We start from the raw sequence: 57,671 nt of genomic DNA on the forward strand, positions 1-57,671 counted from the left end.
CGCGGCACCCCAGTTGTTGAGGGCCGCGTGCATGTCCGGATTGAGGCGCAGGGCCTCTGCGTACTTCGCGCCGGCCTGCTCGCAGAGGCGGTCCGCCTCCGCACCCGTCTTCGTCCTGGCCCAGTCGTAGAGTGTGTTGCCCCAGTTGTTGAGGGCCGCGTGCATGTCCGGATTGAGGCGCAGGGCCTCTGCGTACTTCTCGCCGGCCTGCTCGAAGAGGTGGTCCGCCTCCGCACCCGTCTTTGTCTTGGCCCAGTCGGAGAGCGCGGCGCCCCAGTTGTTGAGGGCCGTGTGCATGTCCGGCTTGAGGCGCAGGGCCTCTGCGTACTTCGCGCCGGCCTGCTCGAAGAGGCGGTCCGCCTCCGCACCCGTCTTCGTCTTGGCCCAGTCGGAGAGCGTGTTGCCCCAGTTATTGAGGGCCTCGTGCTTGTCCGGCTTGATGCGCAGGGCCTCTGCGTACTTCACGCCGGCCTGCTCGAAGAGGCGGTCCGTCTCCGCACCCGTCTTCGTCTTGGCCCAGTCGGAGAGCGCGGCGCCCCAGTTGTTGAGGGCCGTGTGCATGTCCGGCTTGAGGCGCAGGGCCTCTGCGTACTTCGCGTCGGCCTGCTCGAAGAGGCGGTCCGCCTCCGCACCCGTCTTCGTCTTGGCCCAGCCGTAGAGTGTGTTGCCCCAGTTGTTGAGGGCATCGTGCATGTCCGGATTGAGGCGCAGGGCCTCTGCGTACTTCTCGCCGGCCTGCTCGAAGAGGCGGCTCGCCTCCGCACCCGTCTTCGTCCTGGCCACCTCGATGAGCGAATTGCCTTTCACGACGTAAGCCCATGCGAGTGGCTCCTGAAGGCTTGGAACCGTGCCGCTCTCGTAGGCAGGACGCAGCTTGATGATTTCATCGTACTGTCCGGCCATTAGCATTGCGGAAGCATCAATGCCCTGGGCAATTCTGGATTCGCTACCCTTCGGAGTGGTGCTCTTGACTTCATAGGCCGCGATTGCCCGCTTTACGCTCTCCTTGGCTGCACTAAGTGGATCGTAGTTCTCTGCCTGACCTGGAAGCGTGAAACGAGTGAGTTGCTTCAATGTGTATGCAAGATGCGAGAAGGGGCGCCCCACCAAGTCTGGGGGAAAGCACCCGAGCCGCTGCGTCAATTCGACGAAGAATCCATCAGCCTCGTAGCCAGGAACCCAGCATCGATCCGCTCCATCAAAAGTCAGCGTCTTGCGAACGGAGGCCGCAGGCTCATTGTCTTTGTAGCCCACCCAGTAGATGCCGTATTGGTGAGGGGCTGCGACCAGGAGATCGACCAGAGGATCGTTCTCTCCGCTGTAGCCAACTACGATCCACATGCGGCCTTCGCCAGCCTTCTGGAACACCGGCTTTATCTGCTCCGCATGTCTCGTGAGTTCTTCGGGGGTGTTCAGCAGCACGAATCCCGAGCGCTGGCCGTGGAGGTGGAAGACCGCAGGACTGGGAACCATGTCCGGGATGAATTGTGTCGCGGCAGCAAAGTCGTAGACCGCCGGGAACTCATTCACCAGCGCGCAGGCGCGTAGGATCAAGGGGTCGAAGTTCGTGGTGAAGATGCGGTCCACGTATCCATGGGCGACGAGCTGGGCAATGCCGACGTGAGCCCAGTTGATGCCAGTGGCGTCATCGATGCTCTTCGCAACCAGGTCCCTCCGCACGTTCGAGGGGAGCTGCTTCATGCAGGCCCCGTAGGTCTTCTCGGGTGCCCTGTCGTAACGAAAGGGATGCGCCTCCTTGATGAGGTCTACGAATCCCTGGGCGGTAGGCACTCCGGCGGTAACAGAGCAGCCAGCGCCGATGAGCAAGGAGCACTTCTTGCCGTGGTTCTTGACGTGCCGGAGCTGCTCGACGACCTCTTGAATGGTGGTCTTCATGCGGGTGTCCCGTAGCTGAACATCCAAGCGCACCGCTTCCAAGAGGGGGCATGCGTCTCCTGAGTACTGGACGCCACGAGTCTTGATGCAGTGCGCCGGAGCCTCGGGAGCTCGCGATGGCGGAGGCTCAAAGCATGGCGCCGGGTGGATGCCTTCCGGCTCGATCAGCCTCTGCTCAACGAGCCCGGCATCCGACGACGCATGGACTGGAGCCGGGTGGCGTCCGACCCGGGCAGCCCCAGGGCCCTGCGAGCGGAAGGAACAGTCATTCCACGGTGACCTTCCCAGCCGGGGGCTGCTCTGGGGCGCGAGCGGCCTGTGCCGACGTGTGCCCAAAGGGGCTGCACGGCCTCTCCACTCGTCCTGTGCACAGCCCCAGCGGCACCCGTCAGCAGCGTCCTGTGCACAGCCCCAGCGGCACCCGTCAGCGGCCCTCCGCGGCCATGTCGCCCCGTCACACGGCAGCATGAGGGTGAACGCCGCGCCCGCACCGGGAAGCTGTCGAGCGTCACGCCGTCGCCGTGGGCCTCGACCACCTGCTTCACAATACAGAGGCTAGGCCGAAGCACCTCGCGAGCTGCTCGCTTCCCGCCTCGACGAGCGCAATGCAGCCGACGCTCACCTGCCTTCGAGTCCCATGGAAAGCGTGAGGCACGGCGCTCACGCTTCGCCGTCCAATGGCTTGGAGCCCGGTGCAGGCGTGGCGGTGGACCGCACGAGTCCGGCTGTGCACCCTCCTGGTGCTGACGCTGAGCGCGCCTCCAGCCACAGCGCGGGAGCCCGGCCCGCCCACGCTTCGCGCGGAGCAGGAGGCGGCGACGCCGCGCGAGGTCGGCACGTGCAAGCCAGGCTCGCTGCCCGGCCTGGTGTGGCATGGCACGGAGCGCCAGCTCACCCTCGCGCGCCTCGCGGCGTACGTCGCGCCCGTCTACTGGTTCTCTCCGGACGAGCCAGGGCTGCGCGGGCCGGACGGCGGGGACATCCAGCTTCCCCAGGCCCTTCCCTTCGAGGCCGCCGCCGACACCCCCGTCGTGTACTACCAGTTCAGCGAGGTCTCCCTGTCCGGCGGCGACGCGGGGCGCGCGAGCCTCCAGCGGAAGGAGGACCCGGGCGAGACGGTGGTGGACCTGCGCTACGTCGCGAGCTTCGAGCTGGCCTTCTTCGCCTACTTTCCCAGCGAGCAGGGCGTGGGGGCGCACACCCACGACGTGGAGACAGCGGAGTTCAAGCTCGTCGTCTTCTCCACGGACAACGAGGCCTTCCAGAAGGCGACGGGCATGCGCTGCGACCCGGTGGAGCAGGTCGTGCTCGTCACGCGGGTGAGCGGCAAGGCCCACGGCCTCTTCTGGTACTGGAACGTGAGCGACACGGACGAGGGCTCGCGCTTCCCCATGCACCTGCTGGTGGAGGAGGGGAAGCACGCCCTCGCGACAGACAAGAATGGCGACGGCTACTTCACGCCTGGCTACGACGTGAGCCGCAGCGTCAACGACGCCTGGGGCGTGCGAGACGCCACGCGCAGCGGCCTGCTCTTCAGCGGCAGCTATCAGGCGTGGATGTCGAAGGTGCGTCGCCCGGAGGACCGCATCTACCCGCCGCTGCCGCCGGACAGCCCGCTCCAGGGCGCCTTCGAGCGACCGGGGGACGCCGGTCCCCGGGTCGAGTACGCGCTGCGGCCCCTTCCTCCCGCGACCCAGGCCCGGAGCGTTCCGGGCCTCTACCCCTTCCTGGAGGACAAGGAGGTGCCCGGCTGGCCCGTAATAAAGGAGGCCGGGACGCTGGAGGACCTTGGCGAGTGGGTCGACGCGGGCAGGTCACTGCGCTCGTGGTCCCTCTCGCTCTACGTGGATGGCGACGTGGGAATCGGCCTGGTCCTCCCATTCCTGGTCGTGAAGAACCTCGAGCTGCCGATGGCCGGCGGCTATCTCGTCCACCGCCTGTACCTGAAGGACAAAGGCCTGCGGGACTTCGGGTGGATGGCCATGTACACGCCGTCCGCCTCCCGGTGGTTCGACCACTACCTCGCGGCGGGCGTCGAGTGGGACAGCGAGCCCTTGCGGCGCCGCACCGATGTCGTCCTGGAGCTCGGGTTCAAGTTCCGCGTCAACATCTCGCGCTCGCCGGTGAAGTTCCTCGGCGTGTTCACCGACTTCTGGGGCGTGCGCCTGGGCATCAAGAGCTACGGCTTCTTCGACGTGGACCGGCTCACCTATGTGTTCGAGGTGGGCGCGGGGACCTGGTGAAGGGGCCTCCGCGCCTCGCGCCGCCCCGGACGGGGTAGCCAGGACCCGCTCGCAGGTTTTCTGCATCATTTTCCCCCTCGTCGGCTCCTTCGAATTGGGGGGAACTGCTTGGGCCCACGAAGCCAACCTGGAACGAGCCGAAGACCCCCGGGTTTCCAACGCGGGGCGGACGCCTCGAATCCTGGAGCTACGATGCGCCTGAAGACTTCCTGGCCCCTTCGCTGTGCCCTGGGCCTCCTCATCACCCAGTTCGTGCTCGCCTGCGGTGACGGCGGCGGCGACGTTGACGGTGGCGTCGTCGTCGTCGACAGCGGCGTTGACGGTGGTGGCGTCGTCGTCGACAGCGGCGTTGACGGTGGCGGCGGCGGCGTTGATAGCGGCATTGACGGTGGTGGCGGCGGCGTTGATAGCGGTGTTGATGGTGGCGACGTTGATAGCGGTGTTGACGGCGGCGTTGACGACACGGCGGCGCCCTCCACGCGGGCGACCCCCGTGGGCGGCAGCTTCACGAGCGCGGTGGCAGTGACGCTTGCGTGCGACGACGGTGCGGGCAGCGGGTGCTCGGCCACGTACTACACGCTGGACGGCTCCACGCCAGGCACCGGCTCCACGCTGTACCGCGAGCCCTTCACCCTGGGCGCCCCTGCCACGCTTCGCTTCTTCTCCGTGGACGAGGCCGGCAATGCCGAGGCCGCGAAGACGGAGACCTACGTCATCGACACCACGGTTCCCACCGTCTCCGCCAACCCGGGAGGCGGCACGTTCTTCAGCCCGCGCACGGTGACGTTGTCGTGCAACGACACGGGCACGGGCTGCGCCGGCATCCACTACACGACCGATGGCTCCGTGCCCGGCACCGGCTCCACGCGCTACACGGCGGCGCTCGACCTCTCGAGCAACACCACCCTGCGGTTCATCGGCGTGGACGGCGTGGGCAACACCAGCACGGTGGTGACGGAGACGTACACCTTCGTGACGGACACCACGGCCCCCGTCACCACGATTGCGCCCCCGCCCGGGACCTACACCTCCTCGCGCAACGTGACGCTGACGTGCACGGACAACGAGGGCGGCAGCGGCTGCGACGGGACGTTCTACACGCTGGACGGCAGCGAGCCGACGACCGACAGCACCCGCTACACCGGGGCCTTCACCCTCTCCGCCAGCACCACGGTGCGTTTCTTCTCCGTGGACGCGGCAGGCAACGCGGAGACGGCGCAGGTCGCGGTCTACACCCTCGACTTCCAGGCACCCGTCACGGTGGCGACGCCCCCGGGCGACACGTACCCGGACCCCACCGTCACGGTGACGCTGACGTGCAGTGACTCGGGCACGGGCTGCGGCGCGACGCGCTACACCACGGACGGCTCCCTGCCGGGCGGCGCCTCAGCGCTGTACACGGGCCCGTTCACCCTGGCTCGGAGCGCCACCGTGCGCTTCTTCTCCGTGGACCTCGCGGGCAACGTGGAGCCCGTGGTGGACCAGAGCTTCGCGCTGCCGAACTCCAGCGGCGAGACCGCCTCGGCGCAGATTGCCGCCGTGCGCACCGCGGCGGACGGCCTGGTGAGCCTGCCCATCGACGGGGCCTACATCACCTTCGTGAAGCCGGGCGTGGGCTCCCTCGCCAATGACCCGGCGGGCTTCTTCCTCCAGGCGGAGCGCGGCGGCCCGGCCCTCTTCGTGGAAGTGGACCCGGCGGGGCTGAGCCCCGAGCCCCAGGCCGGCATGCGCGTGAGCATCGTCGTCAACAGCAAGCGTGTGACGAACGGCATGGTGCGGGCGACCCTCTCCAGCTTCGGCGTGCAGAGCACCGGCCAGGTGCTGACGGGGTTCGTCCAGGACGTGAGCCAGGTGGACCTGCCCGCCTCCCTGCCGGACTACGAGTCGGAGCTCATCACCCTCACGGGTACCCTCAACGGCCCGTTCTCCCTGGCGGGCGCCGGCCACGAGCAGGCGCCGCTGGTGACGGCTCGCGTGCCTGCGGGTTCCCCGAGCGCCTTCAACTTCCGGCTGCGCGTGGTGGAGACGGTGAGAGAGCAGCTCGACCTGGTCCAGGGCTGCACGGTGCGCATCGTCTCGCCGCTGTGGTTCTTCTCGACCGGGACGGGGACGCCGCTCACCCAGCCTTCCGTGTGGGCGCCCGAGCAGCTGGTCTCGTCGACGTGCCCGGGGCCCCGGGTGACGGGGGGGCTGGCCGCCGGCCCGGAGACGGTCATCGTCCGCTTCGACCGACGCATCGACCCGGCCAGCGTCCTGGCCGATGGCAGCCAGTTCTCCATCGCCGGGCTGACCGTCACGGGCGCCAGCGCCTCCGGCAACCGCGAGGTGCGGCTCGACACCAGCCTCCAGACGCCCCGGCAGCTCTACACCGTGGCGGTGGCCTCCACGGTGCGTGACGCCCAGGGCAAGGGCGTGGAGCCGACGGGCCGCACCGGCAGCTTCCGGGGCTGGAAGACGCCCGCCGTGCTGCGCATCACCGAGCTTGCGCCCGGTGTCTCCAACCAGCGGGACCTGGTGGAGCTCGTCGTGCTCCAGGGCGGCAGCACGGAGGGCATCACCCTCGCGGACGCCGCCAGCTCCACGCCCCTGGCCACCCTGCCGGACGTGGAGGTGCTCGCCGGTGAGCTCATCGTCATCCACCTCAACCCGGACCGGGTGACGGCCGGGGTGGACGCTCCGGGCTCGGAGCTGACGAGCAAGACGGCCTGGCCTCAGGCCCAGTACTCGTCGAACTTCGACACGGCCTGGGACTTCCAGGGCGGCACCTTCGGCATCAGCGGGGGGCAGCGGGTGCACCGCATCCGGGACCCCCTGGGCAATACCCAGGACGCCCTGGCCGCCGTCATCCCGGGCTTCATTCCCATCGCCGCCTACCCCGACCAGCTCCAGGCGCTCCAGGCCGAAGGCCAGTGGTCCCCGGCCGACTGCAACGGCGTGCCGTGCACGTACGAGTCCTTCCCGAGCGCCTTTGACGTCTCCTTCGATTGGAGCTTCGCCTTCCCCGTCAGCGGCACCAAGACGACGACGGTGGGCCGCGTCTCCTCCTGGGACACCGACACCGCGAGCGACTGGGCGCTTGGCCCGGCCACGCTCGGCGTCCTCAACGGTGCGGTGAGGGAGTAGCGGCCGCGGGTCGGGCGGCGGGCCTCGAACCCGCCGCCATGGCGCTGGGAAACCCCGGGCAGGACTCGCGGGAATAACCCGGGGCGGGCCAGTGAGGAGGGGAGGACGCTCTGACGGGTGCGCCTCGTCACTCGCCCCGTCTCCCGGACGTGGAGGCAGGGCGGGAAGGGCTGGAGTCGTGCGCGACACGGCAGGGAGCCGTACCTGCGCATGGGACGTCTCCGAGGGGGCCGGGAGACCTCGGTCTGGGCCGGCCGCTCCTCCTTCCAATCTGGGAAATGGAGGGCAACTTTCTCCAGGGGCCTACCGCTCCGAGCCGGGCGCCAGCCGCGGGAAGGGTCAATGGTTTGCGAGCCCACTGCTCTCCTGGAGCAGTTACACACCATCTTGTGGAGGGCCGAGAGCCGCTCGCTCCGGCTCACCTGCGTGAGCGAGCAGGCCGCCAAGCTCCTCGGGTATCCAGCCGAGGGGTGGCTGGATGCTTCCTTCTGGAACACGTGCCTCCACCCGGAAGACCGGGAGCGCACGCTGGCCGTCTGTCGGGCCGTGGCGGCGGATGGGGAGGGAAGGGAGTTCGTGCACCGGCTCATCGCCGCCGACGGGAATGCGCTCTGGTTTCGCACCTGCGTGAGGCGGCCTTCCCTCAGCAGGGGGCCATCCTCCGAGCTCTACGGCCTGATGGTGTTGCTGGAGCAAGGGCCCCGCCAGGATGAGCCGCTCCAGCACAGCGAGGACCACCTGCTCACGTTGTTCAATGCGTTGCCGGACGCCGTCTTCTTCAAGGACGGCGCGGGGCAATGGCTCGCCGTCAACCCGGAGGCCCTGAAGCTCTTCGGGCTGGTGGGAGGCGAATACCAGGGCAAGACGGATGTGGAGCTCGCGGGCTACGCCCCCTTCTATCGTGAGGCCCTCCTCGCCTGCTCCGAGACGGACAGGCGCGCCTGGGAGCGGGGCCACCTCAGCCGCATGGAGGAGAACATCCCCAATCCCGACGGCACGATGCAGAGCCACGACGTCATCAAGATTCCCTTGTTTCATCCCGACGGGACGCGAAAGGGACTGGTGGTGCTGGCCCGGAACATCACCGACTACAAGATTGCCGAGCAGGAGCGGTATCTCCTCTTCATCGACGAACAGAAGGCCCGCGCGGCCGCGGAGGAGGCCCAGCGGCGCTCCGCCTTCCTGGCGGAGGCCAGCAGGCTTGTCGCGGGGACGCTCAATTATGAAGTGACGCTCGCCGCCGTCGCGCGCATGGCGGTGCCCTTCCTCGCCGACTGCTGTGTCTTCCGGCTGCTGGACGAAGACGGTGCGACCCGGGTGGTGTCGGTGGCCCACGAGGATGCCTCCCGCGAGGGGCTCGTGCGCGAGCTGAAGCAGCTGTCTCCCGACATCCTCACGGGCGCGGACACGGTCCTGCGCTCGGGGCGTTCCTTCCTCTCCGGTTGGATGGGCGAGGGAGGGGGAGCCCGGGCGGAGGAACAGCTCCGCAGAATCCGGGAGCTCGGGTTCCAGTCCTCGATGTCGGTGCCCCTGCTGGCCCGAGGCCACACCCTGGGCGTGCTCACGCTCGTTTCGGCCAGACCCGGGCGTGTCTATGGCATCGCCGACCTCGCCCTCGCCGAGGAGCTCGCGCTGCGCGCCGCCCTGGCCGTGGAAAGCGCGCGCCTGTACCGCGAGGCCGAAGAGGCCATCAAGGCCCGCGACGAGTTCCTCTCCAATGCCTCGCACGAGCTGAAGACGCCCTGCACCTCACTGCGCCTGGGGGTCCAGGGCCTGCTGCAGCTGACGCGCACGAAGCCGCTGTCACAGGTCCCTCCCGCCTTCGTGGAGAGAGTCCTCGAGAACGCCGAGCGCCAGCTTCAGCACCTGTCCAGGCTCGTCGACAAGCTGCTCGATGTGTCGACCCTCAGCTCCGGGCAGCTCCAGCTCGGGTTCAAGGAGATGGACCTCTCCGCGCTCGTCCGGAACGTCGTGGAGAGCTACCAGCGGGAGCTGGCGCGCTCGGCCTCGGCGGTCGTCGTGCATGCCGACACCCCCGTGGTGGGGCTGTGGGACCCCTCCTGGCTCGAGCACGTCATCGGCCATCTCCTCTCGAACGCGCTCCGCTATGGGGCCGGCAAGCCCATCGAGGTGGAGGTCGAGTCCGACGCGCACAGCGCCAGGCTGGTGCTCAGGGACCACGGCATTGGAATCGCGCCGGAGCACCAGGCGCTCCTCTTCGAGCGCTTCAAGGACCCGGTCTCGGCGCGGCGCTACAGCAATCTGGGCCTCAGCCTCCCCGTCGTGCGGCGCATCGTCGAGGCCATGGGGGGGACCATCCGGCTCGAGAGCCGGGTCGGCGCCGGTACCACCTTCACGGTGGCGTTTCCGGTCAACCGCCGCCCCATCCAGGAGCACGTCGAAGCCCTCCGGGCCTCGCCTCCTCCGAGCTGAGACCTGGGCTTCGGAATGCGGCTTGGTTTGAGACAGGCCGTCTCAAGGCCGGGGTGTGGCGCCGCCTGCGTACAATCCTGGCTCCTTGCGAACCACCAGCCGGTGCGCCGCGAGATAGTAGGCCTTGGCATTCGCGGGGTCGCGCGCGTACAGGTCGAGAAATGCTCGGGCGCATCCCGAGTGAGGGAAGTGGCTCTGCCGGGCAGCGGCGAGGACTTCCAGGGCACGCCGCCGCTCTTCCAGTGTCCCGGACCGCGCGAGCTGGAGCTTGTCCCACAACATCACCAACAAGTGGGCCCGGGCATCGCGCAACTCCGTCCGAAGATGGAGCCGAAAGAAGTCGATGGTGACCTGTGCCCGCTTGCGGTCATAGCCCGCGCGTTTAGCCACCGCTCTCGAGGGAAGCCTCGCGCTTGAGACGTTCGCGCTCGCGGCTCTGCTGACGTGAACGGGCGGTCACCTCCGCGATGAGCAGGATGCGCTCCTCCAACTGTTTCAGCGTCACTCCTCGGCTCATCATCGCATGCGACAGCAGCGTTGATCCCCAAGCCGCGGCGGTGCCCCAGAAAACCCGAGCCTCTGCTACGTCCTTCCCGGATGGGCCGCATGGCCGGCGTGTGCCTGAAGGTGGCTGCACGGCCTGTCCACGTGTTTGGCGCACAGCCCTGGGGCCTCGACGCTAGCTCCCGCCGGATGCGCTCCCAGGCCTGGAAGCCGAGCACGAGGAACAGGACGCCGACGACGGTCTGGACTCCGCGCGCCGTGGGGTTGGCCGGGCGGGAGTTGAAGGCGGGCGTGGGGGTCAGGGTATCGCGTCTCCTGGCACGACCTGGCACATGTGGACCTGCTCTAAGCCGTACTGAAGCTTGCAGGTGAGCACCCACGGCGTGGCGATCTCCTGGGCGAGCGGCTGAAGCTCCTTGCCGAGCATGCACACGGCGGTGTCGGTCGTGAACCAATGGCACCGGGCGGCCGTGATGGGCTCCTTGGGCGTGCACTGGTCCTGCTCGCGCCGGAGCACCACGGGAACGGGCGGCAGCTTCCCCGTCCTGAGCCAGTCGAGCTCGGCATCTCCCTTCGAGACCTTCCGGGTCCGGGTGCACATGGAGGTTGCGAGGCGCCCTTCATACAGATAGGCGTAGACGAGGTACTCCTCTCCAGACTCGAAGGAGTAGCTACAATCACCGCCGCCGTCGTCCGTGTCCAGAACGAGCTGCGCCCCTCCGGTGGCGCCCTTGAAGGCCTCGATGACTTCGATGCGGGCCTGCCGGGACGCCACCGAGACCACACGGCCATGAACGATGACGCCGGCCTTGTCGCGTGCCGTGCGAAGCGCGGTTGGGAGGTCGGTCCAACCGCGACAGCTACAGGCGTCGGCGGAGGACGGCAGGGCGAACAGCGCACTTCCCAGCAGCAGGACGACGAGCCTCATCCACGCAATCCTACCTCTCTTCGGGCGCGTGCCAGCGGGTGCCCACCAGCCCTGCCTGCGTCAGCGAGCGCGGGGCTTGAGGCAGCGGCCAGGAAGGATGGTGACGCCCAACTCCCGCGAGAGCGCGTCGCGTTCCCGCTCCCTCAATCAACCGGAGCACGGCCTCATTCTTCCGCTTCGCCAAGAACCGGATGCGCTCCGCAGGCCTTCGAGCAAGTCATGGCGGGACGCGCCATGGGCGGCATGTACCCAAGGGGCTGCGTGGCCTCTGCACCGACCGGGCGCACTGCTTCACTCTGTCCAGGAAGGCAATCTGCGCGTTGATCGGAGGCACCTCGCGGCGCGGACTCTCCTCCTTCGTTCCGGGGCCGGAGGGAATCGCGGAGGGTGCGGCTATTCGCCGTCCGCGTGCTGCGTGGGAGCCGAGGTGGCGGGGCGCGGGGGCGGGAAGGTGGGCACGTAGCACGCGCCCTTGTACATATAGGCTTCGTCGTCACAGTTTTTCATGTCTGTGATTACCAGCTTCCTCCAGCAGCCGCCATTGATGGGAACCTGCCCCCTGGAGGGGCATCGACCGTTGGCATCCGGGCGGCGCTGCCCTGGGATGGGCTTGGGTGGCAGGTCCACGGCAATGGCCGGCCACACGGAGGGCGCTCGCTCGGGCGCCACCGGGGCCGTCAGGGCGGAGTCTCCGACCGCCACGGCGCCCCCATCCTTCGAGTCTTCCTGCTCCACGAGGTGCCTCGCAGCAGGCTCCTCAACGGACAGGGGGCTCAGCAGTCCCCAGGCGCTGAGTGCCAGTGCGCCTCCCAGGCTCGCGGCCGTGAACCAGGACCGCGTCGCCGCGCGAGGAGGTGGCCGTACCCTGACGCGCTGGGGCGCAGGGAAGAGCCCTGCGGGCTGAGGCTCGTCTCCCGTGAAGAGGGACGCATCCGCCTCGGGCCCTGCATTCCGTGCGGCCTGCTCCAGCGCTTCCGCCACGTCGCGCGCACTCCCCCGCGCTTCGGGGTTGGGCGAGAGCATCCGGGAGACCCAGGCGCTCAGTTCCCGCGAGCAGTGGACATTGAATGCTCGCGGGAGCCAGGACCCCAGCTGCTTCGTACGCCAGAGCCAGGCGTCCTCGTCATCCGGGTGCGCCGAAGGAGGGTACTTCCCGGTAATCAGCCGGTAGGCGGTGACGCCCAGGGCGAAGACGTCATCCGCCGGCCCGGGCGCATACGGGACGGCCGGGGGTCTGCGGGAGCGGAGCACGAACCGCCACGCCTCGGGTGCGCGGTAGGCCGAGGTGCCGGGAGGAAAGGGGTGCCAGGTCAGCGTGGCGGCCCCCAGGTGGTGTCCGGAGCCAAAGTCCATGAGGAAGGGCTGGCCGTCCGCGCGCCGGACGCGCACGTTTTCGCCCTTCACGTCACGGTGGACGCCTCCTGCCGCATGGGTGGCTTCCAGGGCCCGTGCCAGCCGCGCGAGGACCTGAAGCACCTGCCGTGAGGAAGGGCGCTGCGCTCGCGCCCAGTCATAGAGCGGTGCGCCCTCGATCAGCTCCATGACCAGCCAGGCGTAGGAGACGCCCTCTCGGGACTGCCACTGGCCGTGGTCCAGCAAGCGGGGGATGGCGGGGTGGCGGAGACGGGAGAGCAGCTCGGCTTCACGCGTGAAGCGCGCATCCCCGGGGTACAGGGCCAGCTTGAGGGCCACGAGCCCCGCCCCCTCCTCCGGCCCCACGGCGCGATAGACGACGCCGTAGGCCCCCCGGCCCTGCGGCTGCACCACCCGCCACGGCCCGATATGCGTCCCGGAGGGCAGGCTTGACGGGTTCAGGTGGTCCAGCTCCATGAAGTGCCTCGTGAGGAGGTACGCGGTCCGCTCCGCGTACCACGAGGCTACTCGCGGGGTAGGCAGGGTCCAATGCCATCTCCCAGGTGAACGGCAACGTGACGCGGAGAGGGACCTCGCCCGGTGGAGGTCCGCTCCCGTCGCGGCGTCGTGAGCAACACCCCGTGGCCCCCCCGCAGGCGCCACGGGCTCTGCCTTCTCGGGTGGAGGCGGCGGGCATGAAACCCGCCGCCCGGTGCTTCCCCGGACGGTGAATCAGAGCGTCTTCATGTACTCGATGAGGGCCCAGCGCTCCGTGTCGGTGAGCGACTGGGTGAAGTCATGCCCTTCGTTGCCCAGCCCGTAGAGGTGCGAGTTGAAAATCATTCGCGAGCGGATCTGCTTCTGGGTGATGGGCGGCGGCGACTGGTAGCCCAGCGAGTTGTAGTTGGCGACCAAGTTGGAGATGTTGGCGAAGAGGACGTCGACCGTCGCCATCTCCTGGCTGCAGGGGATGAACGGGTCATTGGCCGGCACATCGCCGCAGGCCAGGGGCGTCACCTTCCAGCCGAGCTTCGCGAAGTCGTACGACGCAAAGCTCCCGTCGTAGCCGGCGTTGCTCCCCAGCGAGTTGGCCGAGCTCTGCTGGCGCTTCCACACCTTCCGGCGGTCCGACGGCTTCAGCACCTCCCAGAGAGAGGGCACGCTGCCGTTGTGGAAGAAGGGCGCGGACGCCCACGCGCCATAGAGCGGCGGCGCGACGTAGCCGAACGGTTCAATCCACTCGTTCGGCCCCACGGGTGAGAAGACGGGCCCGGTGCCATTGTCGTACTTGCTGCGCGGCACGCGGCGCAGGGCGCTCATCACCGGGTCGTCGTAGAAGGGGCCGTGGTCGGGGGCCTCGTCGTTGTAGCCGAGGAAGGACGTGTTCCACGTTCTGCGCTTGCGCTCGTCCGCCATCAGGTCCACGCGCGCCGGGTCCGTGCGGATGGTTTCAATGGGGGTGATGACGCCGGCGATACCCTTGAGCCGGGGGTCGGGCAGGAACGCCGGGTTGGCGGCGTGGCGTGGCGAGTAGACGCCATGGCAGCTCGCACAGGAGCCATTGCCCGGCGTCTTCGGGATGCTGGCATTGGCGCCGTTCGCCCAGAGGTCGCGCTCGTGGAAGAGGATGGCGCCCTGCTCGGCGAGCGCGGTGTTGACCGTCTTGGGGTAGACGGGGGGCGAGAGCGAGATGAAGAAGTTGTCGTTGTCGTCGAACTCGGCCGTCAGCGCGCGGCGCTGCGCCGGCGAGCGGCCCAGGTTCGCGATTCCGAACGCCATCTCCGAGCGGACGTTGTCCGAGGTGAGCGCGCCGTCCCAGAACTGCCGTGTCTTGAAGGCGCGGTACCACCAGTTGGGCGCACGAGACATGCCTCCCGCGTGGGTGGGGAAATATTCGAGCAGGCTGGGCACGAGGGCCAGCGAGTCCATGTCGAAGATGGCGGGCAGCAGGTCGACGATGCCGATGGCGTCGCTCGAGCCTCGGCCCACGCTCCAGGGCACGGGCGCGAGCAGGAGCGGCGTCTGCCAGGCCACGGAGCGGAAGAAGTCGGACTGGATGAGGCCGGCATCCACCGCGTCATTCGTGCGGCCCCACGCGAAGCCCGCTTCCTGCTCGGTGCCGAGCCGCGAGTCGTGGCAGCCCGAGCAGTTCGACGCAATCTTGCCCGTGTAGCGCCCGTTGTCGTCCTTCTCCTGCACGATGCCCAGCGGGAGCTGGCCGCTGCCTCCATTGGTGAGGTTGGGGTTCTCCCAGGGCATCGGGTAGGGATTGCGGAACGGCGCCTTCGCGAGCCCGTAGCGCTTGATGACCTGCTCATCAAAGTCGGCGGGGCGGAAGACGTACCCCCAGAGCCTGAAGAGGTTGTAATAGCCGAGCGAGTCGCTGAACGGCTGGAAGTAGGCGCGCGTCTCGATGTTCGTGCGGCCCCGGACGACGCTCGCGCGGAACTCGCCGCAGGTCTGCGGATTCGGCGCCAGCGTCGAGACGAACGGCGCCGGCGGGTTGTGGAGGTCCACCCAGTACGCGTTGAACTGCACCGCGGCCCCGGGCTTGTTGACGCCGGGCACCACGAGGGTGCGCGGGTCCACCGGCAACGGCGTGGAGTCCGGCTTCCCCTGACAGGCCGCCGTGAATGGCGAGCGCAGCGCCGTCGTGTCCAGCAGGGGCAACGGGTCCGCGCCCGCTGCCTGGGAGACGCCCATGGCGAGAGTCAGGGCACTCGAAAACGCCCACTTCCGATTCCATCGCAGTCTCATGCGGCCAACCCTCCAGGGTTTATTGGCAATGTGCCAATAAGCGAATTCCTAGGCTTCCGGGCTGCCGCCCACAATACGCAGCGCGTCAACGTGTCCTCGTTGCGGGCCTCGTGTGCGGCGGGACACAGGGCGCCCCGCGCTCGACGGAGGGAGTCGCGCCCCGCGCGCTCGGAGGAGCGTGTGGCCTGGCGCGATTGATTCCTCGCGGCGTCGAGACGCTGCGTTGGCCTTGCGCCCGCGGAGCTGTTCCGGAGGAGGTTTGAGCGGACTGCGCGGCACCACGTGTGGCGCGTGGACGTGTTGAGGGAAGCGGGACGTGCCGCGCGCCTCACTTCGCCGCGTGGGTCAGCTCCAGGGGCAGGCTTTGGGGCCTCGCTTCACCGGGAGGACAAGCCCGACGCACTCCGGGCCCGCCATGCAAAGTGCCTGCCCGTACTAAGGGTGAACCCGCAGCCGCTGAGGGTCGCCCCAGGCATCCGGCCTGTCACGACACCCCCCGGATGACCGACCCTGCGGGTGGACAGTCACGGCGCAGCCGATATTCTTCGGCCCACGTAGCGTTGGAAGCCATGGACGTATTCCACGGTGCCCACGCGCAGGCCGCCCGGGGCGCAACCCCCTTGGTCCCGGCGCTCGCGTGGAAGGAGTGCGGTTGCCCGGACGACCTTGGAGGTCCGGCGTGCGGCGGCTCCGTTGCATCGTGGGGGGCCTGCTCGGGCCCCGGGGGGCAGTATCCCGGGGCCCGAGAGTCCTCGTTGCCAGGGCAACCGCGTTACGGCTGAGCTTCGGCGGCCCGAGCGGGAGCGCCCGCCGCGAAGGACAGCAGGTACGCCGGCTCGTCTCGCGTGTTCTGGTCCAGCAGCTCCTCCGTCAGGGAGTGCAGCGGCCACCGCGCCAGCTCCGTCTTGCGGAACTGCTCGATGGCCTTCTCCAGGGCCTCCAACTGCCCGAGCGCCAGCGCGCGGCCCGCCTCGTCCGCCATGTCCTGCGTGCCGCTCCGGATGAGCTGGAGGCCCGCCATGCGCTCCATCATCGTCGGGTGCTCCATCATCCGTGAGCCGATGTCCCGGGTGATGCGGCCCAGCCGCTGCACGCCCTCGGGGGTGAGCCCGCCCCGCGTGCCCACGTTGCGCGTGCGCAGAATCCACGAGCCCCGGTCCACCACGCCGCGCGACACCGCGGACATGGCCATGGCGCTGGCATCCGGGACGCCAGCGTCCTTCAGCAGCTTCCGGGCCTTCTGGAACTGCTCCGCGAAAGACGTGCCCTCCCGCCACACGGGCAGCGCCGCCACCTTCTCCAGCGCGTCCACCTCCGCCGCGCTCATCGCCGAGCCCTGCTCGGTGTCTCCCAGCAGCACCAGCAGCTGGAGGTTCATGGCGCGCGGGTGCGCCGCCGCCAGCCGCTCCAGCGTCCCGCGGAACACCTTCCGGGCCTCCTCGTGCGAGGACTCGGGCAGCGCGTCGCCGCGCAGCGCGTCCATGATGGCCACGTAGAAGAACGGGTCCTCCACCTTCGGCAGCTGCGCCAGCAGGAAGAGCGCCTTCTCCGCGTCCAGCCGCCGCGCGCCGAGCGCTATCAGCAGCTTCACCTCGTCCGAGGTGGCGCGCGTCCACGCCGCCTGCTCCGCGCCCGCGACGGTGGGGTCCGGCGGCAGGGGCGTGGCGCCCGGCAGCAGCTGGCTCTTCTGGAAGTCCGGCCGGCCCAGCGACACCCAGGCCTCGCGGAAGGCCTGCTGCCAGGAGGTGCCCGGCGTGCGCCGCAGCTCGCGCAGCCGCTGGAGCAGCTTCAGCTCCTTGCCGCGCGGCGCGGCATCCTCCAGGTGCGCCAGCGCGGTGCCGGCCTCGGCGTCATTGCCCGTCTCCAGCGCGAGGCACGCCTGGATGAAGAGGGCGGGCGCGTGCTCCGGGTCCCGCTTCAGCGCCTCGGCCAGCTCCGCGCGCGCCTTCTCCACGTTTCCCGCGGCGGCGGCGCGGGCGGCGCGGTCCGTGGGGAGCAGCACCTCCATGGGGGCCTGCGGCTTCGCGGCCCTCGGGCCCTTCTCGTCGTGCCCGTGGTGGTCATCATGCCCATCCCCCGCCTTCGCGCGCGCGCCGGGACGGCCCCCCGAGAGGACGAAGAACGCGGCCAGCAGCGCCACGACCATGCCCCCGAGGGCGAAGAAGAGGGGCTTGCGGCGCGAGGGGGAGGAGGGCGGAGCGGGCATCGGGTCCGACATCGGGCGGTCATCTCCGGAGGGGTGGGGAGGCGCATTCCAGCCGGCCGGGGCCACGGGAGCAAGCCGGCCCGCGTCGTCCGGACGTTCTCGGCTGCACCTCATGGGCTCCGGAGTGATTGACGCGGAGTGCGCGCTGCGACGGAATCCCACTCGCGGTCAGGGCACAGGAGGCCCACACCCATGGCGCTCGCGTTTCCCGTTCATCCCGTCACGGTGGGCCCCATCGTCGGGGCCACCACGGACACCACCGTGCGCCTCTGGGGGCGGGGCGAGCCCCCCCGGCCGCCCGGGGGGCGCTACTGCTACGGCATCGCTCAAATCCTCACCGCGGGCACCACCACGCCCGAGAAGGCGACCTACTTCAAGCTGCGCGCCGAGGACGACTTCACCGGCAGTGTCGACTTCACCGGCCTCCAGCCCGCGCGCGCCTACGCGTACCGCATGGGCTACTTCTTCTCCGACGTGGAGCAGCACCTGCTGCTGCCGCCCGTGGGGCTGGAGCTGCAGGGGGCCACGGCGGGCGCCTTCCGAAGCGCCAGGCCACCGGGCAGCCCGGAGCTGTCCTTCGTCTTCGGCTCGTGCCGCCACCCGGGCCCGGCCGAGGAGGAGTACGTGGGCCTGAGCAACCGCGGCGACCGCATCTTCGGCACCATCCTGGAGCAGGCGGACAGCACGCCCACGGACCTGCTCCTCATGGTGGGGGACCAGATCTACGCCGACGTGCGGGCCAACGCGCGCACCTTCGAGGAGTACTGCGACACGTACCGCAAGGCCTTCACCCAGCCGCTGCTGCGCAGGCTGATGGCGCGCGTGCCCACGTACATGACGATGGACGACCACGAAATCGTGGACAACTGGTCCATGGACAAGCTCGTGGACCCGGACCTGAGCAACGAGCAGCGGTGGGCGAACCGGGTGCGCTTCCTCGCGGCGATGGAGGCGTACCGCTCCTACCAGGTGGTGCACGGGCCGGCGCTGGAGCGGCGCGACGTGGAGGGCGTCACCAACGCGCTGACGCGCTACTGGTACGACTTCCAGGTGGGCCCCGCGCGCTTCTTCGTCCTCGACACGCGCACGGAGCGCTACCACCGCGCCAGGCCGCCGCAGCTGCTGAGCCCGACGCAGCTGGACGCGCTGAAGCACTGGATGGCGAAGGACCCGGGCGGGCTGAAGTTCGTGGTGTCCTCGGTGCCGTTCTTCCCGGACGTGAAGCTGGCGGGGATTGCGGCGGTGGAGCGCATGGACAAGTGGGCGGGCTTCCTGCACCAGCGCCAGCACCTGCTGGACTACATCCGCGACAACGACGTGCGCCGCGTGGTGTTCCTCTCCGGAGACATCCACGCGTCGCTGTGGAGCGAGCTGCGCTGCAAGTCAGACAAGGACTTCCGCCTCTACTCCATCATCTCCTCGGCCTTCGCCGCGCCGGCCTTCGTCCCGCCGGAGTTCATGTACGAGCAGGCCGGAGTCCTCGACGGGCAGTCGGACTATGTCGTCGCCCGGCACGGCGGCTACGTGCAGCTGAGCAACTTCACCCGGCTCACCTGGAAGGAGCCGGTGCTGCGCGTGGAGGTGTTCGAGCGCAAGGGCGCACGCGTCCAGGACGCGGAGCTGCGACTGGACGCGTGAGCCGGGGGCGGGCGTCAGTCCTTGTAGGTGACGCGCGAGCCGCCGCTGGTGTCCACGTCGCTGCGGCCCGGGCGGGACACCAGCCGGATGGTGCTGCCACCGGAGGCGTCGCCGGAGACGCTGTCGGAGACGTCCGCCTCCACGCGTGAGCCGCCGCTGGCCTCGGCCTCCAGCGTCTTCAGGCCCTTCACGTCGAGGGCGAGCACCTCGGCGCCGCCGCTGGCCTCGGCGTCCAGCTCCCGGGCGCGGCCGGACAGCTTCACGCGCGAGCCACCGCTGGCCTCGGCCTCCACCCTGCGCGCGTCCACGCCGCGGACGGAGACGACAGCGCCGCCGCTGGCCTCGGCGGAGAACTCGTCGGTGTCGGTGGCGTCGGCGTCGATGTGGCCGCCGCCGCTGGCGCTGACGCTGTGCACGTTGGGGTTGGTGACGTAGAGGCGCACCTTGCTGCCCCGGAAGTTGTTGAAGACGCCGTTGCGCTCGACGCGGGTGGTGAGCACGCCGTCCTCCACCTCGAGCTTCACGCGGGCGACCAGGTCCGACGGCCCCTCGAGGCGCACGGACTTGGGACCGACCTTCACCTCGGCCTGGATGCCATGGCTCACGGCCACGCCGTCGAAGTCGGGCACGTCCCGGGCCTCGCCCTTCTGGGCGGAGGCGTCGTCCTTGCCGGACTCCTGGGCGTGGGCACAGGCGGACAGCGCGAGGAAGGAGACGAGGAAGGAGATGCGGGCGGTCTTCATGGGGCACGCTCCAAAAGCAATGGGGGCCCAGGCGGACCCCGTCATGCCCAGGGTACGCACGACGGGCAAAGCCGATTGCATGCGCCTACTGGCGGGACAGCATCTCCAGGGGGATGCGGACGGCGGTGGTCTCCCCGGCCTTGATGTCCACCGGGAGCCGGAGCGCCTTGCCATTGCCATCCACCAGCTTGAGGGTGTGCTTGCCGGACGGCAGCTTCACCTTGAAGAGGGGCGTGTCCCCCAGCTCGCGGCTGCCGAGGAAGACCTTGGCGTAGGGCTCGGTGACCAGGGTGAGGAAGCCGGGCTCGCCCGCCGGGGCGGTCTCCGAGCCAGCTTCCGAGCCTGCCTGGGGGGTCGCCGTGGCGGGGGGCTCCTCGGTGGCTCGCGGCTTCCGGGCGGGGGCCTCCCGGGTGCGCTTGGGGACCTTGGGCTTCCGGGAGGTGGCGGTGTTGTCGAGGGCCCCCACCGAGTCCTCGGGCGGCTCCGGGGGCGCGGCCTCGACGTCGCCGGCCTCGGGCTCCCGAGGGGAGTCCGTGGGGGCGGTGTCCACGGCCGTCATCGGGTCCACCGTGCCGACGGCCCCAGGGCCCGTGCCCGGGGTGTCCGTGCCACCCGTTCCCGCGCGCGCCGCCGCACCGGGGGTGTCCGTGCCGGGCGCCGGGGCCGGCTTCGCGCCCGGGGTGCCGGGCTCGGCCGGAGGATTTCCCCGGGCCGTGGCGGGCGGAGTCTGCGTGCCGTCCTTCGGGCCCATGCCGAGCAGGGGCTTCACCCAGGCGGACACGCGGCCACCGTCCAGCCCGAGAATCACCGTCACCGCGCCAGCGCCGAGCAGCACCAGCACCGCCGCGACGGCGACCCACGCGCGGCTCCGCTGCTCGCGGCGAGGGCTGCGGATGCCCTTCTGGGTGTTCTCGTGCGCATCGTCGTCACCGAGCGCCGCGCCTTCGGAGTCCTCGTCCTGGTGGGGGTCGTAGGCGGGGACGGGCTCGGTGGTGACCTCCGGGAAGGGAGGCGGAGGAAGCGACTGCCGGCGGCGGTTCGTGCCGCGTCGGCGCGGGGTGTGCGCGGGGGTGATGGAGACCGTCTCCTCCCGACGCTCCGGCGGAGGCGCTGCCTGGCGGATGGTGGACGGACCCTCGCGCTCCGCGTGGGGAAGCGCACGGACCATCGCCGTCTGCACCTCGTGCTGGGCAGGAGCGCCCGAGCGGGCTGCCAGCTGCACGTCGCGCTCGGCGAATGCGCCCGAGCGGGCCGCCGGCTGTACGTCGCGCTCCACGGGTGGAGCGGGAGGACGCGCCATCGCCGGCTGCACGTCGCGCTCCACGGGCGGCGCCGGAGGACGTGCCATCGCCGGCTGCACGTCACGCTCCACGGGCGGCGCCGGAGGCCGAGCCATCGCTGTCTGGAGGTCACGCTCCACGGGCGGCGCGGGAGGACGCACCATCGCCGTCTGGAGGTCGCGCTCCACGGGCAGCACGGGCGCGCGGACCATCGCCGTCTGCGCCTCGTCGGCGGCGGGTGGCGGAGGGATGGGCGCTGTGATTCGCAGGTTGTCCAGCGTGCGCCCGGAGCGCGCCGGCGCCTCCGACGGAGCCACCGCGCGCATTCCCTCCAGCGTGGAGCGACCCGCGCGGCGCTCGGCCCGTGGCGGCTCGCCGGAGGAAGAGGTCGGCTCCGGAGGCAGCGCCGGCACTCCCGGCTGCGTGCGGGCGAGTGAGTGCTCCGGCTTGTGCGGCGACGCCATCGCCTCGGCGGGAGGAGGCGGCGGCCGGGTGGTCTCCCCCGACGTGGTCCTCGGAGGCACGCGCTTCTGCGGCGGCGGCGTCAGGACCTTGCGGGCGTTGGCCTCGTCGGCAGCGGAAGGCGGCGGGGCCGCGGGCGTGTTCACCGTGGGCCGCCGGGGCGCGGGTGCACCCTGGGGCGGCGAGGGGGGCTTCCCCAGCACGGGGGCCTTCAGCGAGGGCAGCGACACCGAGGGACGGTTTGGAGGCGGCGCTGCCTGCGCGACGCCGGCGCCGCCCGTGGGCTGCTCGGAGGACTCGGCGCCCATGGCCAGCATCCGCGCCACGCTCATCTCGCCGGTGTTGTCGCCCGCGGCGGCCTGGCCGCTCATGAGCAGCTGCCGCGTCTGCTCGCGCCGGTCGGCGAAGAGGCGGCGCATCAGCTCGCTGCTCTGCTCGGGGTGCCAGATGTGCGGACCCACCGCGCGCTCCAGGGCGCGGGCGAACTCCAGCGTGGTGGCGTAGCGGTCCTCGCGCTTCCTCGAAAGCGCGCGCATGACGATGGCGTCCAGCTCCGGCGGCACCTGCTTGTTGGTGCGCGACGGCGGCGTCACCTCGCAGCGCAGCACCGCGGTCATCATCGCGTCGGCCTGCTTCGCGTAGAACAGCCGCATGCCGGTGAGGCACTCGTGCAGCACCACGCCCAGGCTGAACAAGTCACTGCGCGCATCCAGCGGCTCGCCCAGGATCTGCTCCGGGGACATGTAGCCGCTGGTGCCCTTCACCATGCCCACGGCGGTGCGGCTGGCGCGGGCCAGGCTCTTGGCGATGCCGAAGTCGAGCAGCTTGGTGACGCCCTCGTACGTCACCATGATGTTCTTCTCGGCCACGTCCCGGTGGATGACGGGCGAGGGGTGGCCCAGTGGGTCCGTGAAGGTGTGCGCGTAGTGGAGCGCCACGGCGGTGTCGCGCACCGCCATCAGGCTGTACCCCATGGGAATGGGGATGTTGGCCAGCCGGCACGCGCGCGCCACCTCCACCAGGGTGGCGCCGGGCACGAACTCCATGGACAGGAACAGCTCGCCGTCGGCGATGTCCAGGTCGTACACCTGGGCGATGTGCGGGTGGTTGAACGCGGCCGTCACCTTGGCCTCGTCCAGGAACATCCGCACGAACTCCTCCTCGCCGCGGATGTCCGGGAGGATCTGCTTCAGCACCACGAGCTTGCGGAAACCCGCCAGCCCCCGCTGCGACGCGAGGAAAATCTCCGCCATCCCGCCTGTCGACAGGCGGGAGAGCACCTCGTATTTGCCCAGCGAGCGCGCATCCGGCGCGAGCGGCAGCCTGTTCCCACTCATCGGAATCCGCCGAATCTACACTCTCAGCCGGACGGACGCGAAAGCCCGGACCCCTCGGTCTGATACAAGACTCCACGACTTCCGGGGATGGGCCGAATTGAAGCCCCATTCAGGTAGGGAATCGTGGGCGGAACCGCCCGGGTGCGTAGGGGGTTTCCCGGGGCTCAGGGAGAGGTGGCGGGGAGGGCGGCCCTCAGTCGCTCGGTGGGGATGACCTGCTTGGCCTGGTGGGCGCTGGACCAGAAGAGGCGGGCGTTGGCGACGCCGGTGTGCTCGTAGAACTCCATCCGGAGGGCGTGGGCCCGGCCGGCCTGGAGCACCACCGTCGCGCTGTTCTCGGTCGTGTCGTGGTGGGTCCAGTTGTCGATGAGGAGTCGCCCGTCCACCCAGAGGCGGACGCCGTCATTGCTCTGGGTATAGAGGGTGTAGGTCTCCGAGTACTGGGGCACCAGGCTGCCCGTCCACCGGACGGAGAAGGTGTCCACCCCCATGGAGGCGGCCGGCGCGCCGGAGCTCCACCGGAAGTCCACCGTGGGGTCCACGCGCTCCAGCTTCGTGCCGGTGAAGTCCGGCCCGTCGAAGTACTCGGCGCGCAGGCCCGGCGTGGTGGTGGTCGGGGTGAAGACGGCGGTGTACCGCGTGTCCACGGCCGGAGTGGCCACGTCGTGTTGCGCGGGGGCGCCGTGGGCCCAGCTGGAGAAGCCATACGTCACCCCGTCCTTCACCTGCGGCGACACGACGCCCAGCGAGCGGAGCACGCCCACCACGCTCAACACCGTTCCGGGAGTCGGGACGGGCTGCCCGTCGAGTGTCACCTTGAGGCCGGGCGGCTGCGTGTCCAGGGTGAGCGCCACCTTGCGCGGGGACACGTCGCGGAACACCGCGTGCGTGGCGCCGCTGGAGTCCTTCACCGTGAGGTGGATGCGGTACCACACGTCGGAGGCCGTCTCGCCCGTGTTCGGCACGGTGAAGCTGCCGCTCCTCATTCCGGAGGTGGGTGGCATGAAGGGGTGCAGGTGCTCGGCGTGGTGGAAGTCCACGCGCCAGGTGAAGGCGCTCGCGGGGAGCACGCCGTCCTCCGCGTCCGTGGCCGAGGCCGAGAAGGCGATGACGTCCGTGGCGCGGTACCGCGTGCCCGTCAGGGGCGTGAGCAGCGTGGCCACCGGCGCGGTGCCGGTGAGCACGGTGAGCTGGGCCTCGCCGCTGAGCACGGCGCCGGAGGCATTGGACACGCGCACGCGGTAGCGAGAGCCCGAGTCGGACAGGGCCACGGCGGCCAGCGCGAGGCTCGAGCCCGTCTGGCCCGGCAGGTCCACGCCGTTGCGTTGCCACTGGTAGCCCAGGGGCGCGGCGCCGCTCGCGACGACGGTGAAGGTGACGGCGCCGCCGTTGAGGACGCTCTGGCTGGTGGGCTGCTGCAGCACCACGGGAGCGCCGCCGGTGGCCGTGTAGCGGATGCGGCGCACGGAGTCCCCGTTGCGGTCCAGGTAGTAGAGGCTTCCGTCCAGGCCCACGTCGAGGTCCACGGGGGCGCCCAGGCCGTTGGCGAACAGCGTGGTGGCGCCGGTGGCCGGGTCGAGGACGCGAATCCACCCGCTGCAGTAGTCGGCGAAGAAGTAGCGCCCCACGTAGGTGGAGGGGAACTGCGGGACGGGCGGGTTGTAGAGCGTGCCCCCGGTAATGGCGCAGCCGAGCGAGCTGCTGTCTCCGTGGCCATAGGCATGCAGCGGGGCGCGGAAGCGCGAGTCGGTGGTGGGGCCCTCGGTGTCGGGCCAGCCGTAGTTGGCGCCGGCGACGCCCACGTTGATTTCCTCCCACCGGGACTGGCCCACGTCGTTGATGAGCATTCGGCCGGTGCCCGGCTGCACGGCGAAGCTGAAGGGGTTGCGCAGGCCCATGGCCCAGATGGCGCGGTAGACGCCGGTGGTGCTGGCGACGAAGGGGTTGTCGGCGGGGATGGAGCCGTCGCGGTTGATGCGCAGCAGCTTCCCCTTGAGCGTGGTGAGCTCGCGCGCGTTGGCGGAGCGCGCGTTGTCGCCCACGGCCACGTAGAGCTTCCCGTCCCCGCCAAAGTGGAGGGCGCCGCCATTGTGGGTGTTGGCGCTGGTGAGCGGGTCAATCTCCAGGAGGATGACCTCGCTGCCGGCGACGGCGCGGTTGCCGCTGGCGGTGAAGCGGCTGACGCGGTTGCGGAGCACGGGCGAGGGAGAGGTGTAATAGACATACACGTACGGCTGCTGGGGGAAGCCCGGGTCGAGCGTCACGCCGAGCAGGCCGCGCTCACCGCTGTCATCGGTGTTCACCGTGACGAAGGGCTCGGTCAGGAGGGCGCCGTTCTGGATGACGCGCAGGGCGCCGTCCTGCTCGCAGACGAAGATGCGGCCGTCGGGTGCGAGCACCATGGCGGTGGGGCTGGAGAGGTCGTCGGCCACTTCGGTATCGGTGAAGAGGGGCGGCAGGGCGGCGGCGCGGTGCTGGCCGAGCTCGGGCGCGGTGGGCTCCAGCTCCGTGGATGGCAGGGGCTCCGCGCAGCCCGCGAGGCACAGCACGCAGGCAAGGGGCAGGAGGGACAAGTGGCTGCGCATGGCGTCACGCTCCGGTGAGGGGCTGCCGGCGCTTTCAGGGCGTCGTCAGCCGCGAAGGTGGCGCAACGGGACGCGCGCGGAAGGGGCGGCGGCACCGCGGGTGTCGGGAAGCGGAGGCTGACCCGGGGCAAGTGGGAGGGAGGTACCAGGAGCCCCGGACCCCGAGGAGGGGTCGTGTCACCGGGTGCACGCCACGGCCGTCCCGGGGGCTACATGTCCGGCTTGCACACCCAGGGGCGGGCGGGCTTCTTTCCCTGCTGGCAGCGGTAGCCCTCGGCGCAGGAGTTGGGGGTGTTCGGCTCGCAGCTGGGGAGGCAGCGCCATCTGTCACAGGTGAGGCCTTCGGGGCAGGCGGGCTTGCCCGGGCCGCACTCCTCGACGCACTCCATCCAGGCCTTGCCGGGCTGGCGTATCGACGTCGTGTCCCGGCACTTACGGTTGTCGGGACAAGGGGTCTGTTGGCAGTTGGGCCCGTGGACCACCGCGCACTGCGAGGCGCCGTCCTCGTGGCGGACGCACTGCTGACCTTCGGGGCACCCGCGTGCCTCGCACGTTGGCAGACAGATGGGTTCGGGTGGCACGTTCCCGCAGAAGAAGCCGTCCGGGCAGCTCGTCGGTTCATTCATGCGGCAGGGGCGCCCGCACCATCCCTTCCTGGAGTCCCCACACAGCAGCCCCGACTCACAAGCCTGCTCCCGGTCTACCGGAAGCGGGAGGCACTCTTCACCCTCCTTGCGCGACCCGAGCGGAACGCAGAAGCGGACGAGCGGTCCATCTCCCGAGGTGTCCAGCTCACGGCAGACCAGCCCATCCGGACACTGGGCATCCGTCATGCATTGGCTGTCGGTGCAGTAGTGGGTGTAGACGCGAGGGTCTATCAAGCAGCCCATGGGGGGCTCGCAGTCCGAGTGCCGCTGACACTGCCGGTGGTACGTCACCCGCTGCATGCGCTCCTCGAAGGAGAGCACCGGGCTGACCCGTGCGGCTTCTGAAGGAGCAGTCTGAGGTTCCGGCCGCAGGCTGACCAGTACGAGCAGCAGCGGCACCGGCAGAAGCGCGCCCGTGATGGCCCCCAGGACAAGCCGCCAGTTCATGAGCCGCACTCCTTGATGCACTCCTCGATGTCCTCAGGGTCCTCGATGCCCTCGCAGAGGGCCCGGTACTCCTCATTTGGACAGTCGTACTCCTCGAGCAGCTGCTTCACGTCCTTGTGCGCAGCCCTGTCGAGCACGCCCCCTGGCATATGGTTCCGAGGGCAGCCCGTCAGGACCGCCAGCAGCGACACGTCCACCCACACGGTTCGCCAACGCATCCGCGGTCCCCCGGCGAGAAGCAGGCCGCTCAATGGTAGCAGGCCCCGGGGACCGACACTTTCCGCGCACTCCCGCCCTCCGTCCTGCCGTGGACACGCTCCACCGGGCACGAAGTGGGCTAAGACGCGCCCCAAGGCTCACTCAATGGACATCTCCGCTTCCCCTCGCACCGTCACCGGTCGTATCGACGTTCACCCTCGCGGCTTCGGCTTCCTCACCGTGCAGTCACCCGGCTCGCACGAGGTGCTGTCCGCGTTCATCCCTCCCCCGGACCTCAACCCCTACTTCGCCGGGGACATCGTCACCGCCACGGTGACGGCGGCGGCGGACGGACGCTGGACGGCGAGCGGCCTGTCGCTCGTGGAGCGCCCGCGCACCCAGGTCTACGGCGAGGTGGTGCTGCGCAAGGGCACCCCCTTCCTGCGCGTGGACCGCGAGGTGGCCAACTCGGACTGGGCGCTCGACACCCGTGGCGCGCAGTTGGCGTTCGGCGACGCCGTGGTGGCCCGCATCGCCGAGGGCAAGCTGGTGCTGGCCTACCGCGTGGAGCCCGGTGAGGACCGCTCGCTGGAGCGCGTCATCGCCCGCCACGACCTGCGCAAAATCTTCCCCGTCGAGGCGCTGGACGAGGCCCGCCGCGCCCGCACGGTGCCGCATGCGCTCGGCGCGCGGCGTGACTTGCGCTCCATCCCCACGGTGACGGTGGACGCGCCATCGACGCGGGACATCGATGACGCCATCTCCGTGCTGCCGGCCGGGCCGGACGGCGCGCTGCGGCTGCTGGTGTCCATCGCCGACGTGAGCGAGTACGTGACGGAAGGCTCGCCGTTGGACTTGGAGGCGCGCGAGCGGGCCACCAGCGTGTACCTCGCCGGGCGCGTGCTGCCGATGCTGCCGGAGCAGCTGTCCTCGCACTGGCTCAGCCTGGTTCCGGGCGAGGAGCGGCTGTGCCTCACGGTGGAGCTGCGCATCGACCCGCAGGGGCGGGTGACGGCGGCGGACGTGTACGAGAGCATCATCCGCTCGTGGGCGCGGCTGAACTACGACGAGACGGCCGCCTTCCTCGACAGGGGCGAGGTGTCCGCGCCCATGGAGCCGGTGAAGGACGTGATGCCGTGGTTCCGGCTCGCGGCGGCACGGCTGGCGGTGGCGCGGGCCGCGCGCGGCGGCGTGGAGTTCGCGCGGGAGGAATCGCGCTTCACCTTCGACGAGACGACAGGTGAGCTGTCCGGCCTGGTGAGTGAGCGGCTCACGTCGGCGCACGGGATGATTGAGCGCTTCATGGTGGCGGCGAACGAGGCCATCGCCCTGTGGCTGCAGGCGCGCGGCGCGCCGGGCGTGTTCCGCGTGCACGAGCAGCCGGACCCGCTGCGGGTGGCGGACCTGAACGCCTTCGCCGAGCACTCGGGCTTCGCGGCGGGCTTCGGTCGCGAGCTGACGCCCCTGGCGCTGGCCGCGTTCGACCGGCAGATTGCCGGCGCCGCGGCGGAGGCGGCGTTGCGCTCGGTGCTGCACCGCTCGCTGGGCCCGTCGCGCTACACGGTGAAGCCGCTGCCGCACTTCGGGCTGGCCGCGCCGCTGTACCTGCACTTCACGTCACCGATTCGCCGATACGCGGACCTCGCGGTGCACCGGACGCTGAAGGCGTACCTGCGGGGCCGGCGGGACTTCATCGACGAGGACCCCGCGGTGGAGACGCTCGCGGTGCACATCAACGCGAAGGCCCGCGCGTCGGCCCGGGCGGAGACGGACCGGCACCGCGAGCTGGAGGCCCGGTGGATGGCGGCGCGCGTGGGGCAGCAGTTCTCCGCGCGCGTGACGCGGGTGAAGCCCTTCGGCCTGGTGGCGCAGCTGGATGGGATGCTGGTGGAGGGCGTGGTGCCCTCGGAAGGACTGCCCGGTGGCCCCTTCCGTCCCGACGCCCGCGAGCTGTCCCTGGTGGGCAAGGAGCGGACCTTCACCATCGGCATGCCGGTGACGGTGAAGGTGGCGTCCACGGACGAGCAGCTCGGACGCGTCGAGCTGGCGCTGGTGCAGTAGTAGTCGCGACTCAGCCCGCGAAGGGAAGGCCCTCGGTCTTCTCCTGCAGGTCCTTCGCGGTGGCCCAGCCGAGCAGCCCGGTGGAGGACTTCACGAGGTAGAGGTAGTCCCCGCCCTTCTTGCTCGCGGGCGCCGCCGCGAGCACCTGAATCCGGGAGCCCTGCGCCAGCATGGCGACGGCGGCCTTGTCTGTGCGGCTCCGCGCGAGCGGGAAGGACTGCTTCACGGTGGCCTCGACGCCGACGGCGTACAGCTCTTGGGGCACCTCGGAGACCTTGCCCGCCTTCGCGTCGAGGGCGAACTTGTCGCGCCGGTTCCAGAAGCCCTGCCACGAGTCGGACAGGATGATGCCGTTGCCCTTCGCCTCGGTGAGGGCGGGCACGCTGCCCAGGGCCTTCAGCGCCTTGCCGTCGAAGGCGTAGAGGCGCGCCTGCTTGTCGTAGTCCGTCTCCCCGGTGTGCACGGCGAGCTCCTTGCGCTTGTCGCCGCTGTCGAGGTCGACCACCGTGACTCCGATGGGCTCGTTGCCACTCGTGTCGCCGCGGACGGTGGCACCGCCGGCCTTGAGCACGAACTGGTCCTTCTTCTCGTCCCACTCCAGGGAGATGGCCTCCGGCTTGCCGTCACCATTCAGGTCCGCCGAGGCGGACTTCGCCGGCTCCTGCGCGTCCTGCGCGCGAGCGAGCGGCGCGGTGAGCAGGGTGAGCGTCATCGCGGTCAGGACGGGGGCCTTTGTCGTCATGGAGAGTCCTCGGGTTGCGCCGGACTCGCGAGCGGAAGGGCACGCGGCGGCCCGGGCGGTGTGTGCTCATCGCACCTGAGCCACGCGGTGCGCAACCTCAGGCGCGTCTCATCCCTCGCGTCGGCCGAAGCGCCCCCGGAAGTGCTTGTCGAGGAACGCCTCGGCGCGCTCGCGGGCGGCCTGGGTCTTGGGGGGCAGGGGCCCACCGTGCTCCGGCTGATCCGCGCGGCGGGCGCGCTGCATCACCGAGCGGGGCTCCTCGGCGGAGACAGGTGGCAGCTCCGCTCCCACGGCGGCCACCAGCGCCTGGGCCTCGTCCACCACGGAGAGCGCCTCGTCGAGGGAGACCTCCTTCTCCGCGAGCGCCCCGTAGAGCTGGCAGTGGTAGCGACGGCAGCTCGCCGGGCGGTCTGAGTAGACGGTGCAGGTGCGCCCATCCAGGGCCACGCAGTGCTGCGCGAGGGCCGGCGAGCCATCCGCGCGCGAGGTCAGCGGGAGCCCGCGCTGCTGGAGCGACGTGACTTCGGCTGGCTGGAGCGAGACATGGGTGAAGAGGGTGCCGTCACAGCACATGCCGCAGCGCAGACAGAGGGTGGAGAGGGGCAAGCAGGGCCTCGGTTGCCGGTGCGCCACGAGACGACGCCGTGCGCGGAGAAGCGAAGGAGGAAACTCCCTACCAACGCCTGTGAGAAGAGGTCCCATCAATTCGACCGGGCATGAAGGGGCCCGACTGCCCGGCCCCGCTCGGGGAGTCTCTCAATAGCGGGCCAGCCTTGCCCCGTATCCGAGCGCGGCGGCTCGCCCCCCGTCGGCCCCGTCTCCTGGAAGGAACGCTCGTTCCACTGTCGGCTCGCCGCCGTGACGCCGTCAGGTGCTTGCTCGCGCGCGCTGTACCAGAATGCGCCCCCATGCGCGTCGTCTCCCATGTCCTGCTGCTCGCCCTGCTGCCGCTGCTCGCCTGTGAGAAGTCTCCGGGCGGCATCCACGTGGTGGTGGGCGGCCCACTGACGCCCGGCGTGGACTTCGACCGGCTCTCCGTCGTGGCCTCCCTCCCGGATGGCGCGCCCCTCGCCCTGGCCACCCTGGAGGGCAATGCGCTCAGGCTCCCCGCCACCTTCAACTTCGAGTCCGGCCCCGCCACCCCTGAAGGCACTCGCGTGTCCGTGCGCGCCACCGCCGAGCGCGCCGGCATCGTGCGCTCCACCGCCGTGGGCGAGGCCACGCTCACCATCGGCACCGGCACCACGCTGCAGCTCACCCTGCCCCCCATCCCCGCCCCACCGGACGCGGGCGCTCCCGTGGAAGCGTGCGACAACGGCGTGGACGACGACGGCGACGACCTGCGTGACTGCGCGGATCCGGACTGTGACGGCGTGAGCTGCCAGCCCGGAGGGCTCACCTGCACCAGCGGCGCCTGCGGCTGCTCCGGTGGCACCACGGGCGCAATCACGGAGCTGCCCGGCGTCACGCACCGCACGGCGCCCCAGGTGCTCTTCCCCTCGGTGGGCCCCTTCGCGGGCTCCCTGCTCGTCATCGGAGGCCGCGACGGCACGGGCCGTCCCGTCGGCACGGTGGACGTCATCTCCCCCAGCGCGGGCCTCACCGCACGGGGCGCGCTGCTGGTGCCGCGCGCGGAGGCCGCGGCGCTGGCGCTGACGGACGGAGGCGTGGTGGTGCTCGGCGGCGTGCGCGAGGACGGCCAGCCCGAGGGGAGCTTCGAGCGGCTGGAGCCCGACGGCGGCACCACCCGCGTGTACTTCTCCCCGGTGCTCACCGCGAGCGGCGTGCTGGCCGGAAGGCTCGGCCCGGATGCGGTGCTCGCCGGAGGCCAGCTCGCCCAGCGGCCTTTTCCTCCCACCAGCGACGCGGTGGTGCGCGTGAAGCTGGAGAGCCCCGGCGCGGGCGACCAGACGGTGCTTGGCCGCCTCTCGCTGTCCTGTCCCGCGGGAGGCGCGGCGCTCGGAGACGCCTTCGTGCTCGCGGGCGGCTGCGCGGGCCAGGGTGCCTCCGCGCGCACGGATGTGGTGGAGCCCTCGGGGCTGCTCGGCGTGGGGCCCTCGCTCCCCGTGGCGCTGGAGTCCCCCGCCGTCGTCGACCTGTCCTCCAGCCGCGCGCTGGTGGTCGGCGGCCGCGAGGCGCTGCCGGGCGGAGGACTCGTCCCGTCCTCGCGCGCCTTCCTCCTGGAGCGCGCCGGCAGCGTGGTGCGGGTGCGCGAGCTCGCGCCCATGGACGTGCCCCGCGCCTCGCCGCGCGCGGTGCGGGCCGGCAATGGCTGGCTCTACATCGAGGACCGCGCCGGCGCCGCGCCCGCGTGGTTCGACCCCGCCGCCGAGCGCTTCACGCCCGCCACGCCTCCGCCCGAGCCCCGTACGGGACACTCCCTCGTGGGCGGATCCGACGCGCGCGTATACGCGGTGGGTGGTGCGGGACCCGATGGGGGATTGTCCGACACCGTGCTGATGGGGCAGGTGAGATGTCCATGAGCCCAAACAGTGGTATCGAGAGCGCCGGCTGAGAGACACTCGAAGCGTCGTCCGACAACGGCTGTCCTGGAGAGCAAGTTCTCCCCGACTCATGCGTGGCCACGGTGTGAGCAATCGCGCGCACACGGGGTCTCGTACTTTCAGTGGGACTGACTCTTTTCACATAAAGCTGTATTGTCGACGTCCTTCAACAACGGAGCTGTCATGCAGGCGGACACGCTGGACGGGATGAGCGGCCGGGAGTCGAATCTTGGCTACCGGATGGGGACGGAGCTGACGGCGGTGGCGTCGTTCGGAAACCGTCACGCCCCGGGCCGACTCGTGCGGCTCTCGTTGGAGCACCTGACGCTGCACCTGGACGGGCAGACGACGCTGGAGCCGGGGCAGGCCGCGTCCGTGGTGCTGGGCCATGGTGAGCGCTGGGCCACCGCGCTGGACGCGGAGGTGATGGACGTGCGCGGCGCGCCGGAGGTGAGCCTGCGCTTCGTGGCGCCGCCGCTGGACGCGGGCCGCCGCATCGTCTCCGTGCTGGAGGCGCTGCGCGACAACGGCCTGCTGCTGCCGCCCGAGACGCGGCCGGTGTGGCGGGAGAACATCGACCACGCGGACCGCGTGGCGCGCATCTGCGCGGCGCTGGCGGCGCGGCGGGCGCGTGGCGTGGCGCGGCTTCCGGACGGCAGCAAGGTGGAGGTGACGGCGGACTTCTTCGACGCGCTCGAGGGGCAGATGGGCTGGCGCTTCGACGGCGTGCCGCCCCCGGCGCCCTTCGTCCTGGAGATGTACGGCTACAGCAGCGTGGTGCACCTGGACGTGCGCGAGGCGCGCAACGTGTCCGGCGTGGTGGTGATGCCGGCGCCGAAGGAGCTGGTGCGCTACCGCCACCGCTGGCTGCGCCGCGCGCCGCCGAGCAGCCCGTGCACGCTGTCCTTCGACCACCCGCTGTGGCCGCAGGTGCACGTGAAGCGGCCGGTGCTGGACCTGTCGTATGAGGGCCTGGCCTTCATGACGGAGCCGGGCGAGGACCTGCTGTACCCGGGCCTGCGGCAGCCGGTGCTGGAGGTGGCCATGGACGGCCTGGCCCCGGTGCGGCTACGCGCGGAGGTGCGCAACATCTCCAGCACGGCGACGGGCCGGCGGTGCGGCATGTCGGTGCGGCCGCTGGACGCGCAGGGCGCGAAGGCGTGGCGCGCGCTGGTGGAGGCGCAGATGCACCCCACCACCAAGGTGGAGGGCGAGTGGGGCGACGCCACGTGGAAGCTCTTCGAGCGCTCGGGCTACTTCCGGCTGCCGGGCAAGTCGCCGGAGGACTTCGAGGACGTGCGCCCGACGTACGACGCGACTCAGGCGCGGCTGGAGGGCCGGACGAGCCTGGGCTACCGGGTGGTGCGTCCGGCGGGTGAGATGCTGGAGGCCTCGCTGTCGGTGGCGAAGCCGTACGAGGGCAGCTGGATGACGCACCAGCTCGCGCGCCAGCAGGTGCCGGGCTCGCGCCTCACCGCGAGGGATGCGCTGCGCGACATCTACCTGCGCGGCTACGAGCCCACGCAGGTGGACCCGGACGTGAAGTGGTTCTTCGCCTTCTGCGAGGCGAACGTGCGCTGGGTGCGCTTCACCAAGTTCGACTTCGCGACCTGGTACGAGCACACGGGGCAGACGTGCCTCGTCCCCTTCCGCCTCATGGAGGCCGAGGTGGAGCGGCCGTGGGAGGTGCCGGTGGGCATCGACGTGGGCACGCCCACGGCGGAAGAGCGCGAGCGCTTCTTCGCGCAGGTGTCCAGCACGCGCCCGGTGGCGTACCGCGAGGCGCTGGACCTGGTGCCCGAGCGCTTCGACCTGCTCGCCGCGAAGGCGCAGTGGGGCGAGGCGGGCCTGGGCCGCGAGCGCACGCTGCTGGTGGCGCGGCACGGCGGCCAGCCGGTGGCCTTCGCGGTGGTGGAGTCCGCGCAGCAGGGGCTGAACCTCTTCAACGTGCTGGACGGTGTGCGGCTGGTGTCGCTGGTGGACGACTCGCTGCCCGAGGCGCAGGACGCGCTGGTGGCGCTGCTGTCGCACGCGGCGGACTGGTACCGCGCGCGGGGCCGCAAGGTGTTCGTCCACTACGTCGAGTCGGACAACGTGATGTACGTGGAGCGCGCCGCCCTGGCGGACCTGGGCGAGGGCAAGCTGTGGGTCATCTCCGCCAGCCTGCTGCCCGAGTTCCTCGAGCACCTGCACGAGTCCACCACGCCCCGCGGGGCGTAGTGGCGGGCCTCACGCTCCGGAGCCGCTGACCCGCGCGGCGGCTTCCGCGCGGGCAGTTCCGGACGAAGGCGTCAGACGCCCTCGTCTTCGTCGGGGTCCGGGTAGGACTCCAGCTCCTCGTCCTCCTCGACGTGGGCGTGGGCGTGGCTCTTCTTGCCCTTGCCCTCGCCGCGGCCACCCGTGGGGGCCGCGGCCAGGTCCGAGTCCGCGGCCACCACGTACCACTGGCGGCCCTGCTGGATTCGGCGCAGCAGCCCTTCCTGCTCCAGCGCGGCCAGCAGCCGGGCGAAGGTGGAGAAGCCGTGCTCGCGCTCGTCGAAGTCCGGCTCCTTGCGGACGATGGCTTCCTTGATGAGCGACGGATTCACCGCGCCCGTCGCACGGGCGAGCATGCTCTGCACCACCTCGCGGGCGATGTCCGGCACCTCCGTCCGCGCCTGCTGGCCCTTGGCGCTGGGCGCCGCCGCGGCCTCGGCCTTGCCGCCGCGGTCGCGTCCATGGCGGCCACGCTTGCCGTGCCCGGCCTCCTCGGCGACCACGCTCTGCCGGCCCTTGTCACCCTTGTCCTTGTCCGAGCGCGACGCGCGCGGGCGCAGGTAGATGAACTCGTCACACGCCTTCACGAAGAGGGGGGACGTGGACTCCTTCACCGCGAGGCCAATCACGGTGCGGCCATTCTCGCGCAGCTTGTAGGCCAGCGGACAGAAGTCGCTGTCGCCCGAGCCGATGACGAAGGTGTCGATGCTCTCTCTCGCGTAGCACAGCTCCAGCGCGTCGATGACCAGGCGCATGTCCGCGCCGTTCTTCCCCGCGCGCGTGGAGGGCGGCACGTCCAGCAGCTCCACGCCGAACTCGTGCAGGCGAATCTTGGCCTCGGCGAAGCGGGACCAGTCGCAGTACGCGCGGCGGTAGACGACCTTGCCCTTCTCCAGCAGGCGGTCGAGCGACGGCTGCAGGTCGAAGCTCGCGGAGCTGATTCCGGTGTTGGTGACCAGGTTCTCGAAGTCGATGAACAAGGCGATGCGGTGCTCTTCGGTGCGACCGTTCACGTGCGGCCTCTGCGTGTTGCCGCCCCAGCAGAGGCGGTGGATGGGTCCGGGCACGCTCGCGGTGGAGCCGGGCCGGACAGCCCACCCTAGCCCTTTCCCGGCGGTATGGGGCGGTTGCCTTCGTGGGGTGAACACTCGCGAGCTGTGTCCGCACTGTCGGCATGCACTCAAGCGGCGGGAGGCGCGCTTCCGGCACGCGGCGCGAGCGAAGGCCCGTCGCGCGGGGTGGTGGCCGGGCCTTGGTACGTCCGACTCCGGGACGCCGGGTCCGGCCGCGACACCCAGTCCTAGCTTCAGGGGAACGGGTCGAAGGACCCCCAAGCCCGGAGCAGGACCCATGACACGGAAGATTCCCAGCACGTGGCGCGCCTTCGCGCTGGCGGCGCCCTCGCTGACGGCGCTGCTGTTACCCGTGGCCGCGCCCGCACGCGACCCCGAGCAGCCCACGGAGGAGCGCAAGCGAGAGGGCCGGGACGACCTGACGGTCGATGGCGGGCGCGCGGGCTCCTCCAACCCCTTCGTCGACACCACCACCGGCAGCACGGGGATTGGCATCCAGCTCAACGGCGCGGGCATGCCGGTGCGGCGGGTGACGCCGGACGAGGGCCGGATGCGCGAGCTGACCGGAGAGGTGGTGAAGCTCAACGGCCAGGTGCTCTACGTGCAGACCGAGCCAGGCGCGGTGGTGCCGCTGGACTTGAGCGCGCTCCAGCTGCGCAAGGCGCCGGAGAAGGGGCAGGTGGTGGTGGCCGTCTACCAGGTGGAGAACAAGACGGAGAACGTCGCGCTGTCGCTCGCGGGTGAGGTCTCCGAGCCGGGCTGAGCAGCGCCGGGGTGAGCGCGGGGGGGCTGCCCTCACTCCTCCGGGTGGAGCTGGACCAGCGAGGGCAGCTCCGGCGCCCGGGCGCGCAGGCGGGGCTTGGGACGGATGGCCACCGGGACGCGAGAGGCCGCGAGCAGCTCGAAGTCGAACACGTTGTCGCCGAAGGCCGCGTAGAGCGGGTCGGGCGTGCGGGAGCGCAGGCAGCTCACCTTGCCCGCCGCGTAGGGGATGGGCTCGAGGATGGAGGCCAGCACCGTGCCGTCCTCCACGCGCGGCGTGCACGCGAGCACGTTGGCGGGATTCAGCCCCACCTCCACCACCGCGGCCTCCACCACCGCGAGCGGTGACGCGCTGACCACGTAGCAGGGGATGCCCCGGCCGAGTGCCCACTCCACCACGCGGCACGTCTCCGGGTGCAGGCGCCGCTTCACCTCGCGCCGGGCCACCACGTCGCGGGCGAAGGCGCGCACGGCGTCCACGCGCCAGCCGGCGAAGAGCCACGCCACCATTTCATAGATTTCCTTCTCCGGAATGCGCCCCGCCTCGAAGGCGGCGAACAGCTGGTGCGCCAGCTCGCGAGCCTCCAGGCCCGGCGTCATGCCGTGGGCCGCGCCCAGCCGCTCCAGCGCCGCGTGGGCCTCCGGGCGGATGCCGCCGTGCTCCAGCAGGGCGAGGAAGAGGTCGTCTCCCACGTCTCCGCTCCACAGCGTGCCGTCTCCGTCGAACGCCAGCACTCCGCCGGGCGCCCGTGCGGCCTCCTGGCCGATGCGCTCCAGCGTCTCCTCCACGCGCTCCATCTTCATGGGCGCGCATCCTCCCCCGGGCCCGGGGGTGCCGTCACCTGCCGGGGCCCGCGCGCGCTCCGGAGCGTGAGCGGGGAGGCGAGCACCGGCCCTCGCCACCCCGGGCCGATGGGGACGGCTGCCTGCGCCCCCGCCGCCGGCCCGCCTCGGTCACTTCGTCGCCGCGCCGCGCACCTCGTTGAGGACGCTCAGGTCCACCAGGCCGTTGATGTCCGCATCGGTGGTGAAGCCCAGCTCCTTCGCGTGCTGCGCGGCGGTGGCCAGCGCGGAGGGCACCGGGTCCAGGCTGGGCTCCAGCCGCGAGAAGGACGCCTGGATGATGGGTCCGGGCATGGGCTTGTGGGTGAGCCGGCCGAAGGCGGCGTTGACCGAGGTGGTGAAGCTGGCGGGGTCATTCTTCCACCGCTCGGTGAGCTGCACGTGCACGCGCAGCAGCGCGGCCACGCGCGGGCGCTGCGTCTCCAGCACCTTGCGCGTCGTCACGATGACTGTCGTGGGGAAGCGGCGGTCGGGCCACAGCTCGCGCTCGTCCAAGAGGATGTGGCCGCCACCCTCGGCCACCATGCGCGCGCCCCACGGCTCGGGCACCCAGGCGCCCTCGATTCCGCCATTCAGGAACTGGCCGAGGATGTCCGGGTTGCTCAGCGGGATGATTTGCACGTCGCCGGTGCCCTGCAGGTTGGTGGCGAGCCCCTTCTGCTTCAGCCAGTAGCGCAGGGCGATGTCCTGCGTGTTGCCCAGCTGCGGGGTGGCCAGCTTCTTCCCCTTCAGCTCCTCGGCGGACTTCGCGGTGCGCACCACCAGCACCGCGCCGCCATTCACCGCGCCGGAGATGATGCGCAGCTCCCGCCCGGCCTTGAGGAACGTGTTGATGGCGGGACCGCTGCCCACATAGGACACGTCCAGCGAGCCGGCCACCAGCGCCTCCATGGCGGCGGGGCCGGCGTTGAACTGCTTCACCTCCAGGCGTCCCACGCCGGGCTGCGAGCCGAAGGCGCCCTCGGCGTTGCCCACCAGCGCCTGGGCATGGGTGATGTTGGGGAAGAAGCCCAGCCGCAGCGGGGCATCCGGACTGCCGGGCGCGGGCTCGCGCTTGCAGCCGGCACCGAGCACCGCCAATCCGGCGAGCACGAATAGAAACAGGGAGCGGGTTGCACGCATAGGCCGCCAAGAAAGGTACGGGCAGGCGGGATTTCAACGTACGCCGGGACGAAGCGTCGGCCGGCTTACGTCCAGTGCGTCACATCGTCCCGGTGAGCCCCCAGCGGCGCCGCAGCCGGCCCTCCACCGTCTGGAAGAGGACACGGTCCACGGTAATCCCGATGAGGATGATGGCCACCATGACGGCCATCACCTGGGACACGTCCATCAGCTCGCGGCCCACGGTGAGCAGCTGCCCCAGGCCGCCGGAGACGAAGAGCAGCTCCCCGGCCAGCAGCGCGCGCCAGGCGAAGCTCCACCCCAGCTTGAGGCCGGTGACGATGCCGGGCAGGGCCGCCGGCAGCATGACGCCGAACTGGAAGCGCAGGCCCGTCACGCCCAGGGTGCTGGCCACGCGCACCAGCTGCGGGTCCACGCCCTTGACGCTGTCCTCGGTGGCGATGGCGATGCCCAGCACGCTGCCCATGACGACGACGAAGAGGATGGCGGTGTCCGTCAGCCCGAACCACAGCAGCGCCAGCGGCAGCCAGCAGATGGAGGGCAGTGCCTGCAGGCCCATGACGAAGGGCTTCACTCCGTTGCGGAAGAAGGACAGGCGCGCCATCAGCAGCCCCAGCGGCACGCCGATGGCCACCGACATGAGGTATGCGCGGCCCAGCCGTCCCAGCGAGCGCAGCGTGGCCTCCGCCATGCGGCCGTCGCCGACCATGGCGAGCAGGCTCTTCCCCACCGTGAGCGGCCCCGGGAAGAGGTGGGGCGACCAGACGCCCAGCCTCGCCACCAGCTCCCAGCTTCCCAGCAGCAACACGAACATGCCCAGCTTCTGGATGTAGCCCTTCATGGCGCACCTCGGTTCACCGCGCGGGGCGGGGCATCCCTTGCGTGGGCAGGGCGGGACGCTCGGTGCCGCGTGAAGGCGTGCGCCGGGAGGAGGGCTCCACGCTTCCGGGCTCCTCCACGTCGCGCAGCAGGCCGCGCACGTGCCGGACCATCTCGTTGAGCGCGGCGTCCTCCGGCTTGCGCGGCATGGGCAGGTGGACCTCCAGGTCCCGCACCACGCGGCCCGGCCGGGGGGCCATGAGGACCACGCGCGTGCCGAGCATCAGCGCCTCGTGCACGTCGTGGGTGACGAACACCACCGTCTTGCCGGTGCGCAGCCAGATGGATTGAAGCAGCTCCTGCATGTGGATGCGCGTCTGCGCGTCCAGCGAGCCGAAGGGCTCGTCCATCAGGAGCACGGCCGGGTCCATGGACAGCGCGCGGGCCAGCGAGGCGCGCATCTTCATGCCGCCGGAGAGCTGGTGGGGCAGGGTGTCCTCGAAGCCGGTGAGCTGCACGCGGCGGATGTACTGGTCCGCGCGCTCGCGACGCTGCGAGCGGGGCACGCCCTTGGCGGCCAGGGCGAAGGTGATGTTTCCGCGCACGGTGAGCCACGGGAACAGGGCCGCCTCCTGGAACATCAGCAGCCGGTCCGGCCCGGGGCCGTGGATGTGCTTCCCATCGATGGACACGGTGCCACCGGTGGGCTCCACCTGCCCCGCCAGCGCGTAGAGGAGCGTGGACTTGCCGCACCCGGACGGGCCCAGCAGGCAGACGAACTCGCCCGAGCGCACGTTGAGGTCCACGTCCTGGAGCGCGACCACCTTGTTGGAGTACTGGTGGCCCAGCTGGGCGACGGAAATCTTCGCCCGGTCCGCCGCCACGTGGGCCGGCCGGAGCAGGCGCAGCGAACTTCGCCATCGGCCGAGTAACGCGCGGAGCATCGGCCACAAGCTACGCACGTAGGTGCAGGTGGGAAGTGGGGATGTAACAGTCCTGCCCTCGGGGGCTCCCCCGCCTGCCTGCTGCCTCCCCTGTGTCGGAGGCCCATGTCTTGGATTCGTCCTTTGGACACCTGTGCCCGGGTCCAGCCCCCCTGCGGCGACAAGGTAGGGACGCGGGCGCGGGCTGCTCTCGTCCGCCCGCCCGGCCGTCCCAGCCTTTGGGGCAGGGGGAGCGGCGGTGGGGGCCCGCCCGTCAGCGGGTGGCGCCGCGCTCCGCGCGCCGGTGGGCCCGCGTCCTCACCGCGAGCCAGCCGGCGAAGACGAGCAGCAGCACGCCCACGCTGGTGAAGGCGCCGCCCACGCGCAGCGACGCGTGCCGGTCATCCCGCACCACTTCCAGCGGGGCCTCGCGGGGCGCGGCGAGCCAGGCCTTCACCCGGGCCTCCACGCGCGTGGCCTCGGCCTCGTCGGTGGCCCACTGCTGGAAGAGGGGGAGCTTCCCCCGCGCCGTCTCCAGCTCCGGCCGGAAGATGGGGACGCTGTTGCGGCGGGCGCTGCGGGTGCGCTCCACCTTCACGCCCTGGACTTCGTCCAGCGTGAAGCGCGCCACCTCCTCGCGGGTGAGCCAGCCGGCGCGGGTGAGGCTGCACGGGCCGCCCGGCTCGCAGCGCAGCTCCACGCGCGCCTTCGTGTCCAGCAGGTACGGGCCGAGCAGGAGGAAGGGCAGCGCCAGCAGCACGCAGGCCGCGGCGCCAATGGCGGTGGAGCGGCTGCGGCGGGGCTCCTCGTCCAGGGGGAGGGTGGGGGCGGAGGGCTCGCTCACGGCCCCTCTCATAGACCCGGGAGGCCCCGGGGGGCAGGGGTTTCGTACGCGCCCCGGGCGTTGCCCCCTGGGCAGCGACCTGGCGGGCGCTGTGCACCAGCGGACCTGTCGCCCCACCTTACCGTGCGCGCATGAGGTGCGTCCGGCAGGAGTCAGGCTGTCCGGACGCGACGGCACGCGCCTGGACGCCAAGGAGCCCGCGCATGAAGGCCGTCGCCGTCTTCCCGAAGCAACGCGAGGTGCGCGTCATCGACGCCCCCGAGCCGCGGCTCCAGGCCCCCACCCAGGTGAAGGTGCGCACGCGCGAGGTGGGCGTGTGCGGCACGGACAAGGACATCCTCCAGTTCCTCTACGGCACGCCGCCACCCGGCTCGGAGTACCTCATCCCCGGCCACGAGTGCCTGGGCGAGGTGGTGGAGGTGGGCGACGCCGTGCGCGGCCTCCAGCGCGGAGACTTCGTCGTGCCCCGCGTGCGCCGCCCCTGCCCGCATGCCACCTGCCCCGCGTGCCGGCACGGGCACCCGGACTTCTGCGTCACCGGCGACTACACCGAGCGCGGCATCAAGGAAGCGCACGGCTTCTGCGCGGAGCACTTCGTGGAGGACGTGGCGTACCTGCACCGCGTCACCCCCGAGCTGCGCGAGGTGGCGGTGCTCACCGAGCCGCTGACGATTGCCGAGAAGTCCCTGCGTGAGGTGAAGCGCATCCAGGAGCGGCTGCCGTGGAAGCCCGGGCCAGGCCGAGCGGTGGTGCTGGGGGCGGGGCCGGTGGGGCAGCTCGGCGCCATGGCGCTGCTGCGCCAGGGCTACGCCACCACGGTGTACTCACGCAGCCCCAAGCCCAACGTCAAGGCGGAGGCCGCCGAGGCAGTGGGCGCTCCCTATCTCTCCTCCAAGGAGGTGTCCCCGGAGGAGCTGGTCCGCCAGGCGGGCGCCCCGGACGTCATCTACGAGGCGACTGGCACGGCGAAGGCGTCCTTCGAGGCGCTGAGGGCGCTGGGGCACAACGGTGTCTTCGTCTTCACGGGGCTGCCGTCGCACGCGGAGCCGTTGTCACTGGATGGAGCCGCGCTGCTCAAGCAATTGGTGCTGGAGAACCAGGTGGTGCTGGGCACGGTGAACGCGGCCGACTCGGACTTCGAGGCGGCGCTGGAAGACTTGGGCCGCTTCCGTGCCCGCTGGCCGGGCGGGCTGGAGCGGCTCATCACCGCCCGCCATCCGCCGGAGGACTTCGCGGACGTGGTGACGGGCCGAAAAGGTGGCGGCGGCATCAAGCACGTCATCACCTTCGGAGGAGGCACACGGTGAGGAGGCGCCCGATATGAAGGAAACCAGAAGCAGCATCGTGGCGGGCCATTCGGTGCCGATTGAGGACCACGGCATCATCGGCGACCTGCGGACGGTGGCGCTGATAGGCAACGAGGGCACGCTCGACTGGCTGTGCTACCCCCACTTCGACAGCCCGAGCGTCTTCGGCGCGCTGCTGGACCCGGACCGGGGTGGCCACTGGCGCATCGCCCCCACGCCGGATGGGGTGCTGAAGAAACAGTTCTACTGGCCCGACACCAACGTGCTGGTGACGCGCTTCTACACGCCGGACGGCGTGGGCGAGCTGGTGGACTTCATGCCCATGTCGCGCCAGGGGCGGGGTGTGCGCGAGGTGCTGCGGCGCGTGCGCGTGGTGCGCGGGGAGATGTCCTTCCAGCTGGAGTGCTTCCCGGCCTTCAACTACGCCAGGGACTCGCACGAGACGCGCCTCATCCACGGCGGGGCCACCTTCTCGTCGGAGACGCTGAAGCTCACCCTGGTGTCCTCCGTGCCGCTGGAGAAGGCGGAGCGGGGCGTCCGCGCCAGCTTCACGCTGCATGAGAACCAGTCCGCCGTCTTCTCGCTGCGCGAGGGCGCGCGGCCGTCGTGTCAGGAGCTGGTGCACAGCCACGAGTCCGCGGAGGTGCTCTTCCGCGACACGGTGGACTACTGGCGCCACTGGCTGTCGGGCTGCAACTACCGGGGCCGCTGGCGCGAGACGGTGCAGCGCTCGGCGCTGGCGCTCAAGCTGATGACCTTCGAGCCGACGGGGGCGATTGTCGCGGCGCCCACGTGCAGCCTGCCCGAGTTTCCGGGCGGCACGCGCAACTGGGACTACCGCTTCTGCTGGCTGCGGGACGCGGCCTTCACCGTCTACGCCTTCCTGCGCATCGGCTTCAAGGACGAGGCGGCGGCCTTCATGCGCTGGGTGGAGAAGCGCTGCGCGGAGAATGGGGACGGGCCGCTGCCGCTGATGTTCGCGGTGGACGGCAGCCGGGTGCCGGACGAGGTGGAGCTGTCACACCTGTCCGGCTATGGCGGCGCGCGGCCGGTGCGCATCGGCAACGCGGCGGCGGACCAGCTGCAGCTGGACATCTACGGCGAGCTGATGGACTCGGTGTACCTGTCCAACAAGCACGCGGCGCCCATTTCGTATGACTTCTGGAGGCACCTGCGGCGGCTGGTGGACTGGGTGTGCAACCACTGGAACCAGCCGGACGAGGGCATCTGGGAGGTGCGCGGCGGGCGGCGGCACTTCGTGTACTCGAAGCTGATGTGCTGGGTGGCGGTGGACCGGGCCATCCGCCTGGCGGACAAGCGCAGCTTCCCGGCGGACCGGCCGAAGTGGCTGGCGGTGCGGGACACCCTCTTCGAGGACATCATGTCCCAGGGGTGGAGCCAGGAGCGCGAGGCCTTCATCCAGGCGTATGACCACGAGGCGCTGGACGCGGCGAACCTCCTGATGCCGCTGGTGTTCTTCCTGTCGCCGGTGGACCCGCGGATGCTGTCCACGCTGGACAGGATTCGGCGTCCGCCCTCGAAGGGCGGCCTGGTGTCGGACGGGCTGGTGTTCCGCTACGACGTGGACGCGACGCTGGACGGAATCCCGGGCCGCGAGGGCACCTTCAACCTGTGCAGCTTCTGGCTGGTGGAGGCCATGACGCGCGCCAGCGTGGCGAGGCCGGATTTGCTGGAGGAGGCGCGGCTGACCTTCGAGCGGATGCTGGGCTACGCCAACCACGTGGGGCTGTACGCGGAGCAGACGGGCATGTCCGGTGAGGCGCTGGGCAACTTCCCGCAGGCCCTCACACACCTGTCGCTCATCAGCGCCGCGTACAACCTGGACCGGACGCTGGGGGGGCGGGACTGAGGGCCCGGCGCGACGGACGGCTTCGCCTACACCCCGAGGAAATCCTCCCACGCTCCGGGCGTCACGATGCCCATGAGCTGGACGCCCAGGTCGCCCTTCCTGTGCACCACGATGTCCAGCGCGTCGAACAGCCGGGGGTCGTCCGCGAAGTCGCGGCGCTTGCGCTCCACCAGCAGCTCGAAGTCCCGGGTCATCTGCTCGCGGTCATCTTTCGGCATCCGTCGCAAGGTGGCGCGCGCCCGCTCCACCCAGCCCTTCTCCGGCTCCCACGTGTCCTGGACGACGGCGTTCCACGCGCTCATCGCCAGCGCCAGAATCAAGAAGAGCTCGTCCTGCGGGTCGACCAGGGACTCCACGTCTTCCAGCAGGGGCTTGGCGAACTCGAGCAGCGTCTCCGACACCTTCCGCGTGGGGACCTTGCGAAGCGGACGCTTCGAATGCGTGGGACGCCAGCCGGAGGACTTCGCCGGCAGCGCCTTGCCCACGTACTCGCCGGAGAAGAGCGGGAGGGGAATCTCCAGCCGCGCCCGGACCTGGACGTCGCCCACGAGAAGCACCACCTCCACCTCTCGCTCCTCGGGCTGTGCCGAGGCCAAGGCCAGGGCTCGGGCCACCGCTGCCGCCTCCAGCAACTCCTCGACGTTGGCCAGTCGCGGCGTGTTCCGCTGGATTCGCATCACCTCCGGGACGAAGGGCAGGCCGAAGGCTTGCTGCACTGCCTTCACCGCCCAGGATGGCTCGTCTTCGAGCGTCACCCCCAGCGAGTCCGGAATGAGCACGTCCAGGCCCTCGCGCGGAGGGCCAGACATCGCCATCCGCTCCACGGAGCCGGACCGGTCGAAGAGCGCGAAGCCGAACTCGCTTCCCCCGCCGCCCATGACGGACACCTCGCGGGTGCCCTGCACAGCGCCTTCGAGGTGGACGGTGAAGACCTCCTCGTTGGTCCACAGCTCCCAGGGCGCCTCGCGGATGAGGTCCGCGAAGCCCGAGAGGAGTGCATCCATGCGCTCCGGCGCCAGGTCGGATGGGGCATCAGGTCCCCAGTACAGGTGGACGGCCAGCACCGCTCGCAGCTTCGCGAGCGCGGAGGGCATGCGCCGCGACGCGTACCCGAAGGCGGCACCGGCGCGCGCAAGCCGGCCCTCGCAGTAGCGCTTGCGCCCCTCCAGCCCGCGCGCGAGCGCCTCCAGTCCTTCCGCATCCCGGCGACCCAGCACGGGCGGGAGCACCGCACCGTCGGAAGTCGCGGCGACGTAGAGGGCCGCGCGTCTGTCCAGGTGCGTGTCGATGGGGCCCAGCTTGAAGACGTAGGCCGAGCCAGGCTCGAGCGCTTCGTCCTTGCCGGCCGGCCGGCGAGGTGGGCGCTCCGCGGCATCCTGGAAGACTCGGCGCTGGGGGGCCGCCACGAGGGAGTCGATTAGCTCGGAGTCGATTAGCTCGGGCAGGGGCGGCTCGGCGGTGAACAGCTCCATCGCGCGTCGGAAGAGAAAGGGCGCGAGGCGTCGTACCTGGCGGTGGCGGCCGTCCACGTCCCCGGCGGGGAGCTGCCCGGCAAGCTCCTGGCGCGCGTCCGAGACGAAGTGCTCGGACAGAGGGGGTGGAACGAGGACCGGGCCGCCCACCAGCTCCAGGTGGCCCCCGGCGGGCATGGCCCAGGCGACCATGACGTCACCGTGAACCACCTGGAGGGTGAGGCTCCGCTCCCGCACCTCCAGCACTTCGTCGAGCAGCAAGTCCCTCAGCCGCAGCCCCGTTCCGAAGTGCACCTCCTCCACCTCGAAGACCGAGCACCAGGAGGCAGCCAGCGCGGCCATCAGGGCACGCTCGGCGCGGGGCAGGTGGGGCCCTTCTTTCAACAGCCGTCGGTCGGCGGCGGTCCGGCCCTCGGCGTCCTCGTGTCCATGGAGGAGCCAGGCCATGAGGTTGCTGCCCATCCAGGGGACGTCGTCGGCGCCCCAGGACTCCGGAAAGTCGGCGCGTGCCCGGGTGGCGATGTCGGGCTCGGACTCGGCGAAGGCGCGCAGCGCGGCCAGCCCTCGGGCGAAGGCATGGGGGCTCCAGGTAGTCATGGAAGCACACTACCTGCTGGGGTGGTCTTTCGCATGAGGGCCGTGCGGATTCCGCCCGCATTCGCCGGGTAGCGCACAGCGGTCCTGCACCGCGGCGTTGCCCAACGGGGCCCCCAGCTCCGCCCCACCCAGGGAGCAGGAGACAGAGGAAGGAACGTTCATTCCACGGCCGGCAGTTGCCCGGGGCCAGAACCACTGGCCCTCACGCTCCGTACTGAGGCGAAGCCGGCGGTCCACCGTCCCACGTGGCGCCCACCGGCTCGACAAGTGACCTCCAGTCATCTATAAGTGACTCAAGGTCATTTCCCACGAGGCTCTCTTGGCCGCTCCGACTCCCGCCGTTCCTGGTGCTCCGTCCCCGTCTCCCGCCGCGCCGGTCCGCCGGGGCTCGACGCTGCTCAAGGTGGTGGGCGCGGTGGTGGCGCTGCTGCTGCTCGCGGCCCTGGGCGTGCGCCTGCGCTACGGAGGCGGGGCGCCGTACCCGGACGTGACGGGCATGCCACTGCTGCCGGACAGCGCGCTGGAAGTCGCGGCGATGAGTCCGGAGCCCATCGGCAACCTGGCGGTGTCCTCCACGGGGCGGCTGTTCTTCACCATCCACCCGGAGAGCCGGCCCGAGGGCGCGAAGCTGCTGGAGTGGGTGGACGGCAAGGCGGTGCCGTACCCCACCGCGGAACTCCAGGCGAAGCTGTTCGAGACGCCGCTGGGCATTACCATCGACCGGCGCGACTGGCTGTGGACCATCGACCACGGCAATCACGGCATGGGCACGCCCCGGCTGCTGGCCTTCGAGCTGGCCACCGGCCACCTCGCGCACGAGTTCGTCTTCCCTCCGGACGTGGCGCCGCCGGGCTCGTTCCTCCAGGACCTGCGCGTGGACGTGAAGGGCGACGCGGTGTTCATCGCGGACGTGGCCTTCTGGCGGCGCGGGCCGGGGCTCGTCGTCTACGACGTGGCGGCGAAGCAGGCGCGCCGCGTGCTGAGCGGGCACCCGTCGGTGTTCCCCCAGGACTACATCATCCGCAATCCCATCAAGGAGATGGTGTTCTTCGGCGGGCTCGCAGCGCTGAAGGCGGGCGTGGACGGAATCGCCATGGACCCGTCGGGCGAGTGGGTGTGGTTCGCGGCGATGAACCACGACACCATGTACCGCGTGCGCGCGGCGGACCTGCGGGACGCCTCGCTCGGTGAGGCGGAGTTGGAGAAGCGGCTGCACGCGGTGGGCCGCAAGCCGCTGAATGACGGACTGAGCGCGGACGTGGAGGGCAACGTGCTCATCACCGACGTGGAGCACGGCGCCGTGCTGCGCATGAGCCCCGAGGGCCGGCTGGAGACGCTGGTGAAGTCGCCGCGCATCCGCTGGGCGGACGCGCTCAGCCACGGGCCGGACGGCTGGGTGTACCTGGCGGACAGCGCGATTCCGCACCAGATGCTCCAGTCGAAGGCGCACATCGCCGCGAACGCGCCCTATTACATCTACCGCTTCAAGTCCGGCATTGCGGGCGTCGCGGGCATGTGACGCCGTGGGGCCCGGCATCTTCAAGTCCGGCATCGCGGGTGTCGCAGGCATTTGATGTCGCGAGGCCCGGCGTCACCTCGTGGCATGCGACGCGGGCCCTGCCAGTCGTACCTCTGGGGCGAAGCCGGGCTCCTCGCGGCGCGCCGCCCGTGTCAGTCCCCCTCCAGCACCCCCGTCCGGGCAGCGCACCGGACGCACGGGAGGACACGGCCATGGGAGACCCACGCAATCCGAAGCGGGCACGCGAGCCCTGGAACCCCGAGCGCCTGCGCGTCTCCGAGTCCGAGGTGCGCGCCCTGGCCCCGTGGGTGACGGTGTCCGGAGGCTGGGCCTGGCACTTCATGGCCCCGCCGCACGAGGAGCTGAAGCTCTTCCACGACCACAAGGACGTGGACCTCTTCGTGGAGCCCTCGCGCTTCCCGGAGGTGGTGCCGGTGCTCACCGCCCGGGGCTACCACCGCATCTGGACGCGCTTCGACGCCACGTCCACGCACTTCTACCGCTACGCGCGGCACGACGCGGGCGGCAAGGTCATCCTCGACGTCTTCGTGCGGCGCGTGCCCTCCGTGGAGGCCGGCGGCGTGCGCGTGGTGGACCCGGCCACGCTGCTCACCTTCTACGGCGACATCCACAGCACGGACGACTGCGTGTCGGTGCTCGCGGCGCGCCGGCTGCTCGCCGCGGGCCACAGCCCCATCGGCCGGGCGGAGCTCGTCACCCGGCTCCACTGACTTCCGCGCGGGCACACTCCCGCGCGGAAGCGTCACGGGCCCGGAAGCGCGGACAGCACCCGCCGCGCTCCCGGGTCTCCACGTCACTGCACGTTGAAGTGGAAGTTGTTGCCGTAGTTCGAGTCCCACCCCTGGCAGCCCCAGCGGCTGGTGTTCTCGAACCAGATGGCCAGGTCGCCGCGTGTGTTGAGCGGGATGGAGGGCGGGGGCACGGTGGCGTAGGGCTTGGCGCCCGCCACCCAGATGGCCGGCTGCACGGGGCCGTTGTTCCACTTGTAGTAGGCGTAGATGCTCCAGCCCGGGTTGCCCATGTAGTCACCGCGGCACGTCGTCAGCCGGCTAGCGTCGTAGATGATGGCGGCCGTCTGGCCGTAGGGCAGCGGGTTGGAGGACGGGAAGACATTCCAGCCCTGCGACGGCGACTGGAAGGTGATGCTCGGCGTGGACTGCGACGCGGCCACGGTGCCGACGAGCAGCGCGGCGGTGGCGACGGTGGCGAGGAACCAACGGGAGGGATGACGCAACAAGGCGAAGCTCCTGGTTGAGGGGGCACTACATTGTAGATACGGAGGTGGAGAGCCCTGCCGGCTGTGTCGGCCGGTGGCGCCTCCTCGCGGGTTTGCCCCGCGTGGGCCTCGGAGTCTTCTACAGTCCCGTCCCCCACTCGTTACGCCCTGCGCCATGGCCGACTTCTTCCCTGCCTTCTACCGCCTCGCCGTCCGCGTGGACGCCCAGTACGACGCCCTGAGCCGACGGTTCCGCCAGAAGCTGGGAATCGCCCCGCCGCTGCGAATCCTCCCCTACCGGGGCTACGGCACTCCCGAGCGCGCCGTCATCAAGGCCCGTGTCCTGGAAGACCGACACGTCCGCCCGCCCCAGCAGCGGCACACGCTGGTGGGCAGCGCGATTGCTTCCTACAAGCGCTACATGACGCGCGAAATCGCCGGGGCGCACGTGGCGGTGCGCTGGGGCGACAAGCGCTGGGAGGGCACCACCGACGACGAGGGCTTCCTGGAGCTGTGGGTGCCGCCGCCGGAAGGGGTGCGCTCGGGCTGGCACATGGTGGAGCTGGAGCTGCTCTCACCGGAAGCGCAGGGCGTGCCGCGCGTGGCCGCTCCGGTGCGCGTGGCGGGCGCGGGCGCCGAGTACGGCGTCATCAGCGACATCGACGACACCGTCATCGTCACCGGGGTGACGGACCCGCTGAAGCGCGCCTGGGCGCTCTTCCTCACCGAGCACCGCGTGCGGCTGCCCTTCCCCGGCGTGGACGCCTTCTACGCGGCGCTGCAGGGCGGGCGGGGCTCGGCGGCGGACAACCCCATCTTCTACGTCTCCAGCAGCCCGTGGAACCTGTACGAGCACCTGGACGAGTTCCTCGGCGTGCACCACATCCCCGCCGGGCCGCTGCTGCTGCGCGACTGGGGCCTGTCCGCCCAGGGCTTCGCGCCCGGAGGCGGGCACGGGCACAAGCTGGAGAAGATTCGCGGGCTGCTCGAGACGATGCAGCGCCTGCCCTTCATCCTCATTGGGGACAGCGGCCAGGAGGACGCGGAGCACTACCGCACCATCTGCCGCGAGTACCCGGGCCGCATCCTCTGCGTCTACATCCGCACCGTGCCGGGCCACCCGCGCCGCGCGCACGAGCTGGAGAAGATTGGCGAGGACATCCGCCGCGCCGGCAGCCAACTGCTGGTGGTGGATGACACCACCGCCGCGGCGCGTCACGCGGCCCGCGCCGGGTGGATTGACTGGCGCGAGGTGCAGGAAGTGGAGGCCCACCGCCGCGAGGACGCCGCCCGCGGAATCCTCGGTGAGCGCCAGGACTGAGCCTCCTGAATTGCAGGAACGCCAAAAAACATTGGCGTCACTTGAATTCAGACCTTCGGATGTGGCAAAGGCAGCCCAGATTTTCGGGACAGCCCTGTGTCCCTTCCCACCCCCCGAAGGAAGTGAGTCATGCGTGGCAAGCTGGTTCATTCGTTTCGCTGGGCGCTCGCCGCGCTGGCGCTGGGCGCATGTGGTCAAGCCGAAGTCGGTGCAGTCGGTGAAGTGCCGGAGCTCGGTGAGAGCGCGCAGGCGGTCCTCCATCCGCCTCCAGCGCCCCCGAGTGGCGACATCGTGGACAGTACGGCCTTCCTCGGCCCGGTGAGCCTGGGTGGGTCGGTGCAGACGCAGTTCACCACCCACCCCCAGTACCTCTCGTTCGCCTTCCAGGTGGCGGCCGGCGCGCACGTGAAGCTGGAGGTGACGCACCTGGGCAGCAGCATGTACCTGGACACGGGCCTGTTCCTGTACGGGCCGCGCCAGGCGAATGGCAGCTGGGGCACCACGCTGGTGGCGGTGGACGACGACTCCGGCTACGGGCAGCTGAGCAAGATTGCCGGGGTGGCGCTGCCGCAGGGCGGCGAGTACCTCGCGGTGGTGTCCACGGGCACGGGCGCGGGGAAGAAGTTCCGCCTGCAGCTGGACTGCCTCAATGGCCAGTGCGCGCCGCCGGTGAACCCGGCGCTGTATGACTCGTGCGATTTGGACGTCGCCACGCGCATCGAGGTCTGCGTGCAGGCGCGCGTGGAGGAAATCGACCCGGTGCTGGGCCGGCGGATGACGGCGGCCGAGGCGTATGCGGCGTGCACGGGCTCGGACGACGCGCACGCGGCCTTCCTGGACGTGTGTGCTCCGGGCTCGACGACGGCGTGGTGCTCGGGCGGCGAGCAGGCCTTCACGCAGCGGATGTGGCCGGTGTGCCAGCGCTTCTACCACTACTACTACGGGCTCGGGCCGCTGGTGCTGGGCACCCACCCTCAGAGCAGCGCGCTGGCCGCGGCGATGGCGGCGGGCAACACCCGGTGCAACACGGGTGAGAACTGGTGTGACGGCACGCTGGACACGTACACCGTGCCGGGCGTGGCCACGGTGCCGCCGAGCCTGGCGCAGGTGGCGCTGCCGGCGGCGTATGCGTCGCTGGGCGAGCTGATGGACTACCACCGCTTCGAGCGGTGGCCGAACCCCGAGTCCTGGGCGCAGTTCATCCAGGACCACGGCTCCTGGTGGCTGGAGCTGCAGCAGGCGCTGCCGGCGGAGCTGGGCAGCGGCGCGGTGCCCCAGGTGGCGCACTACTACGCGAGCTATCCCGTGGCTCCGGGCGCCAAGGACTACCACCACGTCTACGTGTTCTACTTCCCGCAGACGAACCGGGTGGCGGTGCTCCAGCACATCACCCACGAAATCTGAGCCTCGCGCGACGGCGGAGGCTGAAGAGACGAAAGACGCCGGTGCCCCACGCAGGGAGCACCGGCGTCGTTCGTTTCAGGGGTGAGCCTCGCGCAGTGGAGGCTGAGGGACGGAAACGCCCGTGTTCCCACGCAGGGAGCACCGGCGTCGTCGTGTCAGCAGGGGTTTGTCGTGTGGGGCAGGGGATGAAGACGCGCGTGTGCTGGATGTTATTGAGTGGGTGAGGAGCGCGATTTCATGAGCGATACCCCACGGAAACCCATGGACCCCGCGGCGCGGCTGGCACGTGCCCTCGTCTCGTTGGAGGGACTGTCCGTCGGGGACGCGTTCGGCGAGCGCTTCTTCGGCCCGCACGAGCGGGTGCAGCCCCTGGTGGAGCAGCGCGCCGTGCCCCGCGCACCGTGGAAGTACACCGACGACACCGAGATGGCCCTGGCCATCGTCCAGGTGCTGGAAGACCACGGCCGTATCGACCAGGACGCGCTGGCCCGCGTCCTCGCGAAGCGCTACCGCAACGACAAGAACCGCGGCTATGGCGGTACCGCGCACGACATCCTGCAGAAGCTCGGGGTGGGCCTGCCCTGGCGTGAGGTGTCCGCGGAGGTGTTCGACGGCCAGGGCTCCATGGGCAACGGCGCGGCCATGCGCGTGGCGCCCGTGGGGGCTTACTTCGCGGGAGACCTGACCCGGGTGGTGTCCGAAGCGCGGGCCTCGGCGGAGGTGACGCACCTGCACCCGGAGGGGCAGGCGGGGGCGATTGCCATCGCGGTCGCCGCCGCGTGGGCCTGCCAATGGGCGGAACACCACGGCTCCGCGAGGCAGCTCTTCGAGGCGGTGTTGGACGCCACTCCCGCCGGAGCGACACGTCAGGGGCTGGAGAAGGCCAGGGACTGGCCGGTCGATGCGAGCCCTTCCTCGGCGGCGCGCGAGCTTGGCAGTGGGCAGAAGGTCATCTCCGAGGACACCGTGCCCTTTGCCATCTGGTGTGCGGCAAGGCACCTCGACTCTTTCGAGGAAGCCCTCTGGTGCACGGTGGCCGGCTTCGGGGACCGGGACACCACCTGCGCCATCGTGGGTGGCATCGTCGCGTTGAGCGCGGGCGTCTCCTCCATTCCCGCGACGTGGCGTGCCGCTCGGGAAGCGCTGCACCGGCGCGTGTGATGCCACGGCTTCCCGGGGGCTTGGCCCGTCCGCTCGGCTGACCGGAGGACGTACTACGGCGCCGTGCGCCGCTGCGCTTCGGGGAAGAGCAGCTCCATCAGCTCCCGCGCGTAGCGCGCACGGTCCGCCTCCGCGAGCGGCATGAGGCGCAGCTTCGTGGGCGACACGTACAAGTCCCGCACGAAGCGGTCCGCCGTGTCCTGGCTGCTCACGGCGTAGCCATCGATGAGGTTGTTGAAGCGCGCGGCCGCCTCCGCGCTCGGTCCGGAGTACAGGCCCGTCACCGAGTCACGCGGCGGCAGCGGGCCCGCCAGGGCGATGACGCGAGGCCGGGGCTCCAACTGGCGCAGCGCGGGCAGTGCCTCCAGCCCCGCGCGGGTGTGGGTCATGAGCACGGCGCCCACGCCCAGCCGCTTCGCGAGCGAGGCGATGAAGTCCGGCATCGTCCGGGACGCCAGGTCGGGCGCGGCGAAGGCGCCGCGCACCAGGGGCAGCACGGTGTCGGCCCAGGCCGGGGCGTCCGGGTACTCGGTGGTGACGAGGTAGCGGCGCTGCGTGGGCGCCAGCGCGTGCAGTCCCTTCAGCAGCTCCACCAGTGACGGCTCCACGTCGCCACGGCTCGCCGACGAAGTGCCATCCACCCGCGGCTGTGCCACGTCGCCACGGCTCACCGACGAAGTGCCATCCGCCCGCGACTGCGCCACGGCGCCACGGCTCACCGACGAAGTGCCATCCGCCCGCGACTGTGCCACGTCGCCACGGCTCACCGACGACGTGACGATGAGCAGCGCGGGCTCGCCGTCTTCCGGACGCTCGTCGTAGCGGGGCGGCTGGCCGAACGTCCGCGCCAGCTCCTCCCGCTGCCGCCGGCTGTCGAGCTGCCACGCCGCGAACGGACCCTCCCGGTGCTCGACGTCTTCCACGCGGACCGGCTCGGCCGGTGCCCGGAGCCTGGCGCGCAGCCGCGAGCCAAGCTGGCGCGTCACCGGAGAGGCGCGCAGCCGCGCATGGCGCTCCGCACCGAGGAGCCCCCGCAGCAGCGTGTTGGCGCCCTGTCCCACCAGCTTCAACCCCTGGCGCACCTCCACGCCGCGCCCGGAAGCAGGGCCCACGCCGGGCGCCGGCACCGACAGTGCCACCTGGGGAAGCGCAGCGCCCTCGCCCGCCTTCAAGGACGGCCCCACCCCCATCCAGGCCTGAGAGCCCGGCACGAGTCCTTCCAGGTGCCGGGCCAGGTCCTCCAGCAGTCCAGCCCCGGTGCGCGGAATCGGCGGAGCCCCGAGCAGCCGGGACGGGTCGACAGCGAAGCCGACGCATCGCACGTCGCCCGCCCGCGCCGCGGCCTCCGACAGGAGGAACCCCGGCCACGCCTGCTCCGGCCCGGTGGTGACGAGCCACAGCACCGAGGGCCGCTGCTCCAGGGAGACCCGGGCCACCTTCTCCAGCAGGAACGGGTCCGCGTGCAGGGCCGCCGCCAGCGACGCATCCTCCAGGCTCACCAGCAGCCGCGAGAAGCGGTGCCCCTGGAACGCCCCGAGTCCCTCCTCGCGAGTCACCCGCCCCGACGTGTCCACGAGCTGGAAGTCCCGCAGCCGCTGGCCCTCCAGCGCGGGCCGCAGCGCCTCACTGGCGGAGGCCACCGCGAGGTAGGGCTGGTGCCGGGCCTTCAGCTCCACCAGTCGCTGCGAGTCCCCGTACACGGCGGAGCGCTCGCGGCGAATCTGCTCCAGCAGCGCGGCGCGCTTCGCATCCGAGGCGGACACCATGCTGTAGCCCCACTTCCGGTAGCGGAAGACGGGGCGCTCCAGCGGGCGGGCGAGGAAGCCCTTCTCCACGCAGGCGTGGATGTAGAACTCCCAGTCCTCGTACCCCTGGCGCATGGCCTCGTTGTAGAGGACGCCCGCGTCGAACACCGCGCGCCGGATGGCGGAGCTGCACAGCAGGTGGTTCTCCGTCAGCAGCCGCCACGCGTTGAAGGGCGGGCACTCCCACACGGAGGTGTCCTGGCCGAAGTGCTCCATGTCCGGGTACCAGACGTCCACCTCGGGCGCGGCGGCGATGGCGCGCGCGTAGGTGGCCAGGGCCTCCGGCGCCAGGCAGTCATCCGCGTCCAGGGGCAGCACCCAGTCCCCGGTGGCGGCGCGGACGCCCGTGTTGCGAGCCCCCGGCAGTCCCCGGTTCTCCTGGCGGAGGAGCTTCACCCCGTCCACGCACAGCTCATCCATGCGCCGCACGGAGTAGGGGTCCGTGGAGCCGTCGTCGACGACGAGGACCTCGTACGGCGGCAGCGTCTGGGCGCGGAGGCTCGCCAGGCACTCGGCGAGGAAGGTGCCCTGGTTGAAGCAGGGGATGACGATGCTGAAGCGGGGAGGCACGGGCGCACCACTCATGGGCGCGGCCTTATCCCACCCCTCCAGCCCTCTCAAGCGACAGCCAGGCGGGGGCTGCGCCGTCACCTCACGCCTGACCGCCCGCTATCCTTATATATGCGCGTGCGGCCGTCGCTCAGGGCAGCGGACGGCCCCCCTGGAACTGGGCCAGGCGCGTGGCGCGCTCCATCAGCTCCGCCTGGGCCGAGCGCTTCTCGGCGGGGCTGGCCGGGGTGCGGCGGCGCCACGAGCCGTCCGCCGTCAGCTCCCACGCGGCGGTGTTGTCGGCGAGGCAGCGGTCCAGCGAGTCACGCACCTGGGCGGCCAGGGCGGGGTCCTCCACCGGCGCGAGGATTTCCACGCGGTGGTCCAGGTTGCGGGGCATCAGGTCCGCGGAGCCGATGTAGCAGCGCAGCTCCGTGCCACGGTCGAAGATGTAGACGCGCGAGTGCTCCAGGAAGCGGCCGAGCACGGACACCACGCGGATGTTCTCCGACACGCCGGGCACGCCGGGGCGCAGGCAGCAGATGCCGCGCACGTTGAGCTCCACCTTCACCCCGGCGCGGGACGCGTCGTAGAGGGCGCGGATGATGGCGGGGTCTACCAGCGCGTTCATCTTCATCTGGATGCGCGAGGGGCGCTCCAGCGTGTGCGCCATGATGGTGCGCTTGATTTCCTCCATCAGCCCCTCGCGCATGGTGAGCGGGGCCACCAGCAGCTTGCGGAAGGACTTCGGCCGGCCGAAGCCGGTGAGGTAGTTGAAGAGGTCCGCCACGTCCGCGCCGATGTCCGGGTCCTTCGTGAAGAGGCCCAGGTCCGTGTAGAGGCGCGCCGTCTTCGGGTTGTAGTTGCCGGTGCCGATGTGCACGTAGTGCCGCACCCGCTCGCCCTCGCGCCGGACGATGAGGATGGCCTTCGCGTGCGTCTTCAGCGACGGAATCCCATACACCACGTGGACGCCCGCCTCTTCCAGCGCGTTGGCCCACTTGATGTTGGTGCGCTCGTCGAAGCGGGCCTTCAGCTCCACCATGCACACGGCCTGCTTGCCGTTCTCCGTCGCGGTAATCAGCGCGGGCACCAGCGGCGAGCTGTCCGACGTCCGGTACACCGTCTGTTTGATGGCCAGGACGTCCGGGTCCGCCACGGCCTCGGCGACGAAGCGCTCCACGGAGGAGCCGAAGGACTCGTAGGGGTGGTGGACGAGCAAGTCCCCGCGCCGCATGGCGGACAGCACGGTGCCGCCGTCCTGCGAGTCCGCATCCGGGCGCAGGCGCGGCTGGGTGACGGGCGTCCACGGCGGGTCCTTCAGCTCGGGGAAGCCGTGCCCGAAGGCGATGGCCGCCAGGTCCGACAGCCCCACCAGCCCGTGCTCCTCGTAGACCTGCCGCTCCTCCAGCCCCAGCGCCTCCACCAGCGGCTCGAGCAGCTTGGGGCTCATGCCCGCCCCCACCTCCAGGCGGATGACGTCGCCGAAGCGGCGCTGGCGCAGCTCCGTCTCCACCGCCTTGAGCAAATCCTCGGCGTCCTCGGACACGGTGAAGTCCGCGTCGCGGGTGACGCGGAAGACGCCCCAGTGCAGCACCTGCATGCCGGGGAACAGGTCCGCCAGGTGCTGGGCGATGACCTCCTCCAGCGGGACGAAGACGTTGCCCTTCAGCGGCAGGAAGCGCGGAATCAGCTCCTTGGGCACCTTCACCCGCGCCACGCTCTCCTCGTCGGCCTCCGTGTCCCGCAGCAGCACGGCGAGGCTGAGTGACAGGTTGGAGATGTACGGGAAGTGGCGCCCCAGGCCGATGGCCAGCGGGGTGAGCACGGGGAATATCTGCTCCCGGAAGCGCTGATCCACCTGGTTGCGCTGGTCCGAGTCCAGCTCCTTCGCGGAGAGGATGCGCAGGCCCTTCTCCGCCAGCGCGGGGCGCAGCACCTTCTCGAAGCAGTCGGCGTGGCGGCGGCCCTGCTCGAAGATGCCCTGGTGGAGCTTGTCGAGCGTGATGCTGGGAGACGCGCCGTCCGGCACCAGCCGGGCCACGTTGCCGCGCACCTGCTCGTGCAGGCGGGCGACGCGAATCATGAAGAACTCGTCCAGGTTGCGCGCGTAGATGGAGATGAACTTCAGGCGCTCCAGCAGGGGGATGTCGGCGGACTCGGCCAGCTGGAGGACCCGGTCATTGAAGGCCAGCCAGGACAGCTCCCGGTTGAAGAAGAGCTCGGTGTCCGTCGGCTCCGTGCCCGGGGGGATGGCGTCCCGCTCCACCGGCTTCTGGGTACCGCCCCGCCCGCCACCGCGCTTCGCCATGGTTCCGTGACTCCTCTTGAACGCCTTGTGGGGAGGATGTAGCAGGAGGGTGACTCGGCCGATGTAAACTTCCCCGTTACCTGGGGGAGCGGGCCCTCAGGCCATCTATTGCCCGGGTGGCGAGAGGGCAGCTGGACAAGGGGGCGGGCGTGGACTTTCTTGCATCCGGGTCATGAGGTCGGCATGTCAGGCGACGTGAGCGCGACAGAAACCCCCATGAAAGATCTTCCTTCGGACGCTTCGGGCCTGTTCACGGCCTTCCAGGAGGGCCGCCCCGCTCAGCGCGGGCGCTGGTCCCTGGCGCTGCTGGCCGCCCTGGTTCCCGTGGTGCTGGGGGTGGGGTTCTGGTCCCTGGCGAAGGGTGAGGAGCAGACGTACAGGCTGGTTAC

General features: G+C 70.7%; 39 protein-coding genes (2 of these 39 cut by a window edge). 16 read left to right on the top strand and 23 right to left on the bottom strand.

Annotated features, from left to right (window positions below; translation table 11 throughout):
* Positions 1–1,896, bottom strand: the 5' portion of a protein-coding gene (locus G4D85_RS10360) for a TPR end-of-group domain-containing protein (RefSeq protein WP_164010673.1). 552 nt of this gene lie to the left of the window's left edge; 1,896 of the gene's 2,448 nt are visible here — the first part of the coding sequence; the start codon lies at positions 1,894–1,896; its stop codon lies off the left edge, out of view.
* A 677-nt stretch (positions 1,897–2,573) separates the two neighbouring features.
* On the opposite strand from G4D85_RS10360, the gene G4D85_RS10365 reads away from it, so the two are divergent.
* The 3 genes from G4D85_RS10365 (at position 2,574) to G4D85_RS10375 (ending at position 9,695) form a co-directional block, all read left to right on the top strand.
* Positions 2,574–4,139, top strand: a complete 1,566-nt coding sequence (locus G4D85_RS10365) for a hypothetical protein (protein ID WP_164010675.1) — start codon at positions 2,574–2,576, stop codon at positions 4,137–4,139.
* Positions 4,140–4,331: 192 nt separating this feature from the next.
* Positions 4,332–7,262 (top strand): chitobiase/beta-hexosaminidase C-terminal domain-containing protein, encoded by a 2,931-nt coding sequence (locus G4D85_RS10370; RefSeq protein WP_164010677.1) that lies wholly within the window; start codon positions 4,332–4,334, stop codon positions 7,260–7,262.
* Positions 7,263–7,649: 387 nt separating this feature from the next.
* Positions 7,650–9,695 (top strand): ATP-binding protein, encoded by a 2,046-nt coding sequence (locus tag G4D85_RS10375; RefSeq protein WP_164010679.1) that lies wholly within the window; start codon positions 7,650–7,652, stop codon positions 9,693–9,695.
* A gap of 382 nt (positions 9,696–10,077) precedes the next feature.
* On the opposite strand, the gene G4D85_RS50225 is transcribed toward G4D85_RS10375, so the two are convergent.
* The 5 genes from G4D85_RS50225 to G4D85_RS10400 all read right to left on the bottom strand — a co-directional run bounded on the left by G4D85_RS50225 (position 10,078) and on the right by G4D85_RS10400 (position 17,455).
* The gene (locus G4D85_RS50225; RefSeq protein ID WP_275900281.1) at positions 10,078–10,200 is read right to left on the bottom strand and encodes a hypothetical protein; all 123 of its coding nucleotides are present in this window, start codon (positions 10,198–10,200) and stop codon (positions 10,078–10,080) included.
* A 297-nt stretch (positions 10,201–10,497) separates the two neighbouring features.
* Positions 10,498–11,127 carry a hypothetical protein gene (locus G4D85_RS10385; RefSeq protein ID WP_164010683.1) on the bottom strand — a complete coding sequence of 210 codons (630 nt, stop codon included), beginning with the start codon at positions 11,125–11,127 and terminating at the stop codon, positions 10,498–10,500.
* 393 nt (positions 11,128–11,520) lie between these two features.
* Entirely contained in the window at positions 11,521–12,957 is a 1,437-nt protein-coding gene (locus G4D85_RS10390) for a serine/threonine protein kinase (RefSeq protein WP_164010685.1), read from the bottom strand.
* Between the two features lie 255 nt (positions 12,958–13,212).
* Positions 13,213–15,237: a rubber dioxygenase RoxA gene (gene roxA, locus G4D85_RS10395; RefSeq protein WP_164010687.1), complete on the bottom strand. Its 2,025-nt coding sequence runs from the start codon at positions 15,235–15,237 to the stop codon at positions 13,213–13,215.
* A 772-nt stretch (positions 15,238–16,009) separates the two neighbouring features.
* Positions 16,010–17,455 carry a ferredoxin reductase domain-containing protein gene (locus G4D85_RS10400; protein WP_164010689.1) on the bottom strand — a complete coding sequence of 482 codons (1,446 nt, stop codon included), beginning with the start codon at positions 17,453–17,455 and terminating at the stop codon, positions 16,010–16,012.
* A gap of 180 nt (positions 17,456–17,635) precedes the next feature.
* Between G4D85_RS10400 and G4D85_RS10405 the strand changes: the two genes are divergently transcribed.
* On the top strand, positions 17,636–19,081 hold the full coding sequence (locus G4D85_RS10405; RefSeq protein ID WP_164010691.1) for an alkaline phosphatase D family protein: 1,446 nt from the start codon (positions 17,636–17,638) through the stop codon (positions 19,079–19,081).
* Positions 19,082–19,095: 14 nt separating this feature from the next.
* On the opposite strand, the gene G4D85_RS10410 is transcribed toward G4D85_RS10405, so the two are convergent.
* The 5 genes from G4D85_RS10410 to G4D85_RS10430 form a co-directional block, all read right to left on the bottom strand.
* Positions 19,096–19,824, bottom strand: a complete 729-nt coding sequence (locus tag G4D85_RS10410; protein WP_164010693.1) for a head GIN domain-containing protein — start codon at positions 19,822–19,824, stop codon at positions 19,096–19,098.
* An 85-nt stretch (positions 19,825–19,909) separates the two neighbouring features.
* A complete protein-coding gene (locus tag G4D85_RS10415; RefSeq protein ID WP_164010696.1) occupies positions 19,910–22,903 on the bottom strand; it encodes a serine/threonine-protein kinase in 2,994 nt (997 codons plus the stop codon).
* 164 nt (positions 22,904–23,067) lie between these two features.
* A complete protein-coding gene (locus G4D85_RS10420) occupies positions 23,068–25,488 on the bottom strand; it encodes a PQQ-dependent sugar dehydrogenase (protein ID WP_164010698.1) in 2,421 nt (806 codons plus the stop codon).
* A 209-nt stretch (positions 25,489–25,697) separates the two neighbouring features.
* On the bottom strand, positions 25,698–26,582 hold the full coding sequence (locus G4D85_RS10425; protein ID WP_164010700.1) for a hypothetical protein: 885 nt from the start codon (positions 26,580–26,582) through the stop codon (positions 25,698–25,700).
* The gene (locus G4D85_RS10430) at positions 26,579–26,800 is read right to left on the bottom strand and encodes a hypothetical protein (RefSeq protein WP_164010702.1); all 222 of its coding nucleotides are present in this window, start codon (positions 26,798–26,800) and stop codon (positions 26,579–26,581) included. The genes G4D85_RS10425 and G4D85_RS10430 overlap by 4 nt, the downstream gene beginning before the upstream one ends.
* A gap of 145 nt (positions 26,801–26,945) precedes the next feature.
* Between G4D85_RS10430 and G4D85_RS10435 the strand changes: the two genes are divergently transcribed.
* On the top strand, positions 26,946–28,841 hold the full coding sequence (locus G4D85_RS10435; RefSeq protein ID WP_164010704.1) for a ribonuclease R family protein: 1,896 nt from the start codon (positions 26,946–26,948) through the stop codon (positions 28,839–28,841).
* Between the two features lie 10 nt (positions 28,842–28,851).
* On the opposite strand, the gene G4D85_RS10440 is transcribed toward G4D85_RS10435, so the two are convergent.
* Both G4D85_RS10440 and G4D85_RS10445 read right to left on the bottom strand, forming a co-directional pair.
* Positions 28,852–29,583, bottom strand: a complete 732-nt coding sequence (locus G4D85_RS10440; protein ID WP_164010706.1) for a hypothetical protein — start codon at positions 29,581–29,583, stop codon at positions 28,852–28,854.
* Between the two features lie 108 nt (positions 29,584–29,691).
* Positions 29,692–30,189 carry a YkgJ family cysteine cluster protein gene (locus G4D85_RS10445; protein WP_164010708.1) on the bottom strand — a complete coding sequence of 166 codons (498 nt, stop codon included), beginning with the start codon at positions 30,187–30,189 and terminating at the stop codon, positions 29,692–29,694.
* A gap of 302 nt (positions 30,190–30,491) precedes the next feature.
* Between G4D85_RS10445 and G4D85_RS10450 the strand changes: the two genes are divergently transcribed.
* Together G4D85_RS10450 and G4D85_RS10455 are read left to right on the top strand one after the other, a co-directional pair.
* On the top strand, positions 30,492–32,066 hold the full coding sequence (locus tag G4D85_RS10450; RefSeq protein ID WP_164010710.1) for a Kelch repeat-containing protein: 1,575 nt from the start codon (positions 30,492–30,494) through the stop codon (positions 32,064–32,066).
* Positions 32,067–32,240: 174 nt separating this feature from the next.
* The gene (locus tag G4D85_RS10455) at positions 32,241–34,307 is read left to right on the top strand and encodes a PilZ domain-containing protein (protein WP_338052885.1); all 2,067 of its coding nucleotides are present in this window, start codon (positions 32,241–32,243) and stop codon (positions 34,305–34,307) included.
* 71 nt (positions 34,308–34,378) lie between these two features.
* Here G4D85_RS10455 and G4D85_RS10460 read toward each other — a convergent pair whose 3' ends face one another.
* On the bottom strand, positions 34,379–35,356 hold the full coding sequence (locus G4D85_RS10460) for an NYN domain-containing protein (protein ID WP_164010713.1): 978 nt from the start codon (positions 35,354–35,356) through the stop codon (positions 34,379–34,381).
* Positions 35,357–35,693: 337 nt separating this feature from the next.
* Between G4D85_RS10460 and G4D85_RS10465 the strand changes: the two genes are divergently transcribed.
* Positions 35,694–36,179 (top strand): hypothetical protein, encoded by a 486-nt coding sequence (locus G4D85_RS10465; protein WP_164010715.1) that lies wholly within the window; start codon positions 35,694–35,696, stop codon positions 36,177–36,179.
* Positions 36,180–36,211: 32 nt separating this feature from the next.
* Here the strand turns inward: G4D85_RS10465 and G4D85_RS10470 are convergent, their stop codons facing one another.
* The 5 genes from G4D85_RS10470 to G4D85_RS10490 form a co-directional block, all read right to left on the bottom strand.
* Positions 36,212–36,982, bottom strand: a complete 771-nt coding sequence (locus G4D85_RS10470) for an HAD family hydrolase (RefSeq protein ID WP_164010717.1) — start codon at positions 36,980–36,982, stop codon at positions 36,212–36,214.
* Between the two features lie 150 nt (positions 36,983–37,132).
* Positions 37,133–38,143 (bottom strand): ABC transporter substrate-binding protein, encoded by a 1,011-nt coding sequence (locus G4D85_RS10475; protein WP_164010718.1) that lies wholly within the window; start codon positions 38,141–38,143, stop codon positions 37,133–37,135.
* Positions 38,144–38,222: 79 nt separating this feature from the next.
* Positions 38,223–38,984 (bottom strand): ABC transporter permease, encoded by a 762-nt coding sequence (locus G4D85_RS10480; protein WP_164010720.1) that lies wholly within the window; start codon positions 38,982–38,984, stop codon positions 38,223–38,225.
* 13 nt (positions 38,985–38,997) lie between these two features.
* Positions 38,998–39,906, bottom strand: a complete 909-nt coding sequence (locus tag G4D85_RS10485) for an ABC transporter ATP-binding protein (RefSeq protein WP_164010722.1) — start codon at positions 39,904–39,906, stop codon at positions 38,998–39,000.
* 253 nt (positions 39,907–40,159) lie between these two features.
* Complete coding sequence (locus tag G4D85_RS10490) at positions 40,160–40,729, bottom strand: hypothetical protein (protein WP_240359195.1); 570 nt, start codon at positions 40,727–40,729, stop codon at positions 40,160–40,162.
* Between the two features lie 203 nt (positions 40,730–40,932).
* Here G4D85_RS10490 and G4D85_RS10495 point away from each other — a divergent pair, with 203 nt between their 5' ends.
* Positions 40,933–42,036 (top strand): glucose 1-dehydrogenase, encoded by a 1,104-nt coding sequence (locus G4D85_RS10495; RefSeq protein WP_164010726.1) that lies wholly within the window; start codon positions 40,933–40,935, stop codon positions 42,034–42,036.
* 13 nt (positions 42,037–42,049) lie between these two features.
* On the top strand, positions 42,050–43,906 hold the full coding sequence (locus G4D85_RS10500; protein WP_164010728.1) for a glycoside hydrolase family 15 protein: 1,857 nt from the start codon (positions 42,050–42,052) through the stop codon (positions 43,904–43,906).
* Positions 43,907–43,932: 26 nt separating this feature from the next.
* Here the strand turns inward: G4D85_RS10500 and G4D85_RS10505 are convergent, their stop codons facing one another.
* Positions 43,933–45,975, bottom strand: a complete 2,043-nt coding sequence (locus G4D85_RS10505; protein ID WP_164010730.1) for a hypothetical protein — start codon at positions 45,973–45,975, stop codon at positions 43,933–43,935.
* Between the two features lie 319 nt (positions 45,976–46,294).
* Here G4D85_RS10505 and G4D85_RS10510 point away from each other — a divergent pair, with 319 nt between their 5' ends.
* Both G4D85_RS10510 and G4D85_RS10515 read left to right on the top strand, forming a co-directional pair.
* Positions 46,295–47,494, top strand: coding sequence for an L-dopachrome tautomerase-related protein (locus G4D85_RS10510; RefSeq protein WP_164010732.1), 1,200 nt, complete (start codon positions 46,295–46,297; stop codon positions 47,492–47,494).
* A 212-nt stretch (positions 47,495–47,706) separates the two neighbouring features.
* Complete coding sequence (locus G4D85_RS10515; protein WP_164010734.1) at positions 47,707–48,225, top strand: hypothetical protein; 519 nt, start codon at positions 47,707–47,709, stop codon at positions 48,223–48,225.
* A gap of 83 nt (positions 48,226–48,308) precedes the next feature.
* On the opposite strand, the gene G4D85_RS10520 is transcribed toward G4D85_RS10515, so the two are convergent.
* Positions 48,309–48,752, bottom strand: coding sequence for a DUF6209 family protein (locus G4D85_RS10520; protein ID WP_164010736.1), 444 nt, complete (start codon positions 48,750–48,752; stop codon positions 48,309–48,311).
* A 154-nt stretch (positions 48,753–48,906) separates the two neighbouring features.
* Between G4D85_RS10520 and G4D85_RS10525 the strand changes: the two genes are divergently transcribed.
* The 3 genes from G4D85_RS10525 to G4D85_RS10535 all read left to right on the top strand — a co-directional run bounded on the left by G4D85_RS10525 (position 48,907) and on the right by G4D85_RS10535 (position 52,617).
* Complete coding sequence (locus G4D85_RS10525; RefSeq protein WP_164010738.1) at positions 48,907–50,052, top strand: App1 family protein; 1,146 nt, start codon at positions 48,907–48,909, stop codon at positions 50,050–50,052.
* A 129-nt stretch (positions 50,053–50,181) separates the two neighbouring features.
* Complete coding sequence (locus tag G4D85_RS10530) at positions 50,182–51,456, top strand: hypothetical protein (protein WP_164010740.1); 1,275 nt, start codon at positions 50,182–50,184, stop codon at positions 51,454–51,456.
* Between the two features lie 237 nt (positions 51,457–51,693).
* Positions 51,694–52,617, top strand: coding sequence for an ADP-ribosylglycohydrolase family protein (locus G4D85_RS10535; RefSeq protein WP_205525504.1), 924 nt, complete (start codon positions 51,694–51,696; stop codon positions 52,615–52,617).
* A gap of 53 nt (positions 52,618–52,670) precedes the next feature.
* On the opposite strand, the gene G4D85_RS10540 is transcribed toward G4D85_RS10535, so the two are convergent.
* Together G4D85_RS10540 and ppk1 are read right to left on the bottom strand one after the other, a co-directional pair.
* Positions 52,671–55,007 carry a glycosyltransferase family A protein gene (locus tag G4D85_RS10540; RefSeq protein WP_164010742.1) on the bottom strand — a complete coding sequence of 779 codons (2,337 nt, stop codon included), beginning with the start codon at positions 55,005–55,007 and terminating at the stop codon, positions 52,671–52,673.
* Between the two features lie 115 nt (positions 55,008–55,122).
* Positions 55,123–57,282, bottom strand: coding sequence for a polyphosphate kinase 1 (gene ppk1, locus G4D85_RS10545; RefSeq protein ID WP_164010744.1), 2,160 nt, complete (start codon positions 57,280–57,282; stop codon positions 55,123–55,125).
* 216 nt (positions 57,283–57,498) lie between these two features.
* Here ppk1 and G4D85_RS10550 point away from each other — a divergent pair, with 216 nt between their 5' ends.
* A protein-coding gene (locus G4D85_RS10550) for a hypothetical protein (RefSeq protein ID WP_240359196.1) crosses the window boundary here: on the top strand, positions 57,499–57,671 show its start. Its footprint extends 292 nt past the window's final position; the window shows 173 of its 465 coding nt (coding positions 1–173); its start codon is at positions 57,499–57,501; its stop codon lies beyond the right edge, outside the window.

Source organism: Pyxidicoccus trucidator (genome assembly GCF_010894435.1).
GTDB classification, from domain to species: Bacteria; Myxococcota; Myxococcia; order Myxococcales; family Myxococcaceae; genus Myxococcus; species Myxococcus trucidator.

What these genes read in the sequence shown, in the direction of transcription:
- G4D85_RS10365 (WP_164010675.1), top strand. Translation starts at nt 2,574, where the DNA reads ATGGCTTGGAGCCCGGTGCAGGCGTGGCGGTGGACCGCACGAGTCCGG.
- G4D85_RS10370 (WP_164010677.1), top strand. Translation starts at nt 4,332, where the DNA reads ATGCGCCTGAAGACTTCCTGGCCCCTTCGCTGTGCCCTGGGCCTCCTC.
- G4D85_RS10385 (WP_164010683.1), bottom strand. Translation starts at nt 11,127, where the DNA reads ATGAGGCTCGTCGTCCTGCTGCTGGGAAGTGCGCTGTTCGCCCTGCCG.
- G4D85_RS10390 (WP_164010685.1), bottom strand. Translation starts at nt 12,957, where the DNA reads ATGGAGCTGGACCACCTGAACCCGTCAAGCCTGCCCTCCGGGACGCAT.
- roxA (WP_164010687.1), bottom strand. Translation starts at nt 15,237, where the DNA reads ATGAGACTGCGATGGAATCGGAAGTGGGCGTTTTCGAGTGCCCTGACT.
- G4D85_RS10400 (WP_164010689.1), bottom strand. Translation starts at nt 17,455, where the DNA reads ATGTCGGACCCGATGCCCGCTCCGCCCTCCTCCCCCTCGCGCCGCAAG.
- G4D85_RS10405 (WP_164010691.1), top strand. Translation starts at nt 17,636, where the DNA reads ATGGCGCTCGCGTTTCCCGTTCATCCCGTCACGGTGGGCCCCATCGTC.
- G4D85_RS10410 (WP_164010693.1), bottom strand. Translation starts at nt 19,824, where the DNA reads ATGAAGACCGCCCGCATCTCCTTCCTCGTCTCCTTCCTCGCGCTGTCC.
- G4D85_RS10415 (WP_164010696.1), bottom strand. Translation starts at nt 22,903, where the DNA reads ATGAGTGGGAACAGGCTGCCGCTCGCGCCGGATGCGCGCTCGCTGGGC.
- G4D85_RS10420 (WP_164010698.1), bottom strand. Translation starts at nt 25,488, where the DNA reads ATGCGCAGCCACTTGTCCCTCCTGCCCCTTGCCTGCGTGCTGTGCCTC.
- G4D85_RS10425 (WP_164010700.1), bottom strand. Translation starts at nt 26,582, where the DNA reads ATGAACTGGCGGCTTGTCCTGGGGGCCATCACGGGCGCGCTTCTGCCG.
- G4D85_RS10430 (WP_164010702.1), bottom strand. Translation starts at nt 26,800, where the DNA reads ATGCGTTGGCGAACCGTGTGGGTGGACGTGTCGCTGCTGGCGGTCCTG.
- G4D85_RS10435 (WP_164010704.1), top strand. Translation starts at nt 26,946, where the DNA reads ATGGACATCTCCGCTTCCCCTCGCACCGTCACCGGTCGTATCGACGTT.
- G4D85_RS10440 (WP_164010706.1), bottom strand. Translation starts at nt 29,583, where the DNA reads ATGACGACAAAGGCCCCCGTCCTGACCGCGATGACGCTCACCCTGCTC.
- G4D85_RS10450 (WP_164010710.1), top strand. Translation starts at nt 30,492, where the DNA reads ATGCGCGTCGTCTCCCATGTCCTGCTGCTCGCCCTGCTGCCGCTGCTC.
- G4D85_RS10465 (WP_164010715.1), top strand. Translation starts at nt 35,694, where the DNA reads ATGACACGGAAGATTCCCAGCACGTGGCGCGCCTTCGCGCTGGCGGCG.
- G4D85_RS10470 (WP_164010717.1), bottom strand. Translation starts at nt 36,982, where the DNA reads ATGAAGATGGAGCGCGTGGAGGAGACGCTGGAGCGCATCGGCCAGGAG.
- G4D85_RS10475 (WP_164010718.1), bottom strand. Translation starts at nt 38,143, where the DNA reads ATGCGTGCAACCCGCTCCCTGTTTCTATTCGTGCTCGCCGGATTGGCG.
- G4D85_RS10480 (WP_164010720.1), bottom strand. Translation starts at nt 38,984, where the DNA reads ATGAAGGGCTACATCCAGAAGCTGGGCATGTTCGTGTTGCTGCTGGGA.
- G4D85_RS10485 (WP_164010722.1), bottom strand. Translation starts at nt 39,906, where the DNA reads ATGCTCCGCGCGTTACTCGGCCGATGGCGAAGTTCGCTGCGCCTGCTC.
- G4D85_RS10495 (WP_164010726.1), top strand. Translation starts at nt 40,933, where the DNA reads ATGAAGGCCGTCGCCGTCTTCCCGAAGCAACGCGAGGTGCGCGTCATC.
- G4D85_RS10500 (WP_164010728.1), top strand. Translation starts at nt 42,050, where the DNA reads ATGAAGGAAACCAGAAGCAGCATCGTGGCGGGCCATTCGGTGCCGATT.
- G4D85_RS10505 (WP_164010730.1), bottom strand. Translation starts at nt 45,975, where the DNA reads ATGACTACCTGGAGCCCCCATGCCTTCGCCCGAGGGCTGGCCGCGCTG.
- G4D85_RS10515 (WP_164010734.1), top strand. Translation starts at nt 47,707, where the DNA reads ATGGGAGACCCACGCAATCCGAAGCGGGCACGCGAGCCCTGGAACCCC.
- G4D85_RS10525 (WP_164010738.1), top strand. Translation starts at nt 48,907, where the DNA reads ATGGCCGACTTCTTCCCTGCCTTCTACCGCCTCGCCGTCCGCGTGGAC.
- G4D85_RS10530 (WP_164010740.1), top strand. Translation starts at nt 50,182, where the DNA reads ATGCGTGGCAAGCTGGTTCATTCGTTTCGCTGGGCGCTCGCCGCGCTG.
- G4D85_RS10535 (WP_205525504.1), top strand. Translation starts at nt 51,694, where the DNA reads ATGAGCGATACCCCACGGAAACCCATGGACCCCGCGGCGCGGCTGGCA.
- G4D85_RS10540 (WP_164010742.1), bottom strand. Translation starts at nt 55,007, where the DNA reads ATGAGTGGTGCGCCCGTGCCTCCCCGCTTCAGCATCGTCATCCCCTGC.
- ppk1 (WP_164010744.1), bottom strand. Translation starts at nt 57,282, where the DNA reads ATGGCGAAGCGCGGTGGCGGGCGGGGCGGTACCCAGAAGCCGGTGGAG.